General features: G+C 35.8%; 42 protein-coding genes and 1 tRNA gene (1 of these 43 running past the window's edge). 21 read left to right on the forward strand and 22 right to left on the reverse strand.

The window, feature by feature from the left end; genetic code table 11:
- The 3 genes from GQR60_RS20450 to GQR60_RS17070 form a co-directional block, all read right to left on the reverse strand.
- On the reverse strand, positions 1-177 hold a 177-nt coding region (locus tag GQR60_RS20450), incomplete at its 3' end, for an IS3 family transposase (RefSeq protein ID WP_160463512.1).
- Between the two features lie 113 nt (positions 178-290).
- On the reverse strand, positions 291-599 hold the full coding sequence (locus GQR60_RS17065) for a transposase (RefSeq protein ID WP_124994096.1): 309 nt from the start codon (positions 597-599) through the stop codon (positions 291-293).
- A gap of 146 nt (positions 600-745) precedes the next feature.
- The gene (locus tag GQR60_RS17070) at positions 746-2,044 is read right to left on the reverse strand and encodes a Fic family protein (RefSeq protein ID WP_124994097.1); all 1,299 of its coding nucleotides are present in this window, start codon (positions 2,042-2,044) and stop codon (positions 746-748) included.
- An 853-nt stretch (positions 2,045-2,897) separates the two neighbouring features.
- Here GQR60_RS17070 and GQR60_RS17075 point away from each other — a divergent pair.
- From GQR60_RS17075 to GQR60_RS17105, 7 genes are all read left to right on the forward strand, one after another.
- On the forward strand, positions 2,898-3,512 hold the full coding sequence (locus GQR60_RS17075; protein WP_124994098.1) for a recombinase family protein: 615 nt from the start codon (positions 2,898-2,900) through the stop codon (positions 3,510-3,512).
- Between the two features lie 300 nt (positions 3,513-3,812).
- Positions 3,813-4,322, forward strand: a complete 510-nt coding sequence (locus GQR60_RS17080; RefSeq protein ID WP_124994099.1) for a hypothetical protein — start codon at positions 3,813-3,815, stop codon at positions 4,320-4,322.
- A gap of 1,467 nt (positions 4,323-5,789) precedes the next feature.
- Positions 5,790-7,628 (forward strand): KAP family P-loop NTPase fold protein, encoded by a 1,839-nt coding sequence (locus GQR60_RS17085; RefSeq protein ID WP_124994100.1) that lies wholly within the window; start codon positions 5,790-5,792, stop codon positions 7,626-7,628.
- 1 nt (position 7,629) lies between these two features.
- Positions 7,630-8,370 carry a hypothetical protein gene (locus GQR60_RS17090; protein ID WP_124994101.1) on the forward strand — a complete coding sequence of 247 codons (741 nt, stop codon included), beginning with the start codon at positions 7,630-7,632 and terminating at the stop codon, positions 8,368-8,370.
- On the forward strand, positions 8,360-9,730 hold the full coding sequence (gene qatC / locus GQR60_RS17095; RefSeq protein ID WP_124994102.1) for a Qat anti-phage system QueC-like protein QatC: 1,371 nt from the start codon (positions 8,360-8,362) through the stop codon (positions 9,728-9,730). Before GQR60_RS17090 ends, qatC begins: the two co-directional genes overlap by 11 nt.
- Positions 9,727-10,458 carry a Qat anti-phage system TatD family nuclease QatD gene (gene qatD, locus GQR60_RS17100; protein WP_124994103.1) on the forward strand — a complete coding sequence of 244 codons (732 nt, stop codon included), beginning with the start codon at positions 9,727-9,729 and terminating at the stop codon, positions 10,456-10,458. Before qatC ends, qatD begins: the two co-directional genes overlap by 4 nt.
- A gap of 299 nt (positions 10,459-10,757) precedes the next feature.
- Positions 10,758-11,108 carry a hypothetical protein gene (locus GQR60_RS17105; protein ID WP_124994104.1) on the forward strand — a complete coding sequence of 117 codons (351 nt, stop codon included), beginning with the start codon at positions 10,758-10,760 and terminating at the stop codon, positions 11,106-11,108.
- A gap of 335 nt (positions 11,109-11,443) precedes the next feature.
- On the opposite strand, the gene GQR60_RS17110 is transcribed toward GQR60_RS17105, so the two are convergent.
- Together GQR60_RS17110 and folB are read right to left on the reverse strand one after the other, a co-directional pair.
- Positions 11,444-11,514 (reverse strand) — tRNA-Cys (locus tag GQR60_RS17110).
- 117 nt (positions 11,515-11,631) lie between these two features.
- Positions 11,632-11,982 carry a dihydroneopterin aldolase gene (gene folB / locus GQR60_RS17115; protein WP_124994105.1) on the reverse strand — a complete coding sequence of 117 codons (351 nt, stop codon included), beginning with the start codon at positions 11,980-11,982 and terminating at the stop codon, positions 11,632-11,634.
- A gap of 290 nt (positions 11,983-12,272) precedes the next feature.
- Between folB and GQR60_RS17120 the strand changes: the two genes are divergently transcribed.
- The gene (locus tag GQR60_RS17120; protein WP_124994106.1) at positions 12,273-13,985 is read left to right on the forward strand and encodes a glutamine--tRNA ligase/YqeY domain fusion protein; all 1,713 of its coding nucleotides are present in this window, start codon (positions 12,273-12,275) and stop codon (positions 13,983-13,985) included.
- Between the two features lie 274 nt (positions 13,986-14,259).
- Here the strand turns inward: GQR60_RS17120 and gltX are convergent, their stop codons facing one another.
- The 4 genes from gltX to GQR60_RS17140 form a co-directional block, all read right to left on the reverse strand.
- Positions 14,260-15,792 (reverse strand): glutamate--tRNA ligase, encoded by a 1,533-nt coding sequence (gene gltX, locus GQR60_RS17125; protein ID WP_124994107.1) that lies wholly within the window; start codon positions 15,790-15,792, stop codon positions 14,260-14,262.
- Between the two features lie 77 nt (positions 15,793-15,869).
- Positions 15,870-16,259, reverse strand: a complete 390-nt coding sequence (locus GQR60_RS17130; protein WP_124994108.1) for a response regulator — start codon at positions 16,257-16,259, stop codon at positions 15,870-15,872.
- 221 nt (positions 16,260-16,480) lie between these two features.
- Positions 16,481-19,105, reverse strand: a complete 2,625-nt coding sequence (locus GQR60_RS17135) for an adenosylcobalamin-dependent ribonucleoside-diphosphate reductase (RefSeq protein ID WP_225441448.1) — start codon at positions 19,103-19,105, stop codon at positions 16,481-16,483.
- A gap of 312 nt (positions 19,106-19,417) precedes the next feature.
- Positions 19,418-20,641 (reverse strand): 3-deoxy-D-manno-octulosonic acid transferase, encoded by a 1,224-nt coding sequence (locus GQR60_RS17140; protein ID WP_124994109.1) that lies wholly within the window; start codon positions 20,639-20,641, stop codon positions 19,418-19,420.
- 146 nt (positions 20,642-20,787) lie between these two features.
- Between GQR60_RS17140 and GQR60_RS17145 the strand changes: the two genes are divergently transcribed.
- On the forward strand, positions 20,788-24,240 hold the full coding sequence (locus tag GQR60_RS17145; protein WP_124994110.1) for a hypothetical protein: 3,453 nt from the start codon (positions 20,788-20,790) through the stop codon (positions 24,238-24,240).
- 165 nt (positions 24,241-24,405) lie between these two features.
- Positions 24,406-25,542, forward strand: a complete 1,137-nt coding sequence (locus tag GQR60_RS17150; RefSeq protein ID WP_124994111.1) for a Fic family protein — start codon at positions 24,406-24,408, stop codon at positions 25,540-25,542.
- Positions 25,543-25,776: 234 nt separating this feature from the next.
- Here GQR60_RS17150 and GQR60_RS17155 read toward each other — a convergent pair whose 3' ends face one another.
- Entirely contained in the window at positions 25,777-26,964 is a 1,188-nt protein-coding gene (locus GQR60_RS17155; RefSeq protein ID WP_101310533.1) for a phosphoglycerate kinase, read from the reverse strand.
- A 362-nt stretch (positions 26,965-27,326) separates the two neighbouring features.
- Between GQR60_RS17155 and GQR60_RS17160 the strand changes: the two genes are divergently transcribed.
- From GQR60_RS17160 to GQR60_RS17205, 10 genes are all read left to right on the forward strand, one after another.
- Positions 27,327-28,451, forward strand: a complete 1,125-nt coding sequence (locus GQR60_RS17160) for a DNA polymerase III subunit (protein ID WP_124994112.1) — start codon at positions 27,327-27,329, stop codon at positions 28,449-28,451.
- 94 nt (positions 28,452-28,545) lie between these two features.
- The gene (locus tag GQR60_RS17165) at positions 28,546-29,691 is read left to right on the forward strand and encodes a PSP1 domain-containing protein (protein ID WP_124994113.1); all 1,146 of its coding nucleotides are present in this window, start codon (positions 28,546-28,548) and stop codon (positions 29,689-29,691) included.
- 2 nt (positions 29,692-29,693) lie between these two features.
- A complete protein-coding gene (locus GQR60_RS17170; protein WP_124994114.1) occupies positions 29,694-30,161 on the forward strand; it encodes a gliding motility lipoprotein GldH in 468 nt (155 codons plus the stop codon).
- A 21-nt stretch (positions 30,162-30,182) separates the two neighbouring features.
- Positions 30,183-30,923 (forward strand): tRNA (guanosine(46)-N7)-methyltransferase TrmB, encoded by a 741-nt coding sequence (gene trmB / locus GQR60_RS17175; RefSeq protein WP_124994115.1) that lies wholly within the window; start codon positions 30,183-30,185, stop codon positions 30,921-30,923.
- 3 nt (positions 30,924-30,926) lie between these two features.
- Positions 30,927-31,265: an MGMT family protein gene (locus GQR60_RS17180; RefSeq protein ID WP_124994116.1), complete on the forward strand. Its 339-nt coding sequence runs from the start codon at positions 30,927-30,929 to the stop codon at positions 31,263-31,265.
- A gap of 68 nt (positions 31,266-31,333) precedes the next feature.
- Complete coding sequence (locus GQR60_RS17185; protein ID WP_124994117.1) at positions 31,334-32,431, forward strand: Mrp/NBP35 family ATP-binding protein; 1,098 nt, start codon at positions 31,334-31,336, stop codon at positions 32,429-32,431.
- Positions 32,432-32,671: 240 nt separating this feature from the next.
- Positions 32,672-36,247 (forward strand): type IX secretion system periplasmic lipoprotein PorW/SprE, encoded by a 3,576-nt coding sequence (porW, locus tag GQR60_RS17190; RefSeq protein ID WP_124994118.1) that lies wholly within the window; start codon positions 32,672-32,674, stop codon positions 36,245-36,247.
- A gap of 84 nt (positions 36,248-36,331) precedes the next feature.
- Positions 36,332-37,885 (forward strand): T9SS response regulator signal transducer PorX, encoded by a 1,554-nt coding sequence (gene porX, locus GQR60_RS17195; protein WP_124994119.1) that lies wholly within the window; start codon positions 36,332-36,334, stop codon positions 37,883-37,885.
- Positions 37,886-37,911: 26 nt separating this feature from the next.
- Entirely contained in the window at positions 37,912-38,328 is a 417-nt protein-coding gene (gene tsaE, locus GQR60_RS17200; protein WP_124994120.1) for a tRNA (adenosine(37)-N6)-threonylcarbamoyltransferase complex ATPase subunit type 1 TsaE, read from the forward strand.
- An 86-nt stretch (positions 38,329-38,414) separates the two neighbouring features.
- Positions 38,415-39,638 carry an alanine dehydrogenase gene (locus GQR60_RS17205; RefSeq protein WP_124994121.1) on the forward strand — a complete coding sequence of 408 codons (1,224 nt, stop codon included), beginning with the start codon at positions 38,415-38,417 and terminating at the stop codon, positions 39,636-39,638.
- On the opposite strand, the gene GQR60_RS17210 is transcribed toward GQR60_RS17205, so the two are convergent.
- A complete protein-coding gene (locus GQR60_RS17210) occupies positions 39,604-40,467 on the reverse strand; it encodes an HAD family hydrolase (RefSeq protein ID WP_124994122.1) in 864 nt (287 codons plus the stop codon). The genes GQR60_RS17205 and GQR60_RS17210 overlap by 35 nt on opposite strands.
- A gap of 618 nt (positions 40,468-41,085) precedes the next feature.
- On the opposite strand from GQR60_RS17210, the gene GQR60_RS17215 reads away from it, so the two are divergent.
- Positions 41,086-42,069 (forward strand): long-chain-fatty-acid--protein ligase, encoded by a 984-nt coding sequence (locus tag GQR60_RS17215; protein WP_124994123.1) that lies wholly within the window; start codon positions 41,086-41,088, stop codon positions 42,067-42,069.
- Between the two features lie 101 nt (positions 42,070-42,170).
- Here the strand turns inward: GQR60_RS17215 and galE are convergent, their stop codons facing one another.
- The 11 genes from galE to GQR60_RS17270 all read right to left on the reverse strand — a co-directional run.
- Entirely contained in the window at positions 42,171-43,193 is a 1,023-nt protein-coding gene (gene galE, locus GQR60_RS17220) for a UDP-glucose 4-epimerase GalE (RefSeq protein ID WP_124994124.1), read from the reverse strand.
- Between the two features lie 91 nt (positions 43,194-43,284).
- Positions 43,285-44,946, reverse strand: a complete 1,662-nt coding sequence (locus tag GQR60_RS17225) for a sodium/sugar symporter (RefSeq protein WP_124994125.1) — start codon at positions 44,944-44,946, stop codon at positions 43,285-43,287.
- A 2-nt stretch (positions 44,947-44,948) separates the two neighbouring features.
- Positions 44,949-46,010, reverse strand: a complete 1,062-nt coding sequence (locus GQR60_RS17230; protein WP_124994191.1) for a UDP-glucose--hexose-1-phosphate uridylyltransferase — start codon at positions 46,008-46,010, stop codon at positions 44,949-44,951.
- Between the two features lie 94 nt (positions 46,011-46,104).
- A complete protein-coding gene (locus tag GQR60_RS17235; RefSeq protein WP_124994126.1) occupies positions 46,105-47,268 on the reverse strand; it encodes a galactokinase in 1,164 nt (387 codons plus the stop codon).
- Positions 47,269-47,368: 100 nt separating this feature from the next.
- The gene (locus GQR60_RS17240; RefSeq protein WP_124994127.1) at positions 47,369-48,382 is read right to left on the reverse strand and encodes a GntR family transcriptional regulator; all 1,014 of its coding nucleotides are present in this window, start codon (positions 48,380-48,382) and stop codon (positions 47,369-47,371) included.
- A gap of 162 nt (positions 48,383-48,544) precedes the next feature.
- Complete coding sequence (locus GQR60_RS17245; protein ID WP_124994128.1) at positions 48,545-49,849, reverse strand: DUF4302 domain-containing protein; 1,305 nt, start codon at positions 49,847-49,849, stop codon at positions 48,545-48,547.
- Positions 49,849-50,799: a substrate import-associated zinc metallohydrolase lipoprotein gene (locus GQR60_RS17250; protein ID WP_124994129.1), complete on the reverse strand. Its 951-nt coding sequence runs from the start codon at positions 50,797-50,799 to the stop codon at positions 49,849-49,851. Before GQR60_RS17250 ends, GQR60_RS17245 begins: the two co-directional genes overlap by 1 nt.
- Positions 50,800-50,820: 21 nt before the next feature.
- Positions 50,821-52,272, reverse strand: coding sequence for a RagB/SusD family nutrient uptake outer membrane protein (locus tag GQR60_RS17255; protein WP_124994130.1), 1,452 nt, complete (start codon positions 52,270-52,272; stop codon positions 50,821-50,823).
- 6 nt (positions 52,273-52,278) lie between these two features.
- Positions 52,279-55,929 carry a SusC/RagA family TonB-linked outer membrane protein gene (locus tag GQR60_RS17260; RefSeq protein WP_124994131.1) on the reverse strand — a complete coding sequence of 1,217 codons (3,651 nt, stop codon included), beginning with the start codon at positions 55,927-55,929 and terminating at the stop codon, positions 52,279-52,281.
- A gap of 95 nt (positions 55,930-56,024) precedes the next feature.
- Positions 56,025-57,203: a FecR family protein gene (locus GQR60_RS17265; protein ID WP_124994132.1), complete on the reverse strand. Its 1,179-nt coding sequence runs from the start codon at positions 57,201-57,203 to the stop codon at positions 56,025-56,027.
- 112 nt (positions 57,204-57,315) lie between these two features.
- Positions 57,316-57,671: the 3' portion of an RNA polymerase sigma factor gene (locus GQR60_RS17270; RefSeq protein WP_124994133.1), read on the reverse strand. It continues 199 nt past the right edge of the window; 356 of the gene's 555 nt are visible here — the last part of the coding sequence; its start codon lies beyond the right edge, outside the window; it ends in the stop codon at positions 57,316-57,318.

Here is a 57,671-nt window from a genome sequence, read left to right on the forward strand (position 1 = left end):
CATTATTCTGTACACTTTCTTGTGATTGATCTTATAACCTTTACGCTGAAGATACTTTGTCATTATTCGATAACCACAATCAATAAACTCATGCTCCAATACGCCTTTTATAGCTTCTACAACAGTCCTTTCTTCAACCAGGCCATCCTTACTGTGGTTGGTTTGCTTGCCAGGCAAAACACCTTTTCTGCCATTTAGCTTCTCTTTATAGTAATAACTACTCTCAGAGAGTCCTACATACTTTAATAAATCTTTGATACTTACAGTATACTTTTCGAAGAAACGATCTACTAGATTTTTCTTGGATCGTCTGTTCCAAACTTTTTTTTTAGAAGTTCTTTCTGAATTTCCAATTCAATTTCCCGGTCTGCTAAAAGCTTGCGTAGAATCCGAATCTCTTCCTCAGCTTTCTTCATCTCTGGACTACTGGTATCATATTTCACTTTTAAGCCGGCTTCTCCCTTAGTATCGAACTTCTTTTTCCAATTATAGAAAGATCCAGTACTAACATTATACCTTCTACAAACTTCTACTACATTACCTGTTTCTGCCTCGCTTAAAATGGCTAGTTTTTCTTCTAATGTCCAACGTCTTTTCATACCCTAAATTTAACTGTTTTAAATGTGAAATTTTACTCCAGTCTTTTTCGGGGCTAAACTATAACCCTATAAAAGTAAAAATTGCGAGATTTCACACAAATCTCGCAATTTCAACAAAAGATAACTTACACGCTGTCTTTTATTTTTTATAAATTATGAGTTTTCATTATTTTGTCAAAGCTTGTTGACTTTATAAAGTTTTGCTTCTTTTTATTGACTTGAATAATCTCAAGAAACCCTAATTCAACAAGATTTCTTAGGTCAGCCCTAGCCGTGTAATTGGAAATACTAAATCTCGATTCTATTTCCTTAGTATTAAGAACTCTATCTGAATCATCATAAATGATTTTCAATATCTGAGCCATTCTATCATTAACAGAAGGTATTTTTAAAAACTTCGAAGCTTGGGAGACCTCTTTTTGCTTTCGATTGATGTATATTTTTAAAGCATCTATGGCTTTTTCCATAGTCCTTATGTGGTATGTTATAAAATAACTCAAATCATTTCCGTCCGACTCCGTATAAAGGAAAGCCTTTTCATACTGGTTTTTCGACCCCTTAATAATCCTTGAAATTGACAAATATTCTGTCATCCAGTAGCCTTTTTTCAGCATATACCAGTAAAATAAAGCCCTCGATGTTCTACCATTACCATCAGCAAAGGGATGTATCCATGCTAACATAAAATGAATAATACAACCTTTAATAATTGGGTGAATAAAATCATCCGTATCATGATTAAAGAATGAACATAGATCATTCATCAAATCAGAAATTTCAGTAAAATCAGGTGGAGTGTGTACCGTTTCACTACTTGCAGTATTAACCACATAAATATCGTTATTTTCCCTAAACTTACCCTCGTCCATCTTATTATCTAAGGTGTTATTAGATATTAAACGATGTATAAAAAGTATCCTTTCAGGTGTAATTTCTTCTGTCTTGCTCTCTGCTATTTCTTGCATTGTAACAAAATTATTCAGAATCATTAGCTCATCTTTACTTTTAGGTTTTTGATCCTTTTGGATCATTTCTTTCGCCTTTTTCCGAGTTGTATTAGCACCTTCTATTTGACTACTTGAAATTGCTTCCTCTATTAATGAGCTAATAATAAATTTTTCCTTGTCTGTTTCTGCAATTCCAATATTACTACTTAAAGTACCGCCAAAATGCATATCAAAACGATGCAAGCTTCTTTGTATAAAATCAGTCAGCATGAAAGAAAATTTATATCTCCCAAACTCAACAACATTGCTATTTATTAACCGATGAAGTTTTATCGCATCCCATAATTTTGCAGGATCATATTCCCGAGCTTTATATTTTAATTTATCCCAATACAAATAATCATCCTGAATAACCTTTAATAACCCATTATTTTGCAATTCAATCATTAGATTAATAGCACTAGTACTCTGTTTAAATTTAGGCGGCTGCTCAATCATTTTCCTTTTAGTATAAATTTTAAAATTGCGAGGTTTTACACAAATCTCGCTTTTCCATCAATAAACGAATATAGTTTTTAATAATGTGATTATAAAAAAAAACATCTTGAAATTGCGAGATCTTACACAAATCTCGCAATTCTAGCAATAAACTAATTTTATTTAAAATCATGGGATTCAAAAAAACATCTTGAAATTGCGAGATTTTACCAAAATCTCGCAATTTTAACAATAACCGAATGTCGTCTTAAATCGTGGGATTCCAACAACCGATTAATTCATTTGGGCGTTTCTACTCTCATTTAAAGAAAAACCCATTTTCATTAAATGAAAACATCCTTATTTAAAATTTCAGTGTTTTTTTTAATTAGGCAAAAGGCTTATTTAAATCTTTGGTGGTATTAAGAAATGAAAAAAGCCACATCGATAAATTTATCTGTGTGGCTTTTGTTGTTATTCTGTTGCTTTGTTCTGTTGTTTGAGGAAGTTGTTATAATCCTTAATTTGTTGTACCAATCCTCCTAAATAGTTTTCTATGTGGTCGTAATATTTGGGCACAATAGATTGTAAGATATCAGGATCTGATATATTAATATATCTAGTGAGTTCTTGTACTTTTTTTAATACCTCCCATAGTTGGAGGTCAATAATTCTAGACAACTTCAATCCAGTTTTATCAAACAAACTATATTCAGATTTGTTTTTGATATTATAAATTAGCTTAGTCGTTTCTGATATTTTATCAATGCCTGTACGTATACCTAAGCGAAACCACAGATATAATGGTGCAGTAAGGACAAAAATCAATGTTTAATGCACCATAATTAAAGAACCACATAAAATGCACTAGGCAATGAGAGTATATGGATATTTAAGAGCATCGACCAAAGATCAGGATGCAAATAGAGCAAAAAGCACATTAATTGATTTTGCAGGGAATTTGCAAATAAGAATTTCAGGCTGGTTTATCGAAAATGAATCCGGTGCAAAATTGAACCGTCCTGAATTATTTCGATTGTTGGAAATGGCAGAGCCGGATGATGCAATTTTGATTGAGCAAATAGATAGGATAACAAGACTGTCTGAGAGCGACTGGCAAAAGTTAAAGAGTATCATCATTGAGAATAAACTAAAAATAATATCAATGGATTTGCCAACCAGTTACAATTTTGCCAAATCTACAGATGAATTTCAGAAACGAATATTAGATGCCATTAATTCTATGATGCTGGATATATTGGCCGCTACGGCTCGAAAAGATTATGTGGATAGGAGGCGCAGACAATCCGAAGGTGTACAAAAGGCAAAATCATTAGGTAAATATAAAGGTCGCCCCGAAGATATTGAGCTTCAAGGAAAAATTGAGAGTTTGCTCATTGATGGAAAAAGCTACAATTATATTCAGAATATGCTTGGATGTTCCCGACATACCATATCAAAGGTTAGTAAAAAAAGTAAGCGCAATTGAGAAAACATGCCATGTAAGTACGGGAACAAAAGAAGGGAGCTTTCATGAGCTCTCTTTTTTATTCCAATACTAAATAACCGGAATAGGTTAGAATCAAAATAAATCAACTTTAATTAACAAGAAAAGATTTAAAAATTGAGATCATTAGCAATTTACCCCGATATCAAGATAACAACTTCCTTTAAATGAAATTTACAAAAACATTCATATTTTTTTGTTAAGTTAGTTTGTTGGATAATATTTATTAGCCCAACTCGAATTCATGAAGAAAAAGTATTTAAATTCTAAAAGTAAATGATGATGATTGACGAAACATGGAATTTGGTTATGTCTCTGGACAATGGAACGAAACTAACAAGCTTGATAGCAATTCTTGCCCTTGGCTTAACTATTTGGCAAGGGAGTGTGACCCGAAAGCACAATAGATTGACAGTAAAACCGAGCTTGATTTTTTTTGATAATTTTTTGTCTGATAATCATCAAAAGGGATTATTCATTATAAATAATGGAGTTGGGCCTGCTATAATTAAAGAACTTACAATTATTGTAAATGAAAAATCAGTGAGAATTGACAACAATAAAGATGATTATCGCAGTGTAATGCAAAACTTAGATTTAACATCTGACAAAATACTTTACAAAGTTATCCCAACGGGTTTATATATTCCGGCACAAAAAAATGAACCTTTCTTATGGGCTGTAAATGATAATTATAGAGATCCTGTGATTGTAAAAGGTTTTGACGCATTGAATTATATTATCCACTATGAGTCTGTATATGGTGAGAAATTTGAACAGAGTTGGAAATAGTAATTGATCCTTTGACTTAACGCTATTTTATTTGGAGTATATTTTAGGAACTCCATGTTTATAAGCAGGCATGAAAATTTCTACTCAAAAGATATTTCTTAATTCTAGGCTCAAAAATACCGTAAACCGGTTTAGACCTGCTTTAAACGGGTTTTCTGCACTATGCACTTATTCGATGAACATCCTTATTTTCAAGAGAAAGCAAAGTTATTTCCCAGACATTTGAGCTTATTTTTCACTTAAGAATACCAGAAACCCGTTTAGACCAGTCTTAAACCGGTTTTCTGTAGTATGCACTTATTCGCTAGACACCCCTATTTATAGGCAAAAGCGAAGTTGTTTTCCAAATAAACAAGCTTATTTTTTAATTAAGAATACCGGAAACCCGTTTAGACACGTCTTAAACCTATTTTCTGTAGTATGCACTTATTAGCTGAACACTCCTATTTATAAGGCAAAAGCGAAGTTGTTTTCCAAAAAAAAAGCTTATTTTTTACTGAAGAATACCGTAAACCGGTTTAGACCCGTTTAAAACGGTTTTCCGTAGTATGCCCTTATTCGCTGAACACCTCTATTTATAGGTGAAAGCGAAGTTGTTTTCCAAATAAACAAGCGTATTTTTTACTGAAGGATACCGTAAACCCGTTTAAAATGGCTTTTTGTATTTTTCCCTTATTCGCTAAACACCCCTATTTATAGGCAAAAGAGAAGTTGTTATTCCAAGTAAACATGCTTATTTTTTACTTAAGAATACCATAAACCCGTTTAAACCCGTTTAAAATGACTTTCTGCCCTATGCACTTATTCGCTGAACACCCCCATTTATAGGGTAAAAGCGAAGTTCTTTTCCAAATAAACATGTTTATTTTTTACTTAAGAATACCGTAAACCCGTTTAGACACGTCTTAAACCCGTTTCCTGTCGTATGCACTTATCCACTAAACACCCCTATTTATAGGCAAAATAGAAGTTGTTTCCGATATATATATAAGCTTATTTAAAAATACCGAAAGCCGGTTGCCGTATTTATTCCTATCCTCCAAACAACCATATTGAACTGGTGAAATGGAAATTCCCAACGAATCAATATTCCAAAATTTTTAAATACCCGTCTTTACGCTCCTAGCTGACTAGTTAATCGTTTACCAAGCGCATCCATTCGTTGGGTATTATTCAACTTAAAGATCTATTTATTTGATGTGATGTTTAGTACATACTGAATAGAATTTCTTTTTTCGAGAAGTTGGCAGGTTTGACAGTATGAATCTTAATTCAAAAATAGTAGCTTTATTTAATTTTCACATATCTAAAGATTTCAAAGTAAATATATACATCTAGTTTTGACTTATACATTCACTTTTCTGAAATATTCTGAATGTTGTAAACTATTGTGTATACAATATTAAAAGACCAGATTAAACAGAGATAACTTAATTAGAAATTACGTTAATTTAAAAAGGACTAAATATGTGGGCTGATAATGTTACCGATAAAGATTTTCTAGGATTTGATGTTCATGCAGACCTTATAAAAGAGTTATTATGCGATGAATCCTTATTACCAATAACTATTGGTTTATTTGGTGATTGGGGAAGTGGAAAATCTAGTATATTAGAAACACTAAAAAATAAAATAGATGACCCTGACAATGGAACTGTTTGCTTGTATTTTAATGGGTGGATATTTGAGGGCTACGATGATGCAAAAGCTGCATTATTAGAATCGATTATTAAAGAATTTGAAGATTCTAAGAAATTTGGAGAAGGTCTCAAAGAAAATATTGGTAAGCTTATTAATTCTGTTGATTGGATGAGAGCCGTTGGGTATGGCTTTAAGAATATTGCAGTCCCTGTTGTTTCTGCATATTTAACAGGGGGAGCAAGTCTTATTCCTCAATTAGCACAAGGCTTGACAAGTGCCGCAGAAAAACCAGAAGAACTGCTTGGCAAAATAAAAAATGGTGAGGCAGAATCCTTCATCAAACAATTTATTACAACACCTGAGAAAGAGAAAGAAATCTCATCAATAAGGGAATTTAGAAATGATTTTGAGGAACTAATAGAGAATTCAAAAATCAACAAGCTGGTCATATTAGTTGATGATTTAGACAGATGTACGCCCGATAGAATCGTCGATAATCTAGAGGCAATAAAATTATTTTTAAATGTTAAAAACACTGCATTTGTAATTGGAGCAGACCCCAGAATAGTTAGACATGCCATAGAATATCGTTATAATAATCAATCTTTCAATTCTCCTGACGAAAACAAAAATGACCGTATCGTAAATGATTATCTCGAAAAGTTAATTCAGATACCATATAACTTACCAAAGTTATCAGATTCTGAAGTTGAAACTTATATTACGCTTCTTTTCTGTGAACGAGATTTGGATTCAAATGCCTTTCAAAAAGTAATTAACGCTTTTAAACTTTTTAAGATTAAAGATAGGTATAGTGTATTTGATTACTCTAATATCCAGATAGTTCTTGATGAATCAGAACTTCAACAATTAAGTAAGAGCGTATCATTAATATCAAAGCTATCACCAATAATAACAGAGAGCTTATATGGTAATCCTAGGCAAATAAAGAGATTTCTAAACACTTTTATGCTTCGAAAGAAACTTGCAAAGGTTGCAAATATTGATGACTTCAAAGATGATATTCTTGCAAAATTAATGGTTCTAGAATATGCTGAATTAAAACTATTTGAACAACTTTATAAATGGCAAATATCCCAAAAAGGCAAACCGAAAGAATTAATTGAGATTGAGAATATTTGCGAAGATAAAACTAAAGCAACTTCAGCGTTGAATGAAAATTATAAATTATGGAATAATTATAAAGTCATTAATTGGGTAAAAGTAGCCCCCAAATTATCTGATTTTGATTTACGCGATTATTTTTGGCTGTCAAGGGATAAACTTTCCGCAATACAAAGCAATACACTGGTTCCTCCTTTCATTAAATCATTATTATTGAAACTTGAAGAAGAATTGCCTGGAAAACTAACCAAAAATATAATTACTGAAGAGCTTATTCCATTGAGTAGTACTGAAAAGGAGTTGTTTTTTACGTTATTAAGTCAACAAATTATTTCAGAACCTGAAAAAAAGCGATTATATGATATTTTCAACTATTCAATGGATGAAAACATTAATGAATGCATCGATATATATATTAATACAATTTCAAAAATAGGAAGACTTGTTCCTCCTTCGATTGTAGAATCACTAAAAAGATTTGATAATATTCCTGCAATAAATAAAATCTTAACCAAGTTTAACCCCTCAAAAAAGAAATAATATGGGAACTTCTCAAGCATATTCTGGATTTTCTAAAAACCCCAATTGGGGGCCACTAAGTGATAGTATAACAAGAGCATGTGATGATGGTAAAATTTCAACTGAAAAATTAGCTAAAATTACTAGTCGTTTTGTTAATTTATTAGGTGGTTCCAATATTGCAGGGAGAGGCGGTTCAAAAATTGGAGGTAAATCAGGTATTCGAACCGCACAAAAAATAGGTGGATTTTTTGGAGATATAAGTACCGTAGGCTTTTCTCAGGCGTTGGTTAATTCAGGCTTTGATTATGACGGATCTCAATCTCCCAATGATTTAATAAATCATCTACTTGAGTATTGCGCTGGTGTTGCTGCAACAATAGATGACACTGCCGCTAAGGAAGCAGAAAGACAGTTGTTGTGTGAAATCTTAGCTGAAGCAAAAGATTTTCAAGAACTAGAAAGGAATTTCCAAGAAAAAATTGAGGAGTATGGTATTGAAGAATTGATGGTTAAATACTATGCTTTATATATATACGAACATCTTTCAATCGATTTTTATGAAAAACTTATAAAGGATAAAGGAAAGTCTAAGTGTGGCAATCTTTATCGACAATTAAAAGACTTCCTTTTTGAAAAAGTTAAAAATATTTCAAGAAATAGCGATTTGAGTAAAATCCAATGGAATGGCGAAGAAGGTGATAGAATGGTTAAAAATATTTTTGAAGATACATTAAAAGCATTTGAAGGTTATGAAAATTAATTTTGATTACCAAGAACCTACAAAAGGTAAGTTTTCTAGTATGAAACTAAGTTTTGAACCCGAAAACGAAAACAAACAAGAATGTAACTTAAAGGTTAGTTACTCTGAAGTTTACCAAAGAGTTGGATTGCCAAATAATTATGCTTTTGATTTATTATTAATGGGAATCATTACTTATGGTATAGATAATGCAATAAGTAGAGATAAATACTCTATAAATGGTTGGTCGAGGGAATTTGAAGTTTCATTTCCAGTATCAGACCCTCTAAAATGGAATTTAGAAAAAGAAAATTTAGAAAATGCTCTTAACTTTTTGACTGGTGACCTGTGGAATATCTCTTTTGAAGGTCACAAAATAAAATCATATTATTTTCCGACCAAAAAAGATTTAAAAATTTACCATGATAATAGGACTAATCTAAAAGAGTATTCAGTAGTGAGTTTATTCTCAGGTGGGCTTGACTCATTTATTGGCATAATAGATCAATCCGAAGATATGAGAAATAGTAAAATATTACTTGCATCTCATTCTGATGGAAATTTTAAAGGAGTCATGCAAGATCAAGATGATAGCTACAAATCTCTGAAACAAATGTATGACGAAAAGTTATCGTGGTCGAGGATAAAAGTCTCATTAAGCAATATTACGAATGGTGATAATTATAAAAATGAAATCACAACAAGAAGTCGCTCTCTTTTATTTTTAAGTATAGGAATTCTATACGCAAATTCAATATCAAATGATATTGATGTGTTGATTCCTGAAAATGGTACAATTGCAATAAATCATCCGCTTACTGCTTCTCGCCGAAGTAGTTGTAGTACTAGAACTGCTCATCCTCATTTTTTAACATCATTGCAGAACGTACTTAATCATATTGGAATATCAAATAAAATTAAGAATCCATACGAACTTAAAACCAAAGGGGAAATGGTCGAAGAGTGCATAAATCAAAATATCTTAGTTAATTCAATGAAACTAACTTGCTCATGCGCAAAAAGAGGACATAATTATCATTGGGATAATAGAACAGGAACAGAACATTGTGGTCGCTGTATGCCTTGCTTATATCGTCGTGTAGCTTTAAATAAGACAAATTCAGATAATGAATTATATGGGATTGATATTTTTAATACTAGCGACGAAAAATTAGAACAGCAAGACCTTCTTGCTTTCTTTGATTATTTAAACAAAGATATTAGCATAGAAAATATTGAAAAAAACATATTGGTAAATGGAGCATTTCCACTAGAAAAAGTTAGAGATTATGCTCTAGTTATTGAAAGAACCCGCACTGAAATAAAGAACTGGATATCACAAAAAGGTAATCAGAAAATTAAAAATAAAATTGGTTTATGATTATAGACACTCATTGTCATTTTGATATGTTTGAGACCCCATTACAGGTAATCAAAGAATGTGAAAGACAAAAGATTATTACTATCGGAATGACTAATTTACCTAGTCATTTTGAAATGGGATTTCCTCATATTAAGAGCTTTAAATATATTAGAATGGCTTTAGGTTTGCATCCTTTATTGGCGCAAAAGCATCATGGCGAGTTATTAAGGTTTAAGAATAACATCGAGAAAACATCATATATTGGAGAAATCGGTTTAGACTTTTCTAAAGAAGGAATTGCAACTAAAGAAATTCAGATTAAAAGTTTTGAGTTTGTTTTAGAAACTATAAAAACTAAAAACAAGATTGTAAGTCTTCATTCTAGAAGGGCGGAAAAAGAAGTACTTGAATTATTGAGAAAACACAGAATAGAGAACGTGATTTTTCATTGGTATTCTGGTGGATTAACCGTCTTAAGACAAATTTTAAAGAGTGGGTATTATTTCTCAATTAATCCTTCTATGGTTAAAAGTAATTCAGGACAAAAATTGATTTCAGAGATTCCTCTTGATAAGATCCTGACAGAAACGGATTCACCTTATACCTCGATTGGTAATCGAATAACTAGACCTAGTGATGTGAAAGTTGTAATTGACTATTTGGCAAAGAGTAATAACTTGTCTACTGGTATTATTGAAAAAAAAATACATACTAATTTTAAGGACTTAATTAATAAGATTCAATAAAATGAATCCATCCCACACAGCCAATCACACTTGCAATTCCCACAAGCCAACGCACATCCAAAAATTACAAAAGAGTTTGTCTGTGCCATCACTTTTTTACCAACCCTAGAAGCAAAATCAGGGCAGTGAAGACTTGAAAATACAGTATTCGAATGAAATGAAGAAAACGCCCAGCAGGTAACAAAATGCATATTTAATAGCTGTTGAGTTCATTTATTTGAAGTTAGTCGTAAATTTAAAATTTTTGTCAACGCTTTCGGTTACTCATAGATTATTCACTAGAAAAATACAATTCAATTATGACAGACTTATTAAATGATAAAGATAAAATTCAAAGGATAATTTACGAAGACCAGTTAAGGAGGTTTCTTAAAAAAGACCTTATTGGATTAATGTTTCCAAACGTAAGAGGTGCTTCTCAAGAACTTAAAGATGATATTAGGACATTAGCATTGGGGGAAATAAGCAAAGACATTGGGATTGAAAAGCTTAAACGGTTAAAAGATATTTGTGAATATTTTATAAGCCAAAAATCAATCAGACGTAAATCATATGATGCGCCAGACTCAAAAACAAAAATTGTAATAGATAAATTTACTCGTTATGAAGAAAGTCTTGCGCAGATTGAAGTGCTTCTGAGAGATGCTTAAGTCTTTTGGATATTCCGGATCATGTTGACCCCCTGAAATCCGGATCGGAAAACAAATTTTTTCCTGCTTATGGAGAAGTCACAAAGAGTGACAATCCGGCGGATACTGACCCCCTGTCTGAAAAGCGATCAACAAAAATCCGGATCATGTTGACCCCTCTTTTCAAAATAACACAGGTTTTGGTTCTTTAGTGATAGAAAGTAGATGACCACTAAAACCTCAAAATAGCATATTTCCGACTGCACATAAAAAGCAAAACGGCAACAAAAACGGCAACACCTAAAAACAACAAAGCCCCAACTCATTGAGAATTGGGGCTTTATAAATTTACTTAGAGGTCTCTGGCGGATTCGAACCGCCGTAGACGGTTTTGCAGACCGGTGCCTAGCCACTCGGCCAAGAGACCCTATCTTCCGTAAAGGCGTTGCAAAGATATAAATTTCTGATTTACTCGTGCAAACTTTTTTCAGCTTTTGTAACAAAAATCTCAAGGTATTTCTGCAAAACAAGCTCAATCAAAGAATTAGCGACTTAAAGTTAAGCTTACTTTTTCTATTTGTCCACCCATCGGAGGGTTCATTTTAGATACTTTTACTGTTGCATGCTCCAATTCCGGGAAATTTTGATACAAAACATCCAAAATTCTCTCGCCTACATGTTCAAGCAAATGAGATTTTATTTGCAATTGCTCCTTTATCATTTCGTAAGCGCGCTGATAATTCAGAGCATCACCTATAGAATCCGATTTCACCGCCTTTTCGGCATTATATTCCATGCGGACATAAATGGTAAATTTATTCCCGACAATTTGCTCTTCCTTAAAACAACCGTGATAGGCATAAAATTCCATGCCCTCTAATTCAATAATTCCCATCTTTTTTTGATATGATATTCATTGGCGAAAATAAGAGATAAATTTTAGAAATTACGAATTCCAAATGATGATTTGCAATTTATGAACCAGTATTAACCAATTTAGTAATTCGTAATTCTAAATTCGTAATTGATTTTGCTGGAATTTCCATACTTTTGTTTTTCGTTTCATAATGTAGCTGATCAATCAAATTATTGTACATTTAATAGATCGCATTTCGATTCGAAAAGCAAGGCAGGATTCGGTTCCGAATCTCAGGCAAATACATGTATCATTTTAAATTGAGTAGTATGGATAACAAAAATGTAAAAGAAGAGAATGTTAACGAAAGTAAATCTCTTAATTTTATCCAGCAGATTATCGAAGAAGATCTGAAAAACAATGTGAATGATGGTAGAGTACACACACGATTCCCTCCGGAACCAAACGGGTACTTACACATCGGACACGCTAAGTCGATATGCCTAAACTTTAGCCTTGCCCAGCAATATCAGGGAAAATGTAATTTACGTTTCGACGATACCAATCCTGTAAAGGAAGACACAGAGTATGTAAATTCCATTATGGATGACATCAAATGGTTAGGCTTTCAGTGGGATGGTGAACCAATGTACACTTCTGATTATTTCCAGCAATTGTATGATTGGGCAGTGAAGTTGATTACTGATGGCAAAGCATATGTGGATGATCAGACAGCAGCGCAAATTGCTGAGCAGAAAAAATCACCAACCGAGCCAGGTATCGAAAGTCCGTATCGCAACCGAAGCGTAGAGGAAAATCTTGATTTATTCGAAAGAATGAAGAATGGTGAATTTAAGGATGGAGAAAAAGTTCTTCGTGCAAAAATTGACATGACTTCATCAAATATGCACATGCGCGATCCATTGATGTACCGTATCATGCATGCACATCATCATCGCACCGGCGACCAGTGGTGTATTTACCCAATGTATGATTATGCTCACGGTGAGTCGGATTATATTGAAGGCATTACACACTCTATTTGTACGTTGGAATTTGAAGTTCACCGTCCGCTATACGAGTGGTTTGTTAATAATTTAACAGATACAGATTACAGACCAAAACAGCGTGAATTTGCTCGTTTAAACTTAAGCTACACAGTAATGAGTAAGCGTAAATTACTGGAATTGGTAAAAGATAACCATGTTAATGGATGGGATGATCCACGTATGCCTACTGTTTCGGGATTGCGAAGAAGAGGATTTACTCCTGCGTCAATTCGTAATTTTGCAGATATAATTGGTGTTGCAAAACGAAACAATGTAATTGATGTTTCACTTTTAGAGCATTGTGTTCGTGAAGATTTGAACAAAACTGCGCCACGTGTAATGGCTGTTTTGAATCCTGTAAAGTTGATCATTACCAATTATCCTGAAAATCAGGAAGAATTTTTAAGCATTGAAAACAATCCGGAAGATCCGGAAAGCGGAAATCGTGATATTCCTTTTTCCCGCGAATTGTATATCGAGAGAGAAGATTTTATGGAAGATGCTCCTAAAAAATTCTTTAGAATGACTCCAGGACAGGAAGTACGATTAAAAGCTGCTTACATTGTAATGTGCGAAAAAGCAGTTAAAGATGCTGATGGAAACATCACTGAAATTCACTGTACTTACGATGCAAAATCTAAGAGTGGCAGCGGATCGGAAGAAAGCAGGCGCAAAGTAAAAGGAACACTTCACTGGGTTTCTGCTAAGCATGCTGCTAAAGCCGAAGTTCGTATCTACGATCGTCTTTTTAATCACGAAGCACCTGATGCTCAGAAAGAAACAGACTTTAAGGAATTTATTAATCCTGATTCTCTGCAAATTTTGAGAGAGTGTTACGTTGAACCAAGCTTAAAAGAAGCTAAGACTGAAGATCATTTTCAGTTTACCCGATTGGGCTATTTCTCAGTGGATAAAGATTCTAATACAGAAAAATTAGTTTTCAATCGTACGGTTTCTTTAAAAGATTCCTGGTCTAAAACCCAAAAGAAGTAACAACTAAACCACTGAAGGGCTTGCTTTAAGGGAAACTTTCAGTTTTAGAATATAATTAAACCTGATAGGACAGAATCCTATCAGGTTTTTTATTTTCAACAGTACAAATAATTATTAAATCACTGAGGACCCCACATAAAATAAGACTCTCAGTTTAAGACTCCGACTGTTTGACCATTTAACTTTTCAACCCTTCAAAACCTTTCTTGGCTTTCTTTAAACAAAAAACCACTCCCCGAAGGAAGTGGTTCATCTCATTGAGAAAAAATCTCAATTATTTTTTAATGTTCTCCATTGCATAATCCAAACGGGCAATGGTTTCCTTTTTTCCAAGTATTTCGATGATATCGAACATGTGAGGACCTTTACCGGCACCTACCACAGCCAAACGGAAAGGATTCATCACTTTTCCAAAACCAATTTCCTTGGCAGTGATCCATTCTTTTACAATCTCTTCAGAATTAGCTGATGAAAAATCTTCAATACCTTCCAAAATGCCTTTTAATTCAGTTACCAAAGCTGGGGTATCCTCTTTCCAGCCTTTTTTAACAGTTTTGGCATCGAATTCAACAGGTGCTTCAAAAAAGTAATTTACATGCTCCCAAAGTTCCGAAACAAAGTCTACACGATCTTTCACCATGCCACACACCCTATTCACAGTTTCCTGATCAGCATCAATTCCTTTTGCCTTTAAAATTTGTTCTGCAAACAAGATTCCAATCTCTTCATCCGATTTAGTCATCAGATACTGACGATTGAACCATTTGGTCTTCTCTGGATCGAACTTAGAACCCGATTTGCCCACACGTTCCAAAGAAAATGCCTGAGAAAGCTCTTCCATTGAGAAAATCTCCTGCTCTGTTCCAGGATTCCAACCTAAAAAAGCCAGCATATTTATGAAAGCTTCAGGAAAATATCCGCCTTCACGGTATCCCGATGAAACTTCGTTTGTCTTAGGATCTGTCCATTCCAATGGAAATACCGGAAATCCTAACTTATCTCCATCCCGCTTGCTTAATTTTCCTTTACCAACCGGTTTCAAAATTAATGGAAGGTGAGCAAATTTAGGCATATCATCTTTCCACCCAAACGATCTGTACAACAACACATGCAGCGGCATCGACGGCAACCATTCCTCCCCGCGTATTACATGGGTTATCTTCATTAAATAATCATCTACCACATTTGCTAAGTGATAAGTCGGCATTCCGTCTGATTTAAACAACACCTTATCGTCTAAAGCGGAAGTATTAAATACTACACGACCTCTTATTTCATCATCCAATTGCAACTCTTCGCCAACCGGCATTTTAAACCGCACGACATAAGCTTCGCCGGCCTCAATTTTATTTTGAACTTCTTCCTCAGATAAAGCCAAAGAGTTATTTAAATTTTCGCGGGTTGCATAATTGTAGGTAAAAGTCTTTTTCTCTTCTTCATGCTGATTTCGGATTGCATCCAACTCTTCAGGAGTGTCAAAAGCATAATATGCATTCCCCGAAGCGATCAGCTGATCGGCATACTCACGATACATTGGCTTGCGCTCCGACTGGCGGTAAGGCCCGTATTCTCCACCCACAGTTGCTCCTTCATCAATTTGAATTCCGCACCATTTTAACGATTCTGCAATATACTCTTCCGCACCGGGAACATATCTTGTTTGGTCAGTATCTTCAATACGCAATAGAAAATCACCATTGTGTTTTCTCGCAAATAAATAGTTGAAAAGGGCTGTTCTAACACCTCCCATATGAAGAGGCCCCGTAGGACTAGGAGCAAATCGAACCCGTACTTTCTTATCGTTCATTGTTATATCCGTTAATTAGGCAACAAAGATAAGAAATAAGAGCAAAAGTAAAGGGGAGATAAAACCAGAAAATTAACTTAAAATAGAAATCGGTCAATCATATCTTTTAAACCACCAATATCAATTGGTTTGGATACAAAATCATCGCAGCCAGCAGCCATTATTTCCTCATAAGCTTCACCGTAATGATATGCCGTTTGAGCAATTATTGGCATATTTTTATTTATTTTTTTGATATTTCTGGTTGCATCATAACCATTCATAACAGGCATTTGCATGTCCATTAGTACTAAATCTATCTCTGGAACCGACTTAATGAAATCAAGTGCTTCCTGCCCATCTCTGGCACGAATAATCCTGGCTTTGGTATCAATGAGTATTTCCTCCAAAAATATGAAATTAAAATCCTCATCTTCCGCAACCAGTAGTACTTTGCCTTCCCAATTATAGTTTGTGGAAAAATTCATAACTGACAACTGTATTCGTCTAACTGTTCTCTAACTCTAAGTTAATTCAATTATCAGTAACACAAAAATCAAATTCCAAAGATCTGACCGTTTTGTTCAAAAGATGAGTGACCACGTAGCTTTAACCAGTAACTATGTAATTTACTATACTATGTTACAATTTAAAAAAAGGGAAACTTCAGTTGAAGTTTCCCTTTTTTAGAGTTGTTATAATAGATTGGTTATCCACATTTTGAAGTACCGCACGATTGACAAATCAGACATCCTTCCTGATAGATGATGTGCTCTGACCCGCAACTGGCGCATATTCCTCCCTTAACTTTTGTTCCGTTTGGAATGTATTTTTTAAGGGCACGCTCAACACCGTTTTTCCATGTGTTGATGTTCTCACTATCCAATTGCAAACCTGCAACTAAATTTACTACACCTTCAATTGGCATTCCATGGCGAAGTACGCCTGATATTAATTTGGCATAGTTCCAAAACTCCTTATCAAATTTGTAAGATAATCCTTCGAATGTTGTTTTAAAACCACGTTTATTGCAAAATTGAAAGTCATAACGAGAACTTCCGTCCTCTTCTTTTCTTTTGATAATTACTCCCTTGCTTACTGATTTAGGCAATAAAATACCTTCCTCATCGTCAACAATACCAGTAAATACTTCATATGGTTGTCCGTTATACAATCCAATAAAAGCAATCCACTTTTCCTTGTTATTTTGGAAACGAACAACTTCAGCTTCCAATACTTCAGGGCGTTTTTCCGGCATTCCTGTGTCTTCCTCTTTTTTAGCATCATTGGAAAGCAAAACACCCGAACGGGAACCATCACGGTAAACCGTACAACCTTTACATCCACTTTTCCAAGCTTCGATATACAATTCTCCTACAAGAGATTCAGGCACATCATTTGGAAGATTAACTGTTACACTAATCGAGTGATCAACCCACTTTTGCACTTTCCCCTGCATGCGGACTTTCTGCAGCCAGTCTACATCATTAGAAGTTGCTTTGTAGTATGGAGACTGTTTAACCAATTCTTCAATCTCTTCATTTGTAAAATGCTGCGCTGCATTGATACCATTGGCTTCCATCCAGGTAACAAATTTGTGATGAAATACTACAAACTCTTCCCAACTATCGCCAATCTCATCAACAAAATCGACACGAACATTTTTATCATTAGGGTTTACTTTTCTTCTTCGTTTGTAAACAGGCATAAACACAGGCTCGATACCTGAAGTGGTCTGAGTCATTAAACTGGTTGTTCCTGTTGGAGCAATCGTTAAACAAGCAATGTTACGCCGACCGTATTTAGCCATTTCTTTATAAAGGCTTTCATCTGCTTCCTTTAAGCGCAAAATAAATGGATTTTTGCTTTCACGCTCTTTGTCGTAGATTTTAAATGCTCCCCGGTCTTTAGCCATATGTACTGAAGAACGATAAGCTTCTACAGCAATTGTTTTGTGAACTTCAACAGAAAAATCAATTGCTTCATCAGTTCCGTAACGCAGGTTTAAACCGGCAAGCATATCTCCTTCAGCAGTAATTCCCACTCCGGTTCTTCTTCCCTCTTCTGCTTTAGTCCGTATATTTTTCCAAAGATTACGCTCTACTCTCTTAATCTCTTTATCTTCAGGATCTTCTTCAATCTTGTCAATTATTGCATCAATTTTCTCCAGCTCCAAATCAATGATGTCATCCATCATTCTTTGAGCCATGGCCACATGCTTACGGAACAGTCCGAAATTAAATTCAGCCTTCTCTGTAAATGGATTTTCAACGTAACTGTACAAGTTGATAGCCAGCAAACGACAGCTATCGTACGGACACAATGGAATTTCGCCGCAAGGATTCGTAGAAACCGTTTTGTATCCTAAATCTGCATAACAGTCGGGAACCGATTCTCTTTCGATAGTATCCCAAAATAAAATTCCCGGTTCTGCTGATTTCCAGGCATTGTGAACAATTTTCTTCCAAAGCTTAGCTGCATCAATACTTTTACTGTAGGTAGGATTCTTTGAGTTAATTGGGTATTGCTGTGTGAATTCGGTTCCATCAACAACGGCCTGCATAAACTCATCGTGCATTTTTACAGAAACATTGGCTCCGGTAACTTTACCCTGCTCCATTTTCGCATCAATAAAATCTTCCGAATCGGGATGACGAACAGAAACACTCAACATTAACGCTCCACGACGACCATCTTGCGCAACCTCACGGGTTGAATTGGAATAACGCTCCATAAAAGGAACAATTCCTGTCGAAGTCAAAGCAGAATTCTTAACGGGTGAACCTTTAGGACGAATATGAGAAAGATCGTGTCCTACACCACCTCTTCGTTTCATCAGCTGCACTTGTTCCTGATCAATCTTCATAATTCCACCATAAGAATCAGAATCTCCATCATTTCCAATTACAAAACAGTTCGACAAGGATGCAATCTGGTATCGGTTTCCAATTCCCGACATAGGACTTCCCTGAGGTACGATGTATTTAAAATCTTTTAGTACCGCGAAAATTTCTTCTTCGCTAAGTGGGTTTGGGTAGTTTTTCTCAACTCTTGCAATTTCTGATGCAATTCGTCGATGCATATCATCCGGCGTCTTTTCATAAATATTTCCATAAGAGTCCTTCAACGCGTACTTGTTCAACCAAACACGTGCTGCCAGCTCATCTCCATTGAAATATTGAAATGTTGCCTGAAATGCTTCTTCGGGATTGAAAGTTTCGTTCATTTCCGTTGCTTGTTGCTTCTTCTCCTGTACTTCCATTAAGAATCGTAAAAAAGTGTGGTTAATTATATAAGTTTCTTTGTTTATTATCAATAATTTGCCTCTTTTCAACAGGGCGAATTTTATAGTATGCAAGGTACACAACTTGATAACACCGAGCAATATTATTACACAACTTTAAAATAAAGTTATCCACAAAAACATGTTAATAAATTCATATTCAGATATATAATTTTATTAAAAAAGTGAAAAGTTTTCAAAAAAGAAAACATCTAATAAAATTTACTTAAAAAATCAATTGGTATTCACAAGCATCTTCGTCACCAAAAAAACACATTTAATAAAAACAGGTTTACAAAACGCGGCACCCTCAACAAACATTGAGTTTTCTAAAATCAAACTAATAATTTGGTTCAGTTAGGATTAAATTACGGAAAGAATTTGAGCACTTGCTCCTCTTTTTGAATCAACGTATTTTTTCGATTTATCACCGGAAAACAGCCGCTCTTTTTCATTTTCAAAATAGTTATCTAAAAGAATCTGCAACTCTTCATATTTTTCATAATAAAATGAGGCGCCCAATTCTATCAAATCTTTTGCCTCTTGAAATTTGTGGTAATTGGGACCAAAAATAATAGGCAAACCAAAGGTAGCTGCCTCTAAAGTATTATGAATTCCACGACCGAAACCACCTCCGATATATGAAACATCACCATATCGGTACAAAGAAGAAAGAACTCCAATACAATCAATCACCAAAACCTCGGCCGCTTCAATTTCCTCTTTTGAGGCATTCGTGTATCGAACCCAAGGTTTCTGAATTTGATCAACAATATTCTTTATATGGTTCTCATCTACCTCATGAGCGGCAATAATGTATTTGTAGTTGTTCTTAGAGGTATTTATATAATTAATCAGGAACTCCTCATCTTTTGGCCAGGTGCTGCCTGCAATCAAAACCAGTCTCCCTTGACTAAAACCTTCCACTTTAGGCAATGTTTTCGATCCGGTTGCTATTGAATACACTCTATCAAACCGTGTATCTCCTGCTATGGAAACATTCTTAAAACCAATACCTTTCAATAAATCTTCCGACTCCTGATTCTGCACAAAAAAATGAGTGAAAGCGGATAGCATTCTTCGGTAAAATCCGCCCCAAGGCTTAAAAAACAATTGGTTAGGTCTGAAAATAGTAGAGAATATATAGGTTGGAATATTTCTTTTTTTCAGCTCCTTCAGGTAATGATGCCAAAATTCATACTTAATAAAGAAAGCCATTTTAGGGTTTACTAAATCGACAAACTGTCTTGCATGAGAAGGAAAATCAGGAGGCAGGTAGAAAATAAAATCCGCGCCAGCGTAATTCTTACGAACCTCGTAACCCGAAGGAGAAAAAAAGGTGAGTACTATTTTATATTCCGGATGCTCCTCTTTGAACTTTTCGATGACCGGCCGGCCTTGCTCAAACTCGCCCAATGACGCAGAATGAAACCAAACCAAATTCTCTTCTCCTTTAACCGCCTCTGCAATTTTAGGCAGCAGATTCTTTCTGCCATCTACCCATTGCTTTGCTTTTGGATTAAAAAAAGCGGCAATTCGCACTATTAAAACATAGAATTGTATCGAAAGGTTGTAAAAGAGAACCATAATTGAAATTTGTTACTGTTAACCGGAATAGCTTCCTTATATTTATTCTCTGCAAAACTAATAATTTTAGGTGTAGGATTTCGTTTTAACACCAAGCGATTTCATTTTTACAGATCGGAACCCATTACTAAAATAGATATACTCATTTGAGATTCCAATTAGTCTTTATATTGCTGATTTTATCTGGTTTTAAAATGCTTGGTCAAACTCAAAGCAATTTAAGAAGCAAGATCGTACATCTTACCCAAGATACAATTCAATTGGATTCGATGTTGATATTGCCGGGAACCGTAAAAGTGCATCAGCAAAATGAACTGGTAAACAAAGATTGGTATCAGATTATTGTTGGCAAAGGAACTTTTATTCCTTCGCAGGAACTGAAACAAAAAAGCGAATCGGTAAAAATAGAATACCGCGTATTCGATTACAACATAACAAAACCAAGATACAACCGGGATTTATCGCAGTTAAAGCTATCGGGAAATAACCGCCCAAAACCCTTTGCAATTGATCCGTACTATACAAGGAGAGAAGCCTTTTCGGGCGGTCAACTGGAAAAACAAGGCAATTATACCCGCGGTATCTCTTACGGCAACAATCAGGATGTGGTAGTAAACTCAAACCTGAATCTTCAGCTATCGGGAAAACTAACCAATGAAGTAAGTATTTTGGCTGCCATCTCCGACAACAACATCCCGATACAACCCGATGGGAACACGCAAACCATTAGTGATTTTGACCGGATCTACATTCAATTGTACGATGACACCAAAGAACTCACTTTGGGCGATTATGAGGTGCAGTCTCCAACAGGAAAATTCATGCGTTTCAATAAAAAAGTGCAGGGAGGAAAATTCTCCGGTGTGCTGGCAAAAGGAAAAAAGAGCAAAACCGAATTTCGATCGACCATTAGTGCTTCCATTGCAAAGGGCAAATTCAACAGAATGGAAGTGCAAGGTTCGGAAGGAATTCAAGGACCTTACCGAATGATTGGCGCCAACAACGAAAGCTATATTATTGTGTTGGCAGGAACCGAAAAAGTTTTTGTGGATGGAAAGCTCCTGAGCCGAGGAGAACAAAACGATTACATGATTAATTACAATACTGCAGAACTTACTTTCACAACAAAACAGCCAATCACCCGAAACTCCCGAATCATTATCGAATTTGAATACTCGGAAGAAAACTATTCGAGGTATTTGCTTTTTAACAGCAATGAGCTGAAAACCAGAACAGGAAAATTCTGGTTCAATTTTTATCACGAACAGGACAGCAAAAGTCAGTCTATCGATCAGTCGTTAAGCGATGAAAACAAACTACTGCTCAGTACTATTGGAGACAATCTGGAATTAGCCAAGGTTCCCAATGTTGAAGAAGTTGACTACTCGAACGATTTTGTTTTGTACAAAAAAATCAAGCGAAGCATTGAGAACATTGAATACGACGTTTATCAATACTCCACCAATGCCGACAGTGCCCTTTACCGCGCCAACTTTTCTTTTACGGGAGCAAATAACGGAAACTATCAGCAAGTAAATGGTACTGCCAATGGTCGGGTTTACCAATGGATTGATCCGGTAAACGGTGTTCCGCAAGGAGAATTTGAGCCCGTTGTTCAATTGATAGCTCCACAAAAACAACAGCTGTATTCCTTTGGCGGCGATGTAAACCTGACTGAAAAGCTGAATTCGAAATTCGAATTTGCGCTTAGCAATCGTGACCTGAACACCTTTTCGTCACTTGACGATGGCGACAATCAAGGCATTGCTGTGGATTTTTCGCTGGAGAAAAATTCCAACTTTACGGATACTCTTACACTTCTGAAAACGAAATTGAGTTTTCACCATATCAACCAAAACTTTTCGGAAATTGAGCCATTCCGATCGGCAGAATTTAAACGGGACTGGAATTTACAAAATGACTTTACGGATTCTGATGAGAATTTTTATTCGCTTAGCAACGTTTTTTCGAATCAAAACTGGGGACAGGCCGGATACGAATTCTCTGTTTTGAAAAAAGACAGCGATTATCAGGGAAACAAACATTCTCTGGGTTTACAGTTTTCAAAAAAGAATCTGTCAATAAATTTTACAGGAAATGCTTTGGCTACCGATCAGGAAAATATTGAAACCAAATTCTACCGGCACCAACTTAACACATCTTATGCACTAGGCTTTGCCAAAATTGGTGTGCAAACCGAAAGCGAAAACAATCAGTGGGAAAATAAAACCAGTCATGATCTGTTGGCAAACAGTGCATCTTTTCATTCCTATAAGGTATACATTACCAACCGTGATTCATCTGAAAATCAATTTCAGACCTACTACCAGAAAAGAAAAGATTTTCTGCCCAAGGCAAATGACCTGAAGGCACAAAGTGAATCGCAGGACTTTGGGGCACAAGTCTGGCTGAAGAAAAACCGGAAAAATCAGTTGAAAATAGAAACGATTTACCGGAAACTATCCATTCTGGACAACAGCTACACCGACGAAAAGCCCGAAAATACTTTTTTAGGAAAACTGGAACATCAGGCACGAATTAAAAAAGGATTGCTGCAAACTTCGACCTACTACGAACTGGGATCGGGTTTGGAAAGCGAAAAAGAATTTTCGTTTGTTGAGGTAAACGAAGGACAGGGAATTTATCGCTGGACGGATTACAACGGAAACGAAGTGAAAGAGATTAACGAATTTGAGGTTGCCAGTTTTAAAGACGAGGCCAATTACATTCGTGTGGGCACCAATACCAACAATTATCAAAAGGTGTTTACCAGCGAATTCCGGCAGACATTCAATTTGCGACTGAGTCAAATTAAATCGAAACAGAAGTTCGTCTCTTTTTTGAAACGATTCAACAACCGCTTTGCCTACCGTATTTCGAAAAAGAGTTTGGCAAATGATTTTAATCTGTATGCGAATCCTTTTCTGGCTCATGCTGCGAACGAAAACCTCATCACCATCAATTCGAGTTTTCAGAATACCTTTTCGTACCGTAAACCCAAATCGAAAACCAATTGGGACCTTATTCATTTAAGCAGCAATGGCAAACAATTACTCACCCAAGGTTTCGAACGCCGAAAATACATGCAGAACGGCTTTCGTTTTCAATGGAAAATTGGAGATTCAAATCAGTTGAGCAACCGGACTGATTTTGGTGAGAAGAATTTAAACAATGAATCGTTCGCCGATAAAAATTACTCTTTGCAGGAAATTAAAAACGAATTAAAGCTTCAGTTTCAGCCAACACTGGCCTTTCAGTTCGGATTGAACTACACCTACAACAGCAAGGAGAATAAATTGGCTGCCGAAAAATCGAACACACACAACATAGGCGCCGACTGCCAGTATTCTTTGGTTAAAACAGGTAAATTAATGGCAACAGTCAACTATTTACTAGTCGATTTTAATGCCGATTCGAACAGCTCGATAGCCTACGAAATGCTCGAAGGATTTTTGCCCGGCAACAACACAACCTGGAGTCTGAGCTACAACCAACAACTAAGCAAACTATTTCAATTGAGCGTTTCGTACAATGGACGCAACAGCGAGGGTGGCAAAACCATTCATGTGGGCAGTATGGAAGTGAGAGCTTATTTTTAGAGGATATTTCTTTACCTATCAATCAGGATTGAAAGTAGTGGTTAAATTATACTCAAAAGTATAGATTCAGTGTAAAAATAAAAACACAGAATCCTGTATTTTCATTTACTGTGTTTTTTGAAAATATAAAATTGTATATTTGCATATATACAAAAAAATAAGAATATGGATTTAAGTAATTTCATTTCTGGTAAACACATAAAACAAATAGAATACAAATCATTTTCTCCAGAAAAAATTAACCATGAATGGATAATATCAACTCCTGAAGTAAATAAACTTTTGGCAGAAGCGAATAGGCTAATTGGTGAATTAAATGCCTTTTCCCAAATTATTCCTGATGTAGACTTCTTTATTAGCATGCATATACTAAAAGAAGCAACAACCTCTAGTCGGATTGAAGGAACAAAAACGAACATGGAGGAAGCTTTAATTAAAGAGGAAGACATTAATCCAGAAAAAAGAGATGATTGGTCTGAAGTTCAGAATTATATAAAAGCAATAAATACATCTATTAAAGAATTAGAAAAACTTCCTATTTCTAACCGATTAATAAAAAACACCCATAAAATAATATTATCCGGTGTTCGCGGAAAACACAAAATACCCGGTGAGTTCAGAACCAGTCAAAACTGGATTGGAGCAACACTTAAAGATGCCATATTCATTCCTCCTCATCATTCTGAGATAATTGAATTAATGAGTGATTTTGAAAAGTTTCTGAATGATGAAGAAAATCACATACCACATTTAATTAAAATCGCAATAGCACATTACCAATTTGAAACGATTCACCCTTTTTTAGATGGAAATGGCAGGTTAGGAAGACTTATCATTACTCTTTATTTAGTGAGCAGCAATGTATTAAAGAAACCATCTTTATACTTATCTGACTTTTTTGAAAAGAATAAAGGTTACTATTACGATAATCTAATGACAGTTCGAACGAACAGTAACTTAATACAATGGATAAAATTTTTCTTAGTTGGTGTCATCGAAACTTCAAATGGATCAATTCAAGTATTTAAAGATATTATTACACTTAAAAATAAAATTGAAACAGAAAAACTCCCAAAGCTTGGAAGTAAAATTGAAAAAGGACAACAACTAATGAAACAACTTTTTCAAATACCAATAATCGATTCAAAACAAGTTTCTGAACTATTACAGATCTCACCATCCACGGCCAATAGATTAATTAAAGATCTAATCGATTTGGAGATACTCTCAGAATTAACTGGATATAAACGAAATCGTAAATTTATATTTGCGGAATATTTTAATATATTTCAAAATAAATAAGGATAACATACAATCCCACAACAACAACTAAGCAAACTATTTCAATTGAGCGTTTCGTACAATGGACGCAACAGCAAGGGTGGCAAAACCATTCACGTGGGCAGTATGGAAGTGAGTGTCTTCTCCTGAAATAGCTTGACAGATTATTACTGTGTTTGGGATTGTTGTATAAAAAAACGCAGCTCCGTTACAGAACTGCGTTTGGTTTCCCGAAGGGAAGTATTTTGGATTTAATTATCCTCTGATAGCTGTTACACCTGGTAATTCTTTTCCTTCGATGTATTCTAGTAAAGCACCGCCACCGGTTGAAACGTAACTTACTTTGTCAGCAAGACCGTATTTGTTGATTGCAGCAACAGAATCACCACCACCAATTAACGAGAAAGCTCCTTTTTCGGTAGCAGTTACAATTGCATCAGCAATTGCTTTGGTTCCTTTGGCGAAAGTATCCATTTCGAATACTCCAACAGGACCATTCCAAAGAATAGTTTTTGATTCTTCAATTACTTTTGAGAAGCTGGCGATAGTTGCATCAGCAACATCCAGTCCCATCCATCCTTCAGGAATTGCATTTACATCACACACTTTAGTGTTAGCGTCGTTAGAGAAGGCATCAGCAATTAAAGCATCGGAAGCAAGGTGAAGTTTCACGTTGTTCTCTTTTGCTTTCTGAAGAATTTCTCGGGCCATTTCTAATTTATCATCTTCAACCAATGAGTCTCCAATAGTTCCACCCATTGCTTTCACAAAAGTGTAAGTCATTCCACCACCAATAATCAAATGATCAACTTTTGACATTAATGTTTGGATGATTTCAATTTTTGAAGAAACCTTAGCTCCTCCCATAATGGCAGTTAACGGATGCTTGGTATCTTTCAATACCTTATCAACGCTTGATAATTCGCCTTCCATTACATATCCGAAAAGTTTGGCTTCCGGGAAAAATTTAGCGATAACAGCAGTAGAAGCATGTGCACGGTGAGCCGTTCCAAATGCGTCGTTGATCCAAAGGTCAGCTAAATCAGCTAATTTTTTAGCAAATTCTTCATCACCTTTTTCTTCTTCTTTGTAGTAACGAAGATTCTCCAATAAAAGAACTTCACCAGGCTTTAAATTAGCAGCCATAGTTTTTGCACTTTCACCAATACAATCATCAGCAAATTTTACTTCAACACCAATCGATTTTGTAAGGTGAGCAACAATGTGCTTCAATGAAAATTTCTCATCTACACCTTTTGGACGACCAAGATGTGACATCAGGATAGCAGAACCATTACCATCTAATACTTTTTTGATAGTAGGCAGAGCGGCACGAATTCGTGTGTCGTCAGTAATTTCGAATTGCTCGTTCAAAGGCACATTGAAATCTACTCGGATAATAGCCTTTTTACCTGAAAAATTGTAAGTGTCAATACTTTGCATGATATAATTGTCTTTAGTTTTTTTTTCGTGTATCCAAAGGTAGCTTTTTCTGCAAATGAGTGCAAAAAAGATAGGGGAAACTATTGTATCTGTAATTAATGCAGTGGGTTAGATGTTATGAGGCATTAGTTTTGAAACGATTGCATAAAAAAATAAATTTGAATAATAGGAGCTAAAACGTCAGATTTGGAGACTTCTTAATTGCAAGATGATTACTTTTAGCAAAGCACTCTGATATTTTTTTAACTTTGGGTAGCCTAATGAGTTTTTGCAGCTAATTTTGCATTTTAGTGATCGCTCGGAAATCAATGTTAAGTGATTGGTAACATTAGGATGCCTGTAACAGAATCGAAATTAATTTCATGCAATTCAAAGATATAATTGGACTTGAATCGGTAAAGAGTCAGTTCATACAAACAGTAAAAGAAAATAGAATTAGTCACGCTCAGCTATTGGTTGGACCGGCCGGAGTTGGAAAATTACCTTTAGCAATTGCTTTTGCGCAATATGTGTCTTGTTTGGATCAAAAGGAGAATGATTCATGTGGTGTTTGTTCATCATGCAAAAAATACCAGAAGTTAATTCATCCCGATTTACATTTTGTGTTCCCGGTAGTAACCGGTAAAGGTTTTACGAATCCGGTGAGCGATAATTTTATTGGCAGCTGGCGATCTCAAATTGAAAATGATCCGTATTTTGATTTGGGCGAATGGTACCAAACTCTGGGGGTAGATAATTCTCAGGGCTTAATATATTCTTCGGAGAGTAATGAAATTATCCGCAAGTTAAATCTGAAGACTTACGAGTCTGATTACAAAATAATGGTGATTTGGCTGCCGGAAAAGATGCATCGGTCCTGTGCCAACAAATTGCTTAAAATGATCGAAGAACCGCCAAAGAAAACATTGTTTTTAATGGTTTCGGAAGAGCCGGAAAAAATTCTTCAGACAATACTTTCCAGAACACAGATTGTAAAAGTTCCAAAAATTGAATCCAGAGATTTATCGCAGGCGCTTACATCCGAATTTAATTTATCGGGAACCGAGTTAAGCAATGTGGTTCGTTTGGCTGGCGGCAGCTATCGTAAAGCCCGGATATTGATTCAGAATTCAGATGAAAACGCTTTTAATTTCGAGAATTTTGTTGCTATTATGCGATTGAGCTATGCGCGTAAGGTGTTGGAAATAATGGATTGGTCGGAGCAAATTGCAGGGATTGGCCGCGAACGTCAAAAGAGTTTTTTAAACTATTGCGTTCGTATGGTGCGCGAGAATTTCATTTTAAATTTAAAAAAGCCTGAAATGGTATTTTTGAATGGCGAGGAAATGAATTTTTCTCAACGGTTTTCGCCTTTCATTAATGAGGAAAATGTATGGATTCTTGCTGATGAGCTTTCAAAAGCTCATTCGGATATCGGCAGAAATGCCAATGCTAAAATTGTTTTTCTAGATCTAAGCTTGAAACTGGTTAAATTATTAAGGCCATAAGAGGCTATTAATTCGGCGAATTAGTATCTTTAAAAGTTTATAAATTAAAATCATTATTTTTGCGGTCGGTTACCGACTAATAATCAATATACATATGACAGAAAATAAGGAACCAAAAGGGAAGTGCGGAGGTTGTGCTTCCAATAAAAAGGATGATAGACTTCTGTATGGAAAACTAGATGTTTATGATTGGTTGAGTGATGTTCCTGAGAGTGTGTTATGTCCGGATATCGTTGAAGTAAAATTTAAAAATACCCGAAAGGGATTCTTCTCAAACTCGAATCAATTAAGACTGCAAAGAGGCGATGTTGTTGCTTTAGAGGCATCACCGGGACACGATATAGGAATTGTTACACTAACAGGAGATTTGGTTGTAGAGCAAATGCGAAAGCAGAAACTGAATCCGAAAACATACGAGGCGAAAAAAATATACCGTAAGGCTAAGCCGGTGGATATTGAAAAATGGCATGAGGCCATTGCGCTGGAACACAAAACAATGATTAAGGCCCGCCAGCTGTCTGCAGAACTAAAACTCAATATGAAGATTGGTGATGTAGAATATCAGGGCGATAAAACCAAAGCAATTTTTTACTACATCGCTGATGATCGGGTTGATTTTCGTCAATTGATTAAAGTGCTTGCCGAACAGTTTAAAATTCGGATTGAGATGCGTCAGATTGGTGCAAGGCAGGAGGCCGGAAGAATTGGAGGTATTGGTCCTTGCGGAAGAGAACTTTGCTGCTCAACCTGGATTACTAATTTTGTGTCGGTAACTACAAATGCTGCTCGTTATCAGGAGATTTCATTGAATCCACAGAAATTAGCCGGTCAATGTGGTAAGCTTAAATGTTGTTTGAATTTCGAATTGGATTGTTACATCGATGCTCAAAAAGATTTTCCGAATACAAATATTCCGTTGGAAACAAAAGATGGTACAGCTTATCATCAGAAGACAGATATTTTTAAGAGGCTGATGTGGTATTCGTATGATAAATACAACACCATGAATATGGTTCAGCTTTCGGTAGATACCGTTAAGGATATTATCAAACAGAATAAAAAAGGCATTAAGGTCAATAAACTGGTAACAGAATTTGTTGCAGAGCCTAAGAAAACTTTGGAATACGAAAATGTAGTTGGTCAGGATAGTTTGAATCGTTTCGATTCGGTGGAAAAACCGGCAGCGAAAAAACCAAAGCGTAAATTCCGACGTAAACCACGAAAAAATAATCCGTCCTAATCATGAAGATGTTGAGGGTTCTTTGCACATTATTACTGGGAGTCTTAGTACTTTCCTGTGATTCTAACAGAGTGTACGAACAGTATGAGAATATTCCTGATTTTGAATGGAATCAGGATAATATTCTTCGTTTTGAAGTGGAAATATCAGATACGGTTCAGGCGAATAATATTTTCATCAATCTGCGCAATTCCGGAGATTATGCCTACAGTAATTTGTGGGTGTTTGTGAAAGTAATATCACCTGATAATGAGATTGAAGAAGAGAAAGTTGAAATTGAGTTAGCCGATGAAACCGGCGATTGGTATGGAAGCGGGTTTGGTGATATTTTTGATTTACAGGTTCCATTTAAGCAAAAAGTAGTTTTTCCAAAATCGGGAAAATATGTGTTTGAAATTACTCAGGGCATGTACGACCTGAAATTGAAGGGAATTGCGAATGTTGGAATTCGTATTGAGAAGGAAAAATAGATAATATAAGAGGTTTTAAAAGTGGGAAAAAATAAATTACAGCGCTTTGCTGAAATGAAGTCTTTTGATAATGTTTTTCAACCAACCCACAACGAAGTTTGGGAAACGAACTATCAATTTAAGGGAAAGTGGAACAAGGATGTGTTTAAGAATGATAATCCTATAGTTCTTGAAGTTGGTTGTGGAAAGGGTGAGTATACGGTTGGTTTGGCAAAACAATTTCCAAATAAAAATTTCATTGGAATAGACATAAAGGGAGCCCGTATCTATTGTGGTGCAAAAGAAGCTCTCGATACTGGTTTAAGTAATGTTGCTTTCATCAGAACCTATGCAGAGTTGCTTCAATCTATTTTTGAAGCAGGAGAAATTGCCGAAATTTGGATTACTTTTCCTGATCCTCAAATGAAAAAAGTTGGCAAGAGATTGACAGGAACCAGGTTTTTAAAGTTGTATAGTAATCTTCTTTCTAAAGAGGGAATTGTTCATTTAAAAACGGATAGTAACTTTTTGTATGAATACACTAAATATGTTATCAAGGAAAACAATCTAAAAGTTCTTGTTGATACCAACGATTTGTATCATTCCGGCAAAGCTGATGAAATTCTCTCTATTAGAACTTTTTACGAGCAGCAATTTTTGAATCGGGGAATTCCGATTAAGTATCATAAATTTATGCTTGAGGGTAAAACCGGGTTTATTGAACCTGATGTAGAAATTGAATTGGATTGGTACCGAAGCTTTGGCAGGGAGAAAAAAGAATAGCTAATGTCTGATTTGTATTCCCGAATTTACGATGTAGTGCGGTTAATTCCCACAGGACGAGCAACCAGTTATGGAGCAATTGCCCGATTTGTTGGTTCTCCGCGAGGATCGAGAATGGTAGGTTGGGCTATGAACCAGTGTCATGCTCACAAAGAATACACGCCCGCACATCGGGTGGTGAACCGATTGGGAATGCTGTCAGGAAAACATCACTTTCCGGGTGAAAATGTAATGCAGGAACTTTTGGAAAGTGAAGGCATTGTGGTTATCGACGATCAAATACAAAATTTTGATCGTGTTTTTTGGGATCCATTCAAAGAACTCGGCGGGATAACTATTTAAATAGAATCTAAATACATACATTTGTACGTATTCTTTAAATAATTCAAAGACTTAAAATTTATTATATCATGAGTTATACTCAAAAACAGGTTACGGATGCTTTGCGATTGGTAAAGTTTCCAGGTTCCGATAAGGATATCATGGCCCTGGATATGGTTCGTAACATTAAAATTGAAGGAAAAAAAATTGGTTTTGATCTGGTTTTCCAAAAATCAGACGATCCAAATATTATTACCTTAAAAAAACTTTGTGTTTCTGCCATTTTGAAATTTGTTGATAAAGAGGCTGAAATTAAAGGAAACATCAAGGTGAAAGCGGTTCATATTGTTGATGAGCCTGGAGTTCTTCCCAACGTGAAAAATATCATTGCAATTGCTTCCGGTAAAGGTGGCGTTGGAAAATCAACGGTAGCTTCAAATTTGGCTGTAGCTTTGGCCAATGCCGGTGCTAAGGTTGGTTTGATTGATGCAGATATTTTTGGTCCTTCAGTTCCTAAAATGTTTGGTTCTGAAGCAGCACGTCCGAGTTTAATTAAGATTGACGACAAAGACAGAATTGAGCCTCATGAAAAATTTGGCGTGAAAATGTTGTCGATCGGATTCTTTGTAGATCCTGCTCAGGCAACCGTTTGGCGCGGACCAATGGCTTCGAATGCATTAAAACAAATGATTGAAGAAGGAAACTGGGGCGAGCTTGATTTTGTATTGATCGATTTGCCACCGGGAACAAGTGATATTCACCTAACTTTGGTTCAAACAGTTCCGGTTACAGGTGCTGTTATTGTTAGTACACCTCAGGAAGTAGCTTTGGCTGATGCAGTTAAAGCAATCAGCATGTTCGAAGGAGCGGGTGTGAATGTTCCTGTTTTGGGAATGGTTGAAAATATGGCTTGGTTTACTCCTGCTGAATTGCCAGAGAATAAATACTACATTTTTGGTAAAGATGGTTGTAAAAATCTTGCGGAAGAAAAAGGCATTGATTTATTGGGACAAATTCCATTGGTGCAGAGTATTAGAGAGGGTGGCGACAACGGAACTCCGGCTGCTGTTAATACAGATACAGTTACGGGTATGGCTTTCGCCGATTTGGCTGCAAAACTGATGTCAGTTGTTGATCAAAGAAACGCAGACAAAGACCCAACAAAGCGTGTAGAAATTACTCGGTAAAGTATTAGATATTATGATTTAAAAGGGAGCATTTGATGCTCCTTTTTTATTTTCGCTTAAATAAGCTTATATTCAGAAAGTTTTAATAATTTTCGAGAGTATTACTATTTATAATCAGATTTAGATTAACTGTTTGATTCATATGGTTTATGAAGAAGTTGTAAATGAAATTTTACTTTTTATTGTTCCTTTGTATACTAATTTCTCAATTTTAACGGTTATCTAACAAAACGATGAGTCTTGGCTAGTAAATTTTTTCAAAAAGCGTATGTTGGAGTTTGTTGTTTACTTTTTGTGTTTGGTTGTTCCAATCAGAAAAACACATTTGTAAGCAGACAATATCATGCATTAACCACACATTACAATGTTTATTTTAATGGGAAAGAAAGCCTGAAGAAAGGTGAAAAGAAAATTGAAGACGGAATTACCGAGAATTATTCTTTGCTTCTTCCTGTTTTTGAGTATCAGGATCCAACTGCCAGAGCATTGTCTTTTTCCGATATGGACAGAGCCCTCGAGAAGGCAGCCAAGGCCATAAAAATACATTCGATTACGCGCAATCCTAAACGTAAAAAAGGCAATCAATCGGAGAAATACAAAGAGTTTAGAAAAAAGAAGGAATACAATGATTGGATAGATGATTGTTACCTGCTAATTGGGAAAGCAAAATTCTACAAGGGAGAGCACTATGTATCTGAAAAGGCATTTGAGTTTATTTTAAAGGAATATCCTGAATCGGATTTAATTCCGGAAGCAAAACTGGGTTTGGCCCGTAGTTTAATTGATAGAGGTGAGTTGATAGCGGGAAATGAAATTCTTGACCGATTAACCAATGATCCTAAACTTCCTAAAGATTTTATTCTTCACATATCAACTTTGCGTGCAAGTACTGCAATTCAGCAAAAAAAGTATGAAAGTGCAATTGACGAACTGGGAAGAGCAATTATTCTTGTAGGTTCTAAATCTAAAAAAGCAAGATACTACTATTTAACTGCACAGCTTTATCAAAAGTTGGGGGATGCCGATGCTTCGCTGCGTACTTTGCAAAAACTGATTGACTTAAATGCATCTTATGAGATGACATTTAATGCCAAAATCAGCAGTGCATTGTCATACACTGGAAATGAGAATGGCGAAGAAATCCGTAAGAGTTTGCGAAAAATGCTTCGCGATGAAAAGAATACAGAATATCAGGATCAGATTTACTACGCTCTTGCGGAAATGGACGTGAAGGACGGAAATATGGATGCTGCGGTTTCAAACTATTGGGAATCAACGAAACGAACTGTTTATAATGAAAATCAGAAGGCAATATCATTCTTAAAATTAGGAGATTACTATTTTGAAGATCTGAATTATCCAAAGTCTCAAATGTGTTATGATAGTTCCATGACATATCTGGGCAAAGATTATCCCAATTATTCTGAAATATCAGTTCGAATAGGAAATTTGACCGAATTGGTGAACAATCTTAATTTGGTTGAAAGAGAAGATAGTCTGCAGCGGGTGGCTTCCATGAGTTCTGCTGATAGAGACAAATTGATTCAGGGAATCATTCAGAAAATCAACGATAAGGAAAGAGAACGAAAGCAAAAAGAAGCAGAAGCGGTTTCCAACAGAGCCTTTTTTAGTCAGAATAATATGTTGGGAAACTCCAATAGAGCCACTGCAAGTCAAGGCAACTGGTATTTCTATAATCCTACCAATATTGGTCTGGGCAAATCAGATTTCCAGCGAAAGTGGGGACGACGAAAATTGGAAGATAACTGGAGAAGGAAAAATAAATCGACTTTTAGTATTGAGGATGTTGAACTTGCATTAGAAGATAATACAGGAACCGATTCAGTGGATCCATCACTTAAAAAGGATCCTAAATCGAAAGATTATTACCTGGTTGATTTGCCGGTTACAAAAGGGGGAATGGAAAAGTCCAATGAACGAATCATGTTGGGTTTGTATCAGGCCGCATTGGTGTATGAGGAAAAATTGAATAATCCTGAAAAGGCTTTGGAGACAATGGAAATACTCATTCAGAGATTTCCGGATAATCCATATCTGTTATCAGCATACTACCATATTTATTCATTAAATAAGGAGATTGGAAATTCTTCGAAAGCTGATGTTTATAAGAATAGGATTTTAACGGAGTTTAAGGGAAGTGATTACGCCAAAGCGCTTAGCGATCCTAATTTCTTTGCTAAAATTGAAGCGGAAGGTCAAAAGGCGAACCAATTGTATGCTGCAGCCTATGAGGACTATCAGAATTTCTACTACCTAAGAGTTATAAAAAGCTGTAACGAAGGTTTGTTGAGATATCCGGAAAGTGAATTACGCCCACGTTTTTTATTTTTACGGGCCTTGTGCATCGGAAGAACAAAAAGTGTATCACAGTTTAGACAATCATTGGATCAGTTGCTTGAGTCGAAACCTACACCCGAAATAGCGAATACTGCCAAAGCCATTTTAAAAGGACTTGATGATGGTGCCGTTCCGATGCCGTATACCGAATTGGATATGGAACAGGCCCGGCAAAATCGTTTGCTTAGAAATTGGCGGATTGAAGGTGATCAGGCTGTTGTTACTCTTGCCCGAAAAGAGAAAGAAGTAAAAGAAAAGCCGATTTATAAATTTGCTGAAACAGAAGAGCATTACTTTATATTGCTGTTTGATAAGAAGGATGCTGATCCTAACCGAATGCTGTTTAATATTGCCAAATACAATTCAGAGGCATACAATAGCCGCGTATTTAAAGTAGATAGACTCTCTTTAAACAAAGAGCAGATCATGATTATGGTGAAAGGTCTTGAGAATAAAGAAGATGCTTTGAATTATTTTAATGGAGTTATCACGAATGATAATGCTTTTGCAGGTTTAGAGAATGTGGATTATCGGAATTTTGTGATTTCTGTCTCTAATTTTAACGTCTTTAAGAAGAATCAGGATGTTGAAGGTTATCTGGATTTTTATACCAAGAGCTATTTTAATATCAGCAGAACAGACAGAAAAACAACTGTTAGGCGGAATGATAAATTGGTTTCTGTGAATTCGAATTTGGATTCAACAAAGTTTGCAGTTAATGCCAACGACAATCATAAGTTTATTCTTTTGGTACCGGCACGAAAAGTAAATATTGGCAAATTAAGGACTGATATTTTTAATCATGACAAAGATTTTACCGTATTAAGAGATCAGTACGATGATGATTTAAATATGATTGTTGTGAATAATGTTGGCTCCAAGGCCGAGGCAATGAGTTATTTTAGGAATCTGATAAAAGATGAGTCGGTGTATGCACAACTGGCAAATGTAGAATATCGAAACTTTGTGATCTCCGAAGAGAATTTTAATAAATTCTACATTAGTAAAACCTTGTTCCCGTATCTTGATTTTTTTAAAGAAAACTACCTGAATGATGAAAAAACCGAGGTGGTTAAACCAAAAGAGAAATTAGTTCAGGAAGGGATATATACCTACAAAGAAGAAGTGCCGCACTATTTTGCATTGGTTTATTCTACAGATAATGTAAATAAAAAACAACTCGTAAACGGAATTAAGAAATACAATACAAAAAGTTTAAAAGTAGAAGTTCGTGCTTTGGATGAGAATCGGGAAATTCTTTTAGTTACCAATATGCGTAATAAAAAGCAGGCCATGATGTATTTCAGGGCAATTGTCACGAATCGTATGCTTTTTGAACCCGTTGAGAAAGTTAATTACCGAAACTTTGTTATTTCTGATGAAAATTTAGATGTTTTCATGAAGGATGGCGATCCTGCTATTTACCTGGAATTCTTTAAAAAGTGGTACCTTAAGTAAACTCTGCGAAATAAAAGGTTCCATATTTCGTTACCTCTAGTACTAAGCCTGGTTATTTCCCGGTTGAACTAAAAATGAACGTTTGTGAAAGATATTACGATACTTTGGGTGGATGATGAGATTGAGCTGTTGAAGCCTCACATTATTTTTTTAGAAGGAAAAGGATACAATGTAAAATCATGCAATAACGCTTATGATGCAATAGATATGGTTCGCGAGGATCATTTCGATTTGGTTTTACTGGATGAAAACATGCCTGGCATGAGTGGTTTGGAAGCTTTAGGTGAAATTAAATCCATCGATTCGGCGCTGCCGGTTGTCATGATTACCAAGAGTGAGGAAGAGGACATTATGGATGAGGCAATTGGAAAACAAATTTCTGATTACCTGATAAAACCAGTAAATCCGAACCAGATATTACTTACTATTAAGAAGCACATCGATAAAAAAAGATTGGTTTCGGAAAAAACAACGATCGCTTATCAGTCGCGGTTCGGACAATTGGGAATGGAGATCAACGATTGCCGCGATTTCACCGATTGGATGAAAATGTATCGGAAGCTGGTGTTCTGGGAATTGGAACTTGCCAATATTGAAGAATCGGGGATGGATGAAATTCTTCGCATGCAGAAGAATGAAGCCAATAATTTGTTTGCCCGTTTTATAAAAAAGAATTATTTGGAGTGGTTGGAGCCTGGCAATACGGATAAACCGTTACTAACTCCCGCTGTGTTTAAAGAAAAGGTTTATCCTTTGCTTGATAAGGGACAAAAGGTAGCTTTTATTCTCATTGATAACCTGCGCTACGATCAGTGGCAAACCTTATATCCTGTAATTAACAATTACTATTCGGTGGTGGATGATGAAATGTATTATTCCATTTTACCAACGGCAACTCAGTATGCCCGAAATTCAATGTTTTCAGGCTTAATGCCTTTGGACATTCAAAAGAAACATCCCGGTCACTGGATTCACGAGGATGAAGAATCAAGTAAGAACATTCACGAAGAGGAGTTTATCGGATTTCAGTTTAAACGCGATTACAAGGATGTAAGCTACCATTACGAGAAAATCAATAACGAAAAAATGGGTGCCAAAGTAATGGAGAATATCAGCTCCATTCTGGAATCTCAGTTGAGTGTTTTTGTCTATAATTTTGTGGATATGCTCTCGCATGCCCGCACCGAAAGTGATATGATTCGTGATTTGGCTCCCGATGAGTCTGCATATCGCTCTTTGACTCTTTCCTGGTTCGAACACTCCATGTTGTTGGAATTAATTAAGAAGCTGGCCGAAAAGAATGTAAAGCTGATTATTACAACCGATCATGGTTCCATTCGGGTTCAAAATGCGGTAAAGGTGATTGGCGACAGACAAACAAATACCAATTTGCGGTATAAAATGGGTAAGAACCTAAACTACAATCCAAAGCATGTTTTTGAGGTGACCGATCCACGAAAAGCACTTCTGCCTCAGGTAAATGTAAGTTCTTCTTATATCTTTGCATTTGGCGAGGATTTTTTGGCTTACCCAAATAACTTTAACTACTACAGTTCCTATTACCGAAATACTTTTCAGCATGGAGGAATTTCGCTCGAGGAAATTTTAGTTCCGTTAATAACACTAAATCCGCGCTAGAAGTTAGATTTCAATTGTTTTCGAAAATGAGTGTATTAAAAATTAACTCGCTGAAAGAGATTAATGCAGCAGCAAAAGAATTTCTTTCCTTAGTGGGAAAAAAGCGTGTATTTGCTCTTTATGGAGCAATGGGTGTTGGAAAAACCACCTTTGTAAAAGCAATTTGTGATGAAATGGGCGTTGAGGATACCATCAATAGTCCTACGTTTTCTATTGTGAACGAATATCATACACCGAAAGATGACATTATTTACCATTTCGATTTCTATCGGATTGAGGATGTAAAAGAGGCTTATGATTTTGGTTATGAGGATTATTTTTACGGTAACGCAATGTGTTTTATCGAGTGGCCCGAAAAAATTGAATCTATTTTGCCTAACGATACAGTAGAGGTTCTTTTTAAGGAAGAAGAGGATGGCAGTCGGTCAATTACCATTCGGTAATTAGGAATATGCATAATAGTAAAAAATTGTTTAAATTGTAGATTCATTATACTTGTTATAATCTTCTTTAATATTACAATTTTTATATGGCGCCACTAAGTGAAAGATCGAGGAATTTTCCGATTGGGCAGAAATTTTACCAGCCTAAAGAAGAAATGTTGGAAGTTGAACGTCGACGTAAACAATTAGCCATTGGTATCCCAAGAGAGGAAGGTAAAGGTGAAAACCGTATTTGTTTAACTCCTCAGTCTGTAGAAGTTCTGGTGAACAATGGCCACGATGTTATGATTGAACGTGGTGCAGGACTGGCATCCAATTATACCGATAAGGAATACAGCGAAAACGGAGCGCAGATAGTCAGTAATAAAAGTGAGATTTATCAATGTGATGTGATCATTCAGGTTTCACCCTTGTCGTCTTCAGAAATTGATATGCTTCGGGGAAATCAGATTCTGTTTTCTGCTCTTCAAATTAAAAGTCAGTGTGGAGAGAACATTCGCAAATTAATGCAAAAAAAAGTGACGGCTATTGCTCTGGAATTGGTGAAGGATGAGAATGATTTTTTCCCGGTTGTTCGTTCCATGTCCGAGATTGCCGGGATTTCTGCTGTAATGATTGCCGGTGAATATTTAAGCAAGGCTCATGGAGGAAAAGGGGTTATGCTGGGAGGAATTACCGGAATTACGCCAACCGAAGTGATTGTTTTGGGTGCAGGAACAGCTGCTGAATATGCCACAAGATCTGCCACAGGATTGGGTGCGATGGTTAAAGTGTTCGACGATTCAATTTATCGACTGCGCAGATTGGAAGATCATTTGGGACATCGTGTATTCACATCAATTTTTCATCCTCATGTTTTGGAAAAAGCCTTGGCCTCGGCCGATGTCGTAATTGGTGCATTACGTTACGAAAAAAATGTAAGCGGTTTTATTGTTACCGAAGATATGGTTTCAAAAATGAAGCCGGGATCTATCATTATCGATCTGAGTATCGATCAGGGTGGTTGTTTCGAAACCTCAATGATGACCACACATAAAGATCCGGTATTTAAAAAGTTTGGTGTTTTGCATTATTGTGTTCCCAACGTACCTTCCCATGTAGCCAGAACGGCTTCTCTTGCCTTAAGCAATATCTGCTCGCCATTGTTATTGCAAATTGGAAACAACGGAGGCGTGCATCAGTTTATTAAACATGATGTTGGCTTGCGGCATGGAACGTATATTTACAGAGGAATTCTAACCAATCGTCGCTTGGGCGATTCGTTTGGTATTTTGGCTAAAGACATCGATTTGCTGCTTGCTGCGATGTAGTTTTTTCCCCGAGTGTACATTCTACAGCTTTGGAAAAACCATCATCAGTAACACTATCAGTTACCTGATATTTTAACCGAAGTTCTTTGGGCGCATTGGCTACCACAAAACTGTGTTCACCCCAATCCAGCAGATCAAGATCATTGTAATCATTCCCTATGGCAATCGATTCGCTTGCTTTAATTTGTAATTTGCTGCAAAGCCATTGGCATCCACGCCCTTTCGAAATGTGCTCGGGAAAAATCTCCATCCAAATAGATTCATGATCGAGTGGCGATGTTGCCCGAATGATTTTAATATCCGTAAATTTTGCCTTTAATTCCTCAAACCAATCTACTTTATTGGGCAAAATAGCCAAAATCTGACAGGCATCCCGTTTGGTATCTTCCAGTTTACCCACAGGTGTTGCAAATTGCTTGTAAAGTGCCAGCCTTCGGTCAAAATCTAAATTTTTATTTCCGCTTTGATAATACCAAAATTGATGATTTAAAGGAATAGGATCCTGAATCATAAAATCAATTTCGTGATCGATTAAAATCTTAGCTAATTCAAATACTTCTTCTGCTTCAATCTGTTGTGAGTAGATGAGTTCTTTCGTATTCCACTGCATTATTCCCGCTCCCGACGAAAAAATGAGGTAATCAATCGGAAAATCTTCAGGCAATACTGCCAAAGCTGAGTAAAGGGTTCTTCCTGTGGCAATTACTCTAATAATTTCTTGTTCTTTTAGCTTGTAAAGAGTGTCGTAATTTTTTTTGCTGATACTACCCAGCGAAGGAAGCAAAGTGCCGTCTAAATCAGTAACTACGATTTTTATTTTTGGAGTCATAAAAGAGAGTTTTGGAAGAACTCTAAATTTACCAATTTAGAATGACAATTCTATGACAGATGATATATAGTCTGTAATATCTGTTGATATAAGTCTACTTGTCGTAATCTGCTCGTAATGATAAGCAAGACATAATAATCTCAATGACACAAATTCTTATTCCATTCGCTTCTCTTACTTACAAAGTAGTTTTGAGTCGCATTATTACAAATGTAGCAGTTCAAAAAATAATGCAGGAGAAGACAAAGAACAATACTACTATCATAAATTAAGTAATAATCTGTCAAGCTATTTCAGGAGAAGACATTCCAAGACAGAAAGCAACTCTTCCAAGACAAGCTAAAAATCTTCCAAGACACTAGCCTATGCTTCCAAGACAAGCCAAAAATATTTCCAAGACACCAGCCAGTGCTTCCAAGACCCAAAGCAAGTCTTCCAAGACAGAAGGAAGCACCTCCAAGACACAAAGTTGTTTGCCCGGAACAAAGGGCAAAACTTCCCAGACATACATTAAAGCCCAATGAGGTGGAAGTTGACAGATAAGCCTTGCAAGGGCACTGTCATCTTTAGGTTTTTCAATTATCTTTGTCAATAAATCAACATTAAGCTATCAGATAAATGAATTGGGAAGAGGAAATATTTGCCATTACAAACGAAAATGATTTTGAAAAAACAGCGCTACGGATTTTTCAATATCAGGCAACGAATAATATAGTTTACAAAGAATATCTGAAGCATTTAAAATTCGATATTTCAACGGTTAAAACCCTTACTCAAATTCCCTTTCTTCCCATTGATTTCTTTAAATCGCACAAAGTGGTTTCTACCACTAAAAAGGAGCAGGCCATTTTCACCAGCAGCGGAACAACAGGAAATTTAACCAGCCGCCATTATGTGCCCGATTTAAAAATTTATGAAGCCAGCTTTACCAAAGGATTTGAGCAATATTATGGTGAGGTAAGCGATTACTGCATTCTGGCTTTACTGCCATCATATTTAGAGCGGGAAGGCTCTTCTCTTATTTATATGATGGAGAAGTTGATAAAGGACAGCAAACATGAAAAAAGCGGCTTTTACCTGCACAATCATGAAGAATTGATTGCGACTATTTCTGATCTGAAAAAACAGAATCAAAAGATTCTTTTGTTAGGTGTTAGTTTCGCTTTGCTCGATCTGGCTGAAAAATTCCAGCTGGATTTAGATGACGTAATAGTAATGGAAACGGGGGGAATGAAAGGGCGCCGAAAAGAAATTACACGAGAGGAATTGCATGCTTTTTTGACCAAACGATTGGGTGTTGGAAAAATTCACTCGGAATATGGAATGACCGAACTTTTATCGCAGGCTTACTCGAAAGGAGACAGTCTGTTTTTTACGCCTAGCTGGATGAAGATATTGATTCGGGATACTTACGATCCTTTTTCTTACGAACAGCAAGGCCGAAGCGGCGGGGTTAATGTAATCGATTTGGCTAACATACACTCTTGTTCCTTTATCGAAACACAGGATTTGGGCCGGATTCATGCAGATGGAAACTTCGAAATTCTGGGTCGTTTCGACCATTCCGATATCAGAGGCTGCAATTTGCTGGTGAATGAGTAAAAAAAGAAAACACCAAATAGAGTTTAATGAATGTAAACCAACTCTATTTGATGCTTATAGATCCCCCTACCAAAAGGAACCCAACATTAGATTTTTAACGCTTATTTATTTAAAGCTACCTGCCAGTTCCAAGCTGAAAGCAAGGTTTCGTCAAGACTTTTTTCAGATTTCCATCCTAATTCTTTATTTGAAAAAGTAGTATCTGCATAGATTTGTTCAATATCACCGGCGCGTCGTCCCACAATTTTATGAGGTACTTTTTCACCTGTTGCCCGTTCGAACGATTCAATAAGTTCCAATACCGAAACACCTTTTCCTGTTCCAATATTAAAAAACTCATAATTCGATTTTTGCTTTTCTTCAATCAAACGATTAATTGCAACAACATGAGCTTTAGCTAAATCAACAACATTAATATAATCGCGGATACAAGAACCATCGGGCGTATTGTAATCATTTCCAAATACACTTAACTCAGCACGCATTCCTGCAACTGTTTGTGTTAAAAACGGAATTAAATTACCAGGAACACCCAAAGGCAATTCTCCAATTTTTGTTGATGGATGAGCTCCGATCGGATTGAAATAACGCAAGGCAATTCCTTTTAATTCAGGATTTGCTTTCGTAGTATCTCTGATGATATCTTCACAAATCGTTTTTGTATTTCCGTAAGGAGATTCTGCCTCTTTACGAGGCGTTGCCTCTGTTACAGGCAATTTATCAGGCTGTCCGTAAACAGTACACGATGAAGAAAAAACCAAATTGGGAACATTGAATTCCTTCATTGCTTCCAAAATATTCATCAATGAATTCAAATTGTTTCTGTAGTACAACAATGGTTTCACAACCGATTCCCCTACCGCCTTCGAGGCTGCAAAATGAATAATTGCATTTATTCCTGTGTGTTTCGTGAAGAATTCTGTACATTCTTTTGCACAACTTAAATCTACCTTTTCGAACAATGGACGAATACCGGTAATCGCTTCAATACCATCTAAAACTTCAATTTTAGAATTTGATAAATTATCTGCAATCACTACTTCGCAGCCACTATTTTGAAGTTCGACTACAGTATGGGAACCGATATATCCGGTTCCTCCTGTTACTAATACTTTATTCGTCATAATCTAAATTCTAAAAGAATTATTTTCTTTCGTCTATAATTAGTATACATTCAATTTTTGTTAAAAATATCGGATGTACAACTTAATTTTACTACCAAAACATTGCATACAAAACAACAAGAACAATGCAGATCGCATAAGATACAATATTGAAAACCTTACCTGTTACAAATGTTTTTCTACTAATTTCAATTCCTTTTTCATCATCTGCCCCTTTGTTTTGCATGTAACTAACCAATACTATAACAGCTGCAGATAACAAAGCAGTGTATCCCATTTGATCCAGGAAAGGAACATTCGGGAAAATGCCTTCAACAGAGCTTCCTGCCAACCAGCCTTTTGGAGCAATTTTAAAGAACATAGCAATAGGAATTGATGATAAAACACCAATAATAGCACCTTTATTTGTTGTCTTTTTCCAGAACAATCCCAACAAGAACACAGCTAAAATACCCGGACTAACCACACCGGTATATTCCTGAATAAACTGAAATGCCTGATCTATACCTCCCAATAACGGAGCAACAATTCCGGCTATTATTAAAGCACCTGCAGCAGAAAGACGACCAACATTTACAGTTTCCTTATCGGTAGCATTCGGATTAATATATGGTTTGTAAATATCCATTGTAAAAATAGTTGAAGTAGAATTCAACATAGATGCCAATGAAGACACAATAGCCGCTGCCAAAGCAGCAAAAGCTACTCCTTTCAATCCTGATGGAAGAAATTGCAATAACCATGGATATGCTTTATCCGCAGCATCCATTGTTGGAATGTTGTCCATTGATCCCACACCCAAGCGAGCCATAATTTCCGGATCGTTAACCATTACAAAAGCAGCAATACCTGGAATTACAACAATTAAAGGAATGATCAATTTCAGAACACCTGCAAATACAATTCCTTTTTGAGCTTCGCCCAAAGATTTTGCAGCTAATGTTCTTTGAATAATGTATTGATTAAATCCCCAATAATATAAATTTGCAACCCATAAACCCCCAACAATTACTCCAATTCCAGGAAGATTTACATACTGACTGTTTGCCTTATCCAAAATCATTTGAAAACTATCCGGAGCCACTTCATAAATGTGTTTAAATCCTGCAATGACACCTTCACCACCAGATACATTATTTAAGGCCAAATAGGTTGTAATCAGACCTCCCATAATTAAAAATACAACCTGAATAACATCAGTCCATGCCACAGCAGAAAGTCCACCGTAAAGAGAATAACTGGCTGCAAACAAAGCCAAACCAAGAATTCCATACATCATAGGAATCCCCATAATCGTTTCCATAGCCAATGCTCCCAAATAAAGAACAGAAGTTAGGTTTACGAATACGTACAATGCAATCCAAAATACTGCTAGAATGGTTTTCAGATTGGTCGAAAATCGTTTCTCCACAAACTCAGGAATGGTATACAATCCCTTTTCGATAAAAATTGGCAAAAAGTATTTACCTACAATTATTAAAGTTAAAGCAGCCATCCACTCGTAGGAAGCAATTGCCAAACCAATTGCAAAACCAGAACCTGACATTCCAATAAACTGCTCTGCAGAAATATTTGCAGCAATTAAGGAAGCTCCAATTGCCCACCATGGCAAGGATTTACTAGCCAAAAAGTAATCATCGGCATTTTTCTGATGTCCCTCTTTATCGCGGGATACCCATAAGCCTACTCCAACAATTACCAATCCATATAAAATAAAGATGATATAATCCAGAGTTGAAAACGTATTTTCCATATTTAAGGATGTTTATTAGTTTTTGATTTATAATGTACTTTAGAAAGTTCCCGTAATCGCAATGCTGCACCTTCGGCTGTGATATCTCTTTGCGGCGTGCCCAACATTTCGTATCCAACCATAAATTTTTTAACGCTAGCCGAGCGTAATAATGGTGGATAGAAATGCATGTGCAAGTGCCACTCCGGATGCTCTTCACCATCGGTTGGTGCTTGATGCAATCCTGCTGAGTACGCAAAAGAAACCTCAAATAAGTTATCGTACATTATTGTCAGTTTCTTATATATATCTGCTAAATCAGTTTTTTCCTCATCGGTTAATTCCAATAAGTTCGAAACTGGTCTTCTACTAATAATCATGGTTTCGAAAGGCCATACTGCCCAAAACGGAACCAGAGCAACAAATGAATTATTTTCAACTAAAATACGTTCTTTCTTCTCCAATTCACTATTCAAATAATCGAACAGCATGGTTCTTCCGTGCTTATCGAAATATTCTTTCTGAGTTTCTGATTCTTTTGAAGTTTCTAAAGGAACCAATGCCGAAGCCCATATTTGACCATGCGGATGCGGATTTGAACATCCCATTATAGCACCTTTATTTTCAAATATCTGAACATAGCCAATATCCTCTCTGGATCCCAGTTCGTCGTATTCCTTACACCAAAGATCAACCACTTTACGGATATTATCCACTTCCATTTCCGGAACTGTTAAACTATGATCCGGACTAAAACAAAGCACTTTACATACTCCTGATTCGCTCTCCGCTTTAAAAAGTTCACCATCTTCAAATTTCCCTTTCGGAGTATCCTGCAATAAAGCACTAAAATCGTTCTGAAAAGAATAAACATCTTTGTAATCAGGATTATTCTCACCCCCAACACGCTCATTGCGCGGACATAGGTAACAATTGGGATCGTGAGGCGGACGAACATCTTCCACTACTTTTTCAACCTGTCCCTGCCAAGGTCGTTTCGATCTGTGAGGCGAAACCAATATCCATTCTCCGGTTAAAGGATTGTACCTTCTGTGAGGATTCTCTATATAATCAAACTTATCCATCATTATCAATTATTGATTATGAGTTATGAACTAAATAGAAAGCTTTTACTCATCTGTTAAAAACAATTCTCTTTAGTTCATAATTCAACACTCATTATTCTACACGTTTGCCTCCATCGCCAATTTCAGCAACATAAAACTCTCCTTTAATTCCGGTTTTTTCGAAATATTCGGCACCCACTTTTTCAATAAATTCATCAACAAATTCATCTTTTACCAAACTTACTGTTGAACCACCAAAACCGCCCCCGGTCATTCGGGAACCAATAGTTCCTTCAATTTTTCGGGCTGCAGTAACCATTGCATCCAGCTCATTTCCTGTCACCTCATAATCATCACGAAGCGAATTGTGCGACTGGTTCATTAATTCCCCAAAAGCCAACAAGTTACCCAATTTTAATTCTTCCACTGCCTTTTTAGTACGCTCAATTTCAGTAACCACGTGGCGGGCTCTTTTTCGTACAATATCGTTTTCAATACTTGCTGATAAAGAGTTGAATTCTGCCGGACTTAATTCACCCAAGTTGGCAATTAACTTTGAGGGGGTAATTGCATCAACAGCAGCCCGGCATTCATCAACCCGTTCATTGTATTTTCCCGCATCCAAACTATGCGGACTGTTTGTATTTCCTATAATAATTTTAACTCCAGATAGTTTTACAGGCACCAATTCGTACTCAAGACTATCACAGTTCAAATAAATTGCATGATCCTTTTTTCCCATTCCGGAAGCAAATTGATCCATAATTCCGCACATCACACCTGCAAATTCATGCTCTGCTTTCTGACTGTACTTTACGATAGTCAATCGATCCTGACCAAACTGAAATTCCTCATTAATTGCAACACCTGTTACTACCTCTAGTGAAGCAGAGGATGACAATCCTGCACCATTGGGTACATTTCCCCAAATTAAAATGTCGGCACCTGTATCCGGCTTTTGTCCGTTCTTCACAAACTGAGCAATTACGCCAATTGCGTAATTTACCCATGTTCCTTTAGGCAAAGGATTGCATAAAGAATCCAAATCAATTTCCTGTACAATCTCCTGATTCAAGGAGCGAAAACGGAAAGACTTTCGTTCAGTTTTACGAATCAAACAATAGGTTCCAAATGATAATGCACATGGGAAAACAAATCCCCCATTATAATCAGTATGTTCTCCAATTAAATTCACCCTGCCCGGCGAGAAATATACATTACAATCACCGGCTCCATAAAAATTTTCAAACTCTTTTTTCAAATTATCAACACGCATAACTTTTTCTTACTGGTTGGTACTGGTCGGTAAATATAGATGTTTTTAATTAATTCCCAAAAAACTTTTTACTATTTGAAATTCTTTTGTTTTAACCTCCCTACAAAGATCCTCTTCGAATCAAACGGGATTTATTCTCTATCAAGTCTTTTTTCGATCCCAACACCATTTCTGCCAAGATTTCCCCCATCTCTTTAAAATCAGTACTTATTGTTGTTATACCATCGGCAACAACTTCTTTCAATGGTGTATCATTGTAGGAAATAATCCCAAGCTCTTCTCCTATTTTAAATTGCTTACTATTTGCCTCTTTTACCAAATAGACCAGGTCATTATCATTGGAAACTATGTACGCCTCAGATTTATTAATTGCATGTCCCTGAATACTTTCAATTACTTTAAATTCCCATTGACTTGCAAACTCCTTTGCGAATTTCTTAAATCCCTTCATCTGTCCAACCGGTTCTTTTCCCCCAGGAAAAACCCAAAACAACTTCCTGTATTTCTTTAACAAATCAGATCCCGAGGAAAGTGCAGAGAATACGTCCTTTTCGAAATTCTGATAGACTGCAGGATAATGCTTCTTTAAATTTGCATTGGTCTGATCCAAAATGTACACTTTATCCTGAGGCAACTGCTTTAGTACTGAATAAGCATCTGTAAATTTTGCCGGCATAATAACATAGGACGTATATTTCCCATTGTTATTCTCAATCAACTCTTTAAATACTCTTTCGTTAAAATGATGAAAGTAAATATCAACAGTAGCCAGCCCCTTTAAACTCTTCAGAAAGGAATTGTACAAAATTTCTTTAAATGTATTAAACTCCTCGAAAAGCAAGAAAATCTTGTGCTTTAGCTGAGTAATATTGCTCTCCAAATAGTAACCTTTTCCCGGTACAGATGAAATAACTCCCCGCGCCTTTAACTCGTTAAAGGCAACCAGTACAGTATCCCGGGATAAATTAAACTCCTTGCATATCGCATTGATTGAAGGCAACTGATCGCCAATAGCAACATCCCCATTTTCAATAGATTGATACAAAGAATTTATCAATTGTTTGTATTTTGGAACTCCTGATTCATTAGAGACTGTAAAGAGATTTGAAGGCATACTGCATTGATATTTAGATCGTAATTGAAAAAACAAATATAATCATTTTTTCAACTGTTGGGTACTGGTTGGTGAGCTTGTCGATTTATTCAATAAAAAGTATTAAACAAAAAAAAGACAGCCACAAGGACTGTCTTTTTAACTACATACTAAACTGTTTATTTAAAAATCATAAAAGTTAATTTTCAATGAAGGGTCATCAGCATTTATTAATGAAAATGTTCCATTCGTATAAGTCAATAATCCACCGGTAGCTTCCAGATAGTGTCCATTCGTATTAAAAATCTTTTGAACCAAAGGTTGAAAAGCAGCATCTAAAAACTCTGCATTTCCATCCAAACCTGTTAATGTGAAATATACCTTTCCATCATCTTTCACTTCATAATCAAAAAAGTAGCTAGCAGCGTAATTTCCCGTTCCATATCCAAAATATATTTGAAAATAAGAACCTCCAGTAGTAGGCAAAAGATTTCTAAAATACCATTTTTGAATAGTTACTCCATGATCTGCTAATGCATTAGCCAAGTAAGGTTTATAGAAGTTATTAAATGCTAAACTTGATTTATTTTCTTCCATATAATTATAACGCGCAGCATCTTTTATAGTACCAAAAGCGTAAGGTGTTAATGGAACAGCAGGAACTAAATCATAAACCAATTTCAAACTGCCGCTCTCATCATAATAAGTTCCATCCACTGGATTATAAGTAAAGCAATCTAAAGTTCTATCACCAATAACAACTGGTTTGATAAAACACAACCCATTTTTTTTAACAATAATAGGCGTATTCTCACTAACAACAATTCCATCTTTAATGTAGGATAAAGTACCGGATCTGCTATCATCATCGTAACTGAAAGAAGCTATTGGAGTTCCATCAGCATTAAAGTTTCTAAAAACAGATTTGGTTGCATCTCCTGCGATGTTAATTGCACTTGCATAAATGTCTGTTAAATCCCAATTTTCAGCAGTAGCTGGTTTCAATATGAGAGTCGTAACATCATCACCATTATAACCATTATCCGTTTTGCTAACAAGTGTAATTTCTTCATTACTAACATCAGATATATTAAAGACATACTCGCCCCCAAAATTATTATTATTGGTTTCGTAAATAGCATGAAAAACAGACCAAGATTCAAAAGTAAGTGTTATGTCCTGCTTTTTTGTAATACTATATGTGATTGTGTCATTTGCATTTCCATTTTTGTAATCAGAATGCATAATAACTGAACCATCAGCATTAAATTTTAATAAAATTGAGAACGCACCGGTATCTCCATTGGGATTGTAATAGCCTAGCCATCCATTTTCAGGTGCCTGAAAAGCAGTATTGTATTCAGTATAAAGTTCCTCAAAGCGTTCATTTACGCTTTTATCGAAAATATAGTCAGCACTATTATCCTTATCACAGGATGCTAATCCGCCAACAATAAATATAAATAGGTATAATATTTTATTTTTCATTATTCTGGGATTTCATTATTAGTAACCACGTAATTTATACGTTCTTCCATAATATCACGAAGGGCATACAAATCGATGTCAAATTTATTTTTATAAAAGTCGACAACAATGCTTAACTTCTTAGCAATAAGCAATCGTCCCGCATTCAGTTCATTAATATTGGCAATTTCTGAGGGATCTGTTAAGCCTTCTGTACTTGCCTGATTAATAAACACTTCTTCAAAAGTAGCTTTAGGTAATGTTAAAAAATGAGAAACAAGTTCACAAAAATCTTCAAATTCATTATTCGTTCCATAATTCCTTACCATACCCATTTTAATAGCATCTGATAAAGTTACATTATTGCTCCATCCTTCGCCATTATATTTTTCTGAAACGGTATTAAACCCAACTGGCATCCCATAAGTTTGATGCACCAAGTGAGTAAATTCGTGATGAACCGTTGCGAGAATTCCTCCCCCAGGATTTGTCATCCAATCTTTATTAGTTAAATCATAACTATTAAGATTTAGAAGTGTAATTCTTGCTCCACCCTCGGCATAACCGAGAAGTCTATTTCCATCCTCTTTAAAGATATACGAACCAATATAAACCAGTTCGGGCGGGAATAGTTTATCTATAAATGCTTTACCCCCTCCGCTAACAGAACTGTATGGATCAAACCATAAATATTCAATAAGCTTAGTAACGGGAATAACTACATCTCTTCTCACAGGTGTTGCAGAATAATCGTCGTCAATGTACTTATCTTGCCACCGCCATCGAACAGCTGTGTTGTGTTTAACCAACATGTTCTCCTGTAAATAAATATCTATTTCGTCACTAGAGACTACGGTCGTTGGAGGAACAAAAAGTGTATTATCCTCCTCATTATCACAGGCTGTGAAGAAAAGAGGAGATAAGAGCAATGCATGCCCTATCGGTTTTATATAATTAAGTATTCTTCTCATAATTAAGCAATTTTAAATAAATTAACGTGGATTCGCTTGAATTCCTTTCGCAATAGCACCTGAAGGTATCTGAACTGCTTTTCGTAAATCATCGGCTTGCAAAATACTTGTTTCACCAGTAACCGAAGTATGAGTAATACTCATTTTGAATCTTTTAATATCAAACCATCTGATTCCTTCTCTGAAAAGCTCTTTTCTTCTTTCCCCTATAATAAATGTCATCATGTTTTCCGCATTATATGCACCATATCCATCAATCATCATTTGCGGAGTTAGTGGAGTGAAATTTTCGTACCACAATGCGCCCATAATATTATAGTCAGCCATAGCCTTATCAAGGTTATCTGTAGCTCCGTCAGCATTATTCATAACATAAGCCTCGCATCGGTTTAAAATTACTTCTTCAGCTCTTAACTCAGGATGAATATAATATGGATAACCTGTTGTAGCGGTAGTGTATCTGAATCGTTCGCCATATTTAGGTGGACGTTTATCATCTCTATATCCCCATCGAGAATCACGGAAATCATCAGAACCGAGTCTATTCGTACCAAACACCTCATCCATAACTGTCGCATTCGAACGATAACCTCTATAAGATCTGGTTACGTTTAATGTTTCTTTTCGCACAAGGAGCAAATTAGGCGTACTGTTAGGATCTGTAAAATTATCCGCAAGTGAGATACTGGATGTACCTGTATAAACTTTATCCATATCTCTCACAAAAACAGAATTTAAAAGCCCATCTCCTAATAACAAATTAGAATATTTAATACAATTAGTATAGTCTTTTTTAAATAGATATAAACGGGAAGCAAGTGCATATGCAGCCCCTTTATTAAAATGGTACTTTCCCGACCCCACATAATAATCGTCTGATAATAAAGAAATACCTTCTAATAAATCCTTTTCTATTTTGTCATAAGTTTCCTGAAGAGTACCTCTTTCATACTTTACAATTAATTCAATTTCAGGAGCAGTAATATAAGGAATTCCCAAATCAGAAGAAGCCGTTGCCCCTTCGTAATGCTGACAAAAAATATTAGCTAATAAAAAGTGACTATAAGCTCTAGAGACCAAAGCTTCACCCTTAATGGCTTTTTTAAAATTTTCATCCGTATTCTCAACCGCATCAATAGCGTCTAATGCCTGATTGGCATGGGCGATAGCAGTATAAGTTTGTGACCAAAAATATGGTGGAGTATCTTGTCCTTCATTCGCGGTTACTGGTTCCCACATAAAATTCTGAGTCATCCATTCGCTTTGATCATTTCTTGACAATGCAACTGCATTATCAGACATCCATTCTAAAAAAACATATGAAGCTTCAGAATAAGAGTTAGCAACCAATTCCGAGACATCGGTTAGTTTCTTTATTTCTTGTCGCTCATCTGGCGCTGTATCTAAATACTCGTCACAACTCCATCCTAACAAACCAATTGTGATGGTTAATATATATATGTATGATTTCATTGCAGATTAAAATTTAACGTTTAACGAAAATGTATAAGATTTTGACAATGGTAACGAAATACCTCCTGATTGATAAAATTCAGGATCAATTCCATTTAGCTTTTTGTCAGAATAAAGCAACCACAAATTATAACCTTGCAAACTCACATTAGCCGATTGAACAAAAGTATTTTTCAATAAACTTTTAGGGAGTTGGTAGCTAACTTTTATATCTTTCAGTCTAATAAAATCACCATCAGCAATTCTAACATCAGATTTATTATATAATTCATAAGGATTTAAACCGGCTTCATCTAATTTCTCAGCTTCAGATATGTCAAGTATAGCAGGGATATTCGTGATCTTTTCATCACCTTTAAACTGCCAACGATTAATTAACTCTCCTGGAAGAGACGAATAATCTGAATAAGAACTTTTATACGCATCATCCAATCTTATTTTGTTACCATAGCGATAAACTAGAGAAAAACTGCAAGAAAGATTTTTATACGAAAAAGTATTTGTTAGACCGCCATACCCTTTTGGCGTTGTTGGCCCTTCGTATTTCAAATACTTCTCTATATCTTCACGTTCTTGTAAGTTAACATATTGGGTGATTTCTCCATCAGGACCATGAAAAGTTGGTACACCATTAGAATCAAGACCAGCGAATGGAATGGAAAACAAACTACCTCTGGAATACCCCTTTAAATTAGTACCTAACATTTGTACAGCATTACCAATACTAGCTCGATTTTCCCATTTGGTAATCTTATCTTTTCCGTAACTAAAAGTAAAAAGAGTAGACCATTTGAAGTTGGGTGTTTCGATGTTTTTGGTATTTAAGGTAACTTCCACACCATTAACTTCCATTTCACCAATATTTCCATATTTGTATTTAACACCACCAACACCACTAGTTTCTACAATGCCAAGTAGATCTTTCGAATTCCTCCTGTAATACTCAAATTCAGCATAAATCCGGTTTTTTAATAAAGCTACTTCTATTCCAGAGCTAAATTCATAAAGTTTTTCGAAAGTAAGTTCCCCATTTTCAAGATTTTCAATATCCAAAACAGTTTCTCGATCATCTGCAGTAGGTCTCAAAGGCTCTTTACCATATAAGGTTAGTGCACCACTTGCACCAACAGGATTATCTCCAGAAAGTCCATAAGTTGCTTTCACTTTTAGCATATCGATTATCCCGTCACGGTTGAACCAATTCTCTTCGCTTATATTCCAAGCACCACTAACATTCCATGTTGGCAAATAACGAGAATTGGTTGATTTTCCAGTTCTATTATCTCCAGCATAATTAGCCGTTGCATTAACAATATATTTTCCCTTGTAAGAATATGCTCCAGTTAAGAAAAAGCTTAAATATCTTCCTTGAGTAGGAGTTCGTGAAAAATAATCATCTCCACGAGTATCCAGGTATCTAATAAAATTAGGATCACTAACAATTATACCACCTTTATCATACATATAACCCCATCCCTCATTATAAGATTTCACGCGATCGTTATATCTAATTTCTTGTCCTAAAAGAAAGTTTAAATTATGAGTATCGTTAATAGCTAAGGAATAATCCAAACTATTACGCATATAGTAACTATTCAAAGAATAATCTGTAGTATTTAAAAATCCACCTTTAGGCAAAACGGAAAACGGGTAACTAGCTGGATCATCAGCATCGTCAAATAGATATACATTATTCTCTCTAAAAAGTGGATTATCTGCCCTGTAAGATTCAGCTTGATTAGAATTCTCATGTATTTTATGTTCAGCTTTACTGGTGTACCATCTTCCTTGTACGGCTGTATTAAACTTCAAATTCTTCTTAATCTTATACTCCAAATCTGTCTGGAATATTAACTCATTCACTTTAAGATCAACATAATTGTGATCAACCTCATGCAAAATATTAAAAGGCGCATAATCTCTTCTGAAGTACTCCTTATTCCCTTCGGAATCATAAGGTCGTATACTTCTACTAGTGTACAATGCGTAATTAAAAGGGTTTATATCAAAATTACGTTCATAAACACCAGATATAGTATTAAATTCACGATCTTTTGAACCTGCTAAACGTTGATCTCTAATATTCCCTGACAATTTCAATCCAACCCTTAATTTCGGAGAAAGTTTAAAATCAGCTTTTAATTGTCCAGTATAATTTTTCACATTATCAGCAATAGTCTGGCCACTATCATTTAAATAACCAACAGAAGCATAAACCTTTGTGTTTTCATCCCCGCCATTTATAGAAACAGAGTGTTGTTGCTGTAATGAATTCTTAAAAAGAACATCAAACCAATCTGTATTTGCATTCGCATAAGGTTGAAGATAGTTATAATTCAAGCCCCCATTGGGTCCCCAAGCAATCTCTCTATTTGCGATTCCATTAAACATTTTACCCATTGCACCATGTGATCGTGCAGTAGCTCCTTTGGCTACATCAAGCCATCCTTTTTCATACAGTTCCTGATATACCTCCATCTCCGAACCTGAGTTCATAATGTCAAATTGCGAATATGATGGTTTACTTTTAACTGTAAAATTACTACTATAATTAACGGTTGTCTTTTGAATTTTCCCTTTCTTAGTTGTAATTACAACTACTCCATTCATGGCTCTTGCTCCATACAAAGCTGTTGCTGACGCATCCTTAAGAACTTGAAAAGATTCAATATCCTCAGGGTTAATACCAACCAATGCTGAACTCAAAACAGTAGACAAATTTCCTGAAGTTAAATCTTCATTAGATACTTCAACTGCATCTTCCATCACAACTCCATCAATTACCCAAAGTGGTTTATTTGAACCATTAATGGAAGCATTCCCTCTAATACGAATCACTGGTGCAGCACCAAATGTACCAGATACATTTGCTATTTCAACCCCTGAAACAGCACCCTGAAGAGCCCTACTTGCATCAGGAACACCTGCCAATTTTACTTGTTCTGTTTTTATTGTAGTTGCTGATCCGGTGAATAATTTCCTATCAATCTTTTGATATCCAGTCACAACAACCTCATCAATTTGTTCTGAACCGGCAGCAAGAACAACATCTATTACTTTTTGATTCGTAACTGTGATTTCCTGAGTGTCCATACCAATAAATGAGAAAACCAAAATGGCCTCTGATGCATCCGGCAATTGAATGTTGTATTTTCCATCAATATTTGTGGTAGTTCCGATACTGGTACCTTTAATAAAAACAGAAACACCTGGTAACCCGACACCTGTATTATCAGTAACAACACCGCCAACCTTTTTTTCCTCCACAACAGGTTTTTCTTCTTTTGCAGGAGTTACAGGTTTAGCTGCTGGTTTAATGATAATGACCTCGTCTCTAATTTCATACGTAAGTCCGGTATCTTTTAAGCAATCCGTTAATATGGTTTGAACGCTTTTGGGTGAAGCGCTTATAGTAACATTATTTACTTCTTTAATGTCATCAACATTGTAAAGAAATGTATAATTGGTTTTCTCCTTAACTTTTGCGAAAACCTCAATTAAAGAACCTCCTGTCATTTCCAACTCCAGAATTTCGCCCTGAAGGTTTGCTAATGTCTGAAAACTAAAGACATTAACTACCAGAAACAAAAGCAAGAGTCTTTTTGCAAGAAATGGTTTTCTTTTCTGCATAAAAGACTTTTCCCGATTTTTTTTCATAATTTTGAATGTGATTTGGTTAGTACTGCATTTCTCCTCAAAAAGAAATGTTTATTGACTTTGCCGGGGTTTGTGGCTGCAAACTCCGGTTTTTTTTATTTGCAATTTTCTTCGATCATAACACTACGATCTTTTATTGTGAATTTTACTTTTTCAGTTACTTCTATCATATCAAGAATGCTGTTAATATTATCATAGCGGGCAACATCTCCTGTGTATTTTAAATGTTTTATTGAATTGCTCAAGAAAAACACATCAACATCATACCACCGTGACAATCTAATCATTATATCCTCCAAGCTTTTGTTTTCGAAAACAAAACGTCCGTCTTTCCAAGCCGTATATAATCTTGTGTCAACAATTTTTTTTGAAGTTTTACCATTCAATTTATTAAAACACAATTGATCATTCGGTAATAATTTCTGACTAGTACCACGAAAATCATCGTCAACCTCAACCTTGCCTTCAACCAAAGTCGTGAAAATATCATCCTGATCATTATATGCATTTACATTAAAAGACGTTCCCAAAACTTTAACCTCAGCAGTAGTTACATCAACAACAAATGGATGTTCCTTGTCTTTTGCCACCTGAAAAAAGGCTTCCCCTTCCAATTGTACTTTTCTCACTCCCGTGCCAAACTGAGAAGGATATCTCAATTTAGAATTTGAATTCAACCAAATCTTAGTTCCATCTGCAAGAGTCAGCTTGTATTCTCCTCCTTTGGGAATAATAATGGTATTGTATGTCAGCCGTTCCTCACTTACCTTTTCTGCAACATTACTATAAACCAACTCTTTCGAATTATTGGATATCTGTATCCCTTTTTCTTCCAGATTAACTTTTTCGCTCAATTGATATTTCTCACCACCACTTAATACCAGCAGGGCTTGATTTTTACCAGGCAAAATCGCGATGGGCTCATCGTGAACAGAATTGTTGCTAATAGTATACAAAAAGCCTCCAACACCTACGGCAACAATCAGCATCGCAGCAATCTTCATTACCTGTTGCTTTAATTGAATTCGCCTGTCTCTTCGTACTTTAGTTTGTATTTGCTTCCAAACATCTTCTTTATTTGCACTTTCAAGTTTTGCCTCTTTCTTGAAGTACAGTTTCTCCGGGTTTTGAGCAAGTTTATGAAAAAGCACAAGATTTTCCTCTCCTGCATGTTTCCACTCCTCCAAAAATTGCTCTTCTTCTGCGTTCAGCTTCCCCTCAAGCCTCTTCACAATTAAATCTGCAATTTTAAAACCAGATGGTAAATTAGTCATATTACAATTTTCTGTGTGCGATTAACATTTATTATAACAGGCAACATGAAAAAAAGGGTGACAAAAGTTTTAACTTTTACCACCCTTTTTAATATTTCGCTTCTACTCAATTCTAAATGAAGTATAGAATCGAGAACAAATTCTTTAAATTCTCTTTTAAAAATTTACTTGCTCTTTGCTTTTGTGTCTTAACAGTATTGATAGATATATCCAAATCTTCAGCTATTTCAGCATTTTTTAATCCTTTTAGGCTTAATAAGTAAATTAATCTGGCAGATTCAGGCAATTTATGAACCGTTTCTTTAATAATTCGACTCACTTCTTCTTCAATCACATTATGAAGAAAGTAATCCTCATCACAGATATTTTTATCGGATTGCCCCTCGTAAGATTTACGGACTTTTTGATGTTCAATTTGATTTAAGCATGAATTACGAACTGTTTTGTACAAAAATGCTCGCATCGCGC

This window comes from Labilibaculum euxinicum, from assembly GCF_009795715.1.
Classification (GTDB): Bacteria; Bacteroidota; Bacteroidia; order Bacteroidales; family Marinifilaceae; genus Labilibaculum; species Labilibaculum euxinus.

Coding starts and splice junctions, on each gene's coding strand:
- gltX (WP_124994107.1), bottom strand. CDS start 15,792: ATGAACGATAAGAAAGTACGGGTTCGATTTGCTCCTAGTCCTACGGGG.
- GQR60_RS17230 (WP_124994191.1), bottom strand. CDS start 46,010: ATGGATAAGTTTGATTATATAGAGAATCCTCACAGAAGGTACAATCCT.
- GQR60_RS17180 (WP_124994116.1), top strand. CDS start 30,927: ATGTCTGATTTGTATTCCCGAATTTACGATGTAGTGCGGTTAATTCCC.
- GQR60_RS17140 (WP_124994109.1), bottom strand. CDS start 20,641: ATGGTTCTCTTTTACAACCTTTCGATACAATTCTATGTTTTAATAGTG.
- folB (WP_124994105.1), bottom strand. CDS start 11,982: ATGGGAATTATTGAATTAGAGGGCATGGAATTTTATGCCTATCACGGT.
- GQR60_RS17235 (WP_124994126.1), bottom strand. CDS start 47,268: ATGCGTGTTGATAATTTGAAAAAAGAGTTTGAAAATTTTTATGGAGCC.
- GQR60_RS17240 (WP_124994127.1), bottom strand. CDS start 48,382: ATGCCTTCAAATCTCTTTACAGTCTCTAATGAATCAGGAGTTCCAAAA.
- GQR60_RS17170 (WP_124994114.1), top strand. CDS start 29,694: ATGAAGATGTTGAGGGTTCTTTGCACATTATTACTGGGAGTCTTAGTA.
- GQR60_RS17205 (WP_124994121.1), top strand. CDS start 38,415: ATGGCGCCACTAAGTGAAAGATCGAGGAATTTTCCGATTGGGCAGAAA.
- GQR60_RS17105 (WP_124994104.1), top strand. CDS start 10,758: ATGACAGACTTATTAAATGATAAAGATAAAATTCAAAGGATAATTTAC.
- GQR60_RS17155 (WP_101310533.1), bottom strand. CDS start 26,964: ATGCAAAGTATTGACACTTACAATTTTTCAGGTAAAAAGGCTATTATC.
- GQR60_RS17130 (WP_124994108.1), bottom strand. CDS start 16,259: ATGAATTTTTCCACAAACTATAATTGGGAAGGCAAAGTACTACTGGTT.
- GQR60_RS17265 (WP_124994132.1), bottom strand. CDS start 57,203: ATGACTAATTTACCATCTGGTTTTAAAATTGCAGATTTAATTGTGAAG.
- GQR60_RS17255 (WP_124994130.1), bottom strand. CDS start 52,272: ATGAAATCATACATATATATATTAACCATCACAATTGGTTTGTTAGGA.
- GQR60_RS17210 (WP_124994122.1), bottom strand. CDS start 40,467: ATGACTCCAAAAATAAAAATCGTAGTTACTGATTTAGACGGCACTTTG.
- qatD (WP_124994103.1), top strand. CDS start 9,727: ATGATTATAGACACTCATTGTCATTTTGATATGTTTGAGACCCCATTA.
- GQR60_RS17090 (WP_124994101.1), top strand. CDS start 7,630: ATGGGAACTTCTCAAGCATATTCTGGATTTTCTAAAAACCCCAATTGG.
- GQR60_RS17160 (WP_124994112.1), top strand. CDS start 27,327: ATGCAATTCAAAGATATAATTGGACTTGAATCGGTAAAGAGTCAGTTC.
- GQR60_RS17225 (WP_124994125.1), bottom strand. CDS start 44,946: ATGGAAAATACGTTTTCAACTCTGGATTATATCATCTTTATTTTATAT.
- GQR60_RS17080 (WP_124994099.1), top strand. CDS start 3,813: ATGATTGACGAAACATGGAATTTGGTTATGTCTCTGGACAATGGAACG.
- GQR60_RS17215 (WP_124994123.1), top strand. CDS start 41,086: ATGAATTGGGAAGAGGAAATATTTGCCATTACAAACGAAAATGATTTT.
- GQR60_RS17250 (WP_124994129.1), bottom strand. CDS start 50,799: ATGAGAAGAATACTTAATTATATAAAACCGATAGGGCATGCATTGCTC.
- GQR60_RS17245 (WP_124994128.1), bottom strand. CDS start 49,849: ATGAAAAATAAAATATTATACCTATTTATATTTATTGTTGGCGGATTA.
- GQR60_RS17150 (WP_124994111.1), top strand. CDS start 24,406: ATGGATTTAAGTAATTTCATTTCTGGTAAACACATAAAACAAATAGAA.
- GQR60_RS17185 (WP_124994117.1), top strand. CDS start 31,334: ATGAGTTATACTCAAAAACAGGTTACGGATGCTTTGCGATTGGTAAAG.
- GQR60_RS17075 (WP_124994098.1), top strand. CDS start 2,898: ATGAGAGTATATGGATATTTAAGAGCATCGACCAAAGATCAGGATGCA.
- GQR60_RS17120 (WP_124994106.1), top strand. CDS start 12,273: ATGGATAACAAAAATGTAAAAGAAGAGAATGTTAACGAAAGTAAATCT.
- qatC (WP_124994102.1), top strand. CDS start 8,360: ATGAAAATTAATTTTGATTACCAAGAACCTACAAAAGGTAAGTTTTCT.
- GQR60_RS17165 (WP_124994113.1), top strand. CDS start 28,546: ATGACAGAAAATAAGGAACCAAAAGGGAAGTGCGGAGGTTGTGCTTCC.
- GQR60_RS17070 (WP_124994097.1), bottom strand. CDS start 2,044: ATGATTGAGCAGCCGCCTAAATTTAAACAGAGTACTAGTGCTATTAAT.
- GQR60_RS17260 (WP_124994131.1), bottom strand. CDS start 55,929: ATGAAAAAAAATCGGGAAAAGTCTTTTATGCAGAAAAGAAAACCATTT.
- tsaE (WP_124994120.1), top strand. CDS start 37,912: ATGAGTGTATTAAAAATTAACTCGCTGAAAGAGATTAATGCAGCAGCA.
- galE (WP_124994124.1), bottom strand. CDS start 43,193: ATGACGAATAAAGTATTAGTAACAGGAGGAACCGGATATATCGGTTCC.
- GQR60_RS17085 (WP_124994100.1), top strand. CDS start 5,790: ATGTGGGCTGATAATGTTACCGATAAAGATTTTCTAGGATTTGATGTT.
- GQR60_RS17065 (WP_124994096.1), bottom strand. CDS start 599: ATGAAAAGACGTTGGACATTAGAAGAAAAACTAGCCATTTTAAGCGAG.